This is a genomic window from Enterobacter sp. HK-058-C-ECC (assembly GCF_047531125.1).
Classification (GTDB): domain Bacteria; phylum Pseudomonadota; class Gammaproteobacteria; order Enterobacterales; family Enterobacteriaceae; genus Enterobacter; species Enterobacter quasiroggenkampii.
In genome coordinates this window covers 1-56,981 of the sequence record NZ_JBLKCH010000016.1, presented here as the reverse complement: position 1 = coordinate 56,981, position 56,981 = coordinate 1, and the positions used below count along the sequence as shown (strand labels likewise).

Annotated in this window: 54 protein-coding genes, 2 tRNA genes and 2 pseudogenes (1 of these 58 running past the window's edge); 18 read left to right on the top strand and 40 right to left on the bottom strand. The window is 52.6% G+C overall.

The features are described 5' to 3' along the window. The 7 genes from ACMWJS_RS20940 to catA all read left to right on the top strand — a co-directional run. Positions 1-990 carry the 3' portion of an L-dopachrome tautomerase-related protein gene (locus ACMWJS_RS20940; RefSeq protein ID WP_414747504.1) on the top strand. 216 nt of this gene lie to the left of the window's left edge, so the window shows 990 of its 1,206 coding nt (coding positions 217-1,206); the start codon falls outside the window, past its left edge; the stop codon is at positions 988-990. Between the two features lie 217 nt (positions 991-1,207). After that, complete coding sequence (locus tag ACMWJS_RS20935) at positions 1,208-1,819, top strand: flavin reductase family protein (RefSeq protein WP_414747503.1); 612 nt, start codon at positions 1,208-1,210, stop codon at positions 1,817-1,819. Between the two features lie 162 nt (positions 1,820-1,981). Beyond that, the gene (locus ACMWJS_RS20930) at positions 1,982-3,055 is read left to right on the top strand and encodes a catalase family peroxidase (RefSeq protein WP_414747502.1); all 1,074 of its coding nucleotides are present in this window, start codon (positions 1,982-1,984) and stop codon (positions 3,053-3,055) included. After that, the gene (locus ACMWJS_RS20925) at positions 3,052-3,639 is read left to right on the top strand and encodes a cytochrome b (RefSeq protein ID WP_063620898.1); all 588 of its coding nucleotides are present in this window, start codon (positions 3,052-3,054) and stop codon (positions 3,637-3,639) included. The genes ACMWJS_RS20930 and ACMWJS_RS20925 overlap by 4 nt, the downstream gene beginning before the upstream one ends. A 400-nt stretch (positions 3,640-4,039) precedes the next feature. After that, positions 4,040-4,534 (top strand): molybdopterin-dependent oxidoreductase, encoded by a 495-nt coding sequence (locus tag ACMWJS_RS20920; RefSeq protein ID WP_024909477.1) that lies wholly within the window; start codon positions 4,040-4,042, stop codon positions 4,532-4,534. Between the two features lie 17 nt (positions 4,535-4,551). Beyond that, positions 4,552-6,483 carry a putative bifunctional diguanylate cyclase/phosphodiesterase gene (locus tag ACMWJS_RS20915; protein ID WP_196352014.1) on the top strand — a complete coding sequence of 644 codons (1,932 nt, stop codon included), beginning with the start codon at positions 4,552-4,554 and terminating at the stop codon, positions 6,481-6,483. A 63-nt stretch (positions 6,484-6,546) separates the two neighbouring features. Next, positions 6,547-7,224: a type A chloramphenicol O-acetyltransferase gene (gene catA, locus ACMWJS_RS20910; RefSeq protein WP_414747501.1), complete on the top strand. Its 678-nt coding sequence runs from the start codon at positions 6,547-6,549 to the stop codon at positions 7,222-7,224. A 611-nt stretch (positions 7,225-7,835) separates the two neighbouring features. On the opposite strand, the gene ACMWJS_RS20905 is transcribed toward catA, so the two are convergent. From ACMWJS_RS20905 to ACMWJS_RS20890, 4 genes are all read right to left on the bottom strand, one after another. Continuing rightward, entirely contained in the window at positions 7,836-8,444 is a 609-nt protein-coding gene (locus tag ACMWJS_RS20905; protein WP_414747500.1) for a hypothetical protein, read from the bottom strand. Next, positions 8,445-8,879 (bottom strand): Panacea domain-containing protein, encoded by a 435-nt coding sequence (locus ACMWJS_RS20900; RefSeq protein ID WP_279260316.1) that lies wholly within the window; start codon positions 8,877-8,879, stop codon positions 8,445-8,447. It lies immediately after the preceding gene. A 347-nt stretch (positions 8,880-9,226) separates the two neighbouring features. After that, entirely contained in the window at positions 9,227-10,489 is a 1,263-nt protein-coding gene (locus ACMWJS_RS20895; RefSeq protein ID WP_414747499.1) for a hypothetical protein, read from the bottom strand. Positions 10,490-11,410: 921 nt separating this feature from the next. Next, the gene (locus ACMWJS_RS20890; RefSeq protein ID WP_414747498.1) at positions 11,411-11,938 is read right to left on the bottom strand and encodes a hypothetical protein; all 528 of its coding nucleotides are present in this window, start codon (positions 11,936-11,938) and stop codon (positions 11,411-11,413) included. Positions 11,939-12,061: 123 nt separating this feature from the next. Here ACMWJS_RS20890 and ACMWJS_RS20885 point away from each other — a divergent pair, with 123 nt between their 5' ends. Continuing rightward, positions 12,062-13,432 carry a P-loop NTPase fold protein gene (locus tag ACMWJS_RS20885; protein WP_414747497.1) on the top strand — a complete coding sequence of 457 codons (1,371 nt, stop codon included), beginning with the start codon at positions 12,062-12,064 and terminating at the stop codon, positions 13,430-13,432. 224 nt (positions 13,433-13,656) lie between these two features. Here the strand turns inward: ACMWJS_RS20885 and ACMWJS_RS20880 are convergent, their stop codons facing one another. The 4 genes from ACMWJS_RS20880 to ACMWJS_RS20865 all read right to left on the bottom strand — a co-directional run bounded on the left by ACMWJS_RS20880 (position 13,657) and on the right by ACMWJS_RS20865 (position 16,290). Then, complete coding sequence (locus ACMWJS_RS20880) at positions 13,657-14,457, bottom strand: hypothetical protein (protein ID WP_133175757.1); 801 nt, start codon at positions 14,455-14,457, stop codon at positions 13,657-13,659. A 12-nt stretch (positions 14,458-14,469) separates the two neighbouring features. After that, positions 14,470-14,793, bottom strand: a complete 324-nt coding sequence (locus ACMWJS_RS20875; RefSeq protein WP_414747496.1) for a hypothetical protein — start codon at positions 14,791-14,793, stop codon at positions 14,470-14,472. A gap of 63 nt (positions 14,794-14,856) precedes the next feature. Beyond that, entirely contained in the window at positions 14,857-15,999 is a 1,143-nt protein-coding gene (locus tag ACMWJS_RS20870; RefSeq protein WP_080847374.1) for a hypothetical protein, read from the bottom strand. Between the two features lie 54 nt (positions 16,000-16,053). Then, a complete protein-coding gene (locus ACMWJS_RS20865; RefSeq protein ID WP_414747495.1) occupies positions 16,054-16,290 on the bottom strand; it encodes a hypothetical protein in 237 nt (78 codons plus the stop codon). A gap of 230 nt (positions 16,291-16,520) precedes the next feature. Here ACMWJS_RS20865 and ACMWJS_RS20860 point away from each other — a divergent pair, with 230 nt between their 5' ends. Further along, the gene (locus ACMWJS_RS20860) at positions 16,521-17,102 is read left to right on the top strand and encodes a hypothetical protein (protein WP_125322005.1); all 582 of its coding nucleotides are present in this window, start codon (positions 16,521-16,523) and stop codon (positions 17,100-17,102) included. Positions 17,103-17,407: 305 nt separating this feature from the next. On the opposite strand, the pseudogene ACMWJS_RS20855 reads toward ACMWJS_RS20860, so the two are convergent. The 5 genes and pseudogenes from ACMWJS_RS20855 to proB all read right to left on the bottom strand — a co-directional run. Next, positions 17,408-17,635 (bottom strand): annotated as a pseudogene (locus ACMWJS_RS20855) (DNA primase); the annotation flags it as partial. After that, positions 17,625-17,807 (bottom strand): annotated as a pseudogene (locus ACMWJS_RS20850) (Arm DNA-binding domain-containing protein); the annotation flags it as partial. The pseudogenes ACMWJS_RS20850 and ACMWJS_RS20855, both read right to left, overlap by 11 nt. Before the next feature lie 164 nt (positions 17,808-17,971). Beyond that, positions 17,972-18,047: transfer RNA gene (locus ACMWJS_RS20845), tRNA-Thr, on the bottom strand. A 111-nt stretch (positions 18,048-18,158) separates the two neighbouring features. After that, positions 18,159-19,412, bottom strand: a complete 1,254-nt coding sequence (gene proA, locus ACMWJS_RS20840; protein ID WP_032646979.1) for a glutamate-5-semialdehyde dehydrogenase — start codon at positions 19,410-19,412, stop codon at positions 18,159-18,161. Between the two features lie 11 nt (positions 19,413-19,423). After that, entirely contained in the window at positions 19,424-20,527 is a 1,104-nt protein-coding gene (gene proB, locus ACMWJS_RS20835; RefSeq protein ID WP_008501877.1) for a glutamate 5-kinase, read from the bottom strand. Positions 20,528-20,831: 304 nt separating this feature from the next. Here proB and phoE point away from each other — a divergent pair, with 304 nt between their 5' ends. Further along, positions 20,832-21,884, top strand: coding sequence for a phosphoporin PhoE (phoE, locus tag ACMWJS_RS20830; protein ID WP_167214393.1), 1,053 nt, complete (start codon positions 20,832-20,834; stop codon positions 21,882-21,884). A 136-nt stretch (positions 21,885-22,020) separates the two neighbouring features. Here phoE and crl read toward each other — a convergent pair whose 3' ends face one another. From crl to gpt, 3 genes are all read right to left on the bottom strand, one after another. Further along, the gene (gene crl, locus ACMWJS_RS20825) at positions 22,021-22,422 is read right to left on the bottom strand and encodes a sigma factor-binding protein Crl (protein WP_045909842.1); all 402 of its coding nucleotides are present in this window, start codon (positions 22,420-22,422) and stop codon (positions 22,021-22,023) included. 57 nt (positions 22,423-22,479) lie between these two features. Further along, complete coding sequence (gene frsA / locus ACMWJS_RS20820) at positions 22,480-23,724, bottom strand: esterase FrsA (protein ID WP_045909843.1); 1,245 nt, start codon at positions 23,722-23,724, stop codon at positions 22,480-22,482. Between the two features lie 104 nt (positions 23,725-23,828). Then, complete coding sequence (gpt, locus tag ACMWJS_RS20815) at positions 23,829-24,287, bottom strand: xanthine phosphoribosyltransferase (protein ID WP_003863205.1); 459 nt, start codon at positions 24,285-24,287, stop codon at positions 23,829-23,831. A gap of 260 nt (positions 24,288-24,547) precedes the next feature. On the opposite strand from gpt, the gene pepD reads away from it, so the two are divergent. Further along, positions 24,548-26,005 (top strand): cytosol nonspecific dipeptidase, encoded by a 1,458-nt coding sequence (gene pepD / locus ACMWJS_RS20810; RefSeq protein ID WP_262790171.1) that lies wholly within the window; start codon positions 24,548-24,550, stop codon positions 26,003-26,005. A gap of 76 nt (positions 26,006-26,081) precedes the next feature. On the opposite strand, the gene dinB is transcribed toward pepD, so the two are convergent. From dinB to ACMWJS_RS20770, 8 genes are all read right to left on the bottom strand, one after another. Then, positions 26,082-27,140, bottom strand: a complete 1,059-nt coding sequence (gene dinB / locus ACMWJS_RS20805) for a DNA polymerase IV (RefSeq protein ID WP_167214385.1) — start codon at positions 27,138-27,140, stop codon at positions 26,082-26,084. A gap of 108 nt (positions 27,141-27,248) precedes the next feature. Further along, positions 27,249-27,452, bottom strand: coding sequence for a (Na+)-NQR maturation NqrM (gene nqrM, locus ACMWJS_RS20800; RefSeq protein ID WP_023615899.1), 204 nt, complete (start codon positions 27,450-27,452; stop codon positions 27,249-27,251). Beyond that, a complete protein-coding gene (nqrF, locus tag ACMWJS_RS20795; protein ID WP_032646969.1) occupies positions 27,452-28,675 on the bottom strand; it encodes an NADH:ubiquinone reductase (Na(+)-transporting) subunit F in 1,224 nt (407 codons plus the stop codon). The genes nqrM and nqrF overlap by 1 nt, the downstream gene beginning before the upstream one ends. 10 nt (positions 28,676-28,685) lie before the next feature. Beyond that, positions 28,686-29,282, bottom strand: a complete 597-nt coding sequence (gene nqrE / locus ACMWJS_RS20790; protein ID WP_008500255.1) for an NADH:ubiquinone reductase (Na(+)-transporting) subunit E — start codon at positions 29,280-29,282, stop codon at positions 28,686-28,688. A gap of 6 nt (positions 29,283-29,288) precedes the next feature. Next, positions 29,289-29,927, bottom strand: a complete 639-nt coding sequence (locus ACMWJS_RS20785; protein ID WP_045330387.1) for an NADH:ubiquinone reductase (Na(+)-transporting) subunit D — start codon at positions 29,925-29,927, stop codon at positions 29,289-29,291. Then, entirely contained in the window at positions 29,920-30,714 is a 795-nt protein-coding gene (locus ACMWJS_RS20780; protein WP_045909847.1) for a Na(+)-translocating NADH-quinone reductase subunit C, read from the bottom strand. Before ACMWJS_RS20780 ends, ACMWJS_RS20785 begins: the two co-directional genes overlap by 8 nt. Then, on the bottom strand, positions 30,707-31,942 hold the full coding sequence (locus tag ACMWJS_RS20775; protein ID WP_414747494.1) for an NADH:ubiquinone reductase (Na(+)-transporting) subunit B: 1,236 nt from the start codon (positions 31,940-31,942) through the stop codon (positions 30,707-30,709). Before ACMWJS_RS20775 ends, ACMWJS_RS20780 begins: the two co-directional genes overlap by 8 nt. Before the next feature lie 3 nt (positions 31,943-31,945). Next, positions 31,946-33,289, bottom strand: coding sequence for a Na(+)-translocating NADH-quinone reductase subunit A (locus ACMWJS_RS20770; protein WP_262778637.1), 1,344 nt, complete (start codon positions 33,287-33,289; stop codon positions 31,946-31,948). Between the two features lie 298 nt (positions 33,290-33,587). Here ACMWJS_RS20770 and dpaA point away from each other — a divergent pair, with 298 nt between their 5' ends. Beyond that, positions 33,588-34,328 (top strand): peptidoglycan meso-diaminopimelic acid protein amidase, encoded by a 741-nt coding sequence (gene dpaA, locus ACMWJS_RS20765; protein WP_045909850.1) that lies wholly within the window; start codon positions 33,588-33,590, stop codon positions 34,326-34,328. On the opposite strand, the gene ACMWJS_RS20760 is transcribed toward dpaA, so the two are convergent. Further along, the gene (locus ACMWJS_RS20760; RefSeq protein WP_008500262.1) at positions 34,299-35,066 is read right to left on the bottom strand and encodes a class II glutamine amidotransferase; all 768 of its coding nucleotides are present in this window, start codon (positions 35,064-35,066) and stop codon (positions 34,299-34,301) included. The two genes, dpaA and ACMWJS_RS20760, sit on opposite strands and share 30 nt — an antisense overlap. 57 nt (positions 35,067-35,123) lie before the next feature. Further along, positions 35,124-35,702: a D-sedoheptulose 7-phosphate isomerase gene (lpcA, locus tag ACMWJS_RS20755; RefSeq protein ID WP_021242877.1), complete on the bottom strand. Its 579-nt coding sequence runs from the start codon at positions 35,700-35,702 to the stop codon at positions 35,124-35,126. 239 nt (positions 35,703-35,941) lie between these two features. Here lpcA and fadE point away from each other — a divergent pair, with 239 nt between their 5' ends. Together fadE and ACMWJS_RS20745 are read left to right on the top strand one after the other, a co-directional pair. Further along, positions 35,942-38,386: an acyl-CoA dehydrogenase FadE gene (gene fadE / locus ACMWJS_RS20750; RefSeq protein WP_196351998.1), complete on the top strand. Its 2,445-nt coding sequence runs from the start codon at positions 35,942-35,944 to the stop codon at positions 38,384-38,386. A gap of 108 nt (positions 38,387-38,494) precedes the next feature. Then, entirely contained in the window at positions 38,495-39,265 is a 771-nt protein-coding gene (locus ACMWJS_RS20745; protein ID WP_045909852.1) for an amidohydrolase, read from the top strand. 57 nt (positions 39,266-39,322) lie between these two features. On the opposite strand, the gene ACMWJS_RS20740 is transcribed toward ACMWJS_RS20745, so the two are convergent. The 9 genes from ACMWJS_RS20740 to dnaQ all read right to left on the bottom strand — a co-directional run bounded on the left by ACMWJS_RS20740 (position 39,323) and on the right by dnaQ (position 48,417). Continuing rightward, positions 39,323-40,924, bottom strand: coding sequence for a gamma-glutamyltransferase family protein (locus ACMWJS_RS20740; RefSeq protein ID WP_414747511.1), 1,602 nt, complete (start codon positions 40,922-40,924; stop codon positions 39,323-39,325). Positions 40,925-40,933: 9 nt separating this feature from the next. After that, positions 40,934-41,809, bottom strand: coding sequence for an ABC transporter permease (locus tag ACMWJS_RS20735; protein WP_167214369.1), 876 nt, complete (start codon positions 41,807-41,809; stop codon positions 40,934-40,936). A 2-nt stretch (positions 41,810-41,811) separates the two neighbouring features. Continuing rightward, on the bottom strand, positions 41,812-42,753 hold the full coding sequence (locus ACMWJS_RS20730; protein WP_008500268.1) for an ABC transporter permease: 942 nt from the start codon (positions 42,751-42,753) through the stop codon (positions 41,812-41,814). An 18-nt stretch (positions 42,754-42,771) separates the two neighbouring features. Next, positions 42,772-44,286 carry an ABC transporter substrate-binding protein gene (locus tag ACMWJS_RS20725; protein ID WP_176252847.1) on the bottom strand — a complete coding sequence of 505 codons (1,515 nt, stop codon included), beginning with the start codon at positions 44,284-44,286 and terminating at the stop codon, positions 42,772-42,774. 2 nt (positions 44,287-44,288) lie between these two features. Continuing rightward, entirely contained in the window at positions 44,289-45,371 is a 1,083-nt protein-coding gene (locus ACMWJS_RS20720; protein WP_047746241.1) for an ABC transporter ATP-binding protein, read from the bottom strand. After that, on the bottom strand, positions 45,368-46,381 hold the full coding sequence (locus tag ACMWJS_RS20715) for an ABC transporter ATP-binding protein (protein ID WP_414747493.1): 1,014 nt from the start codon (positions 46,379-46,381) through the stop codon (positions 45,368-45,370). The genes ACMWJS_RS20720 and ACMWJS_RS20715 overlap by 4 nt, the downstream gene beginning before the upstream one ends. Next, positions 46,378-47,097, bottom strand: coding sequence for a FadR/GntR family transcriptional regulator (locus tag ACMWJS_RS20710; RefSeq protein WP_045909857.1), 720 nt, complete (start codon positions 47,095-47,097; stop codon positions 46,378-46,380). The genes ACMWJS_RS20715 and ACMWJS_RS20710 overlap by 4 nt, the downstream gene beginning before the upstream one ends. Positions 47,098-47,476: 379 nt before the next feature. Continuing rightward, a tRNA-Asp gene (locus tag ACMWJS_RS20705) sits at positions 47,477-47,553 on the bottom strand. A gap of 132 nt (positions 47,554-47,685) precedes the next feature. Then, the gene (gene dnaQ / locus ACMWJS_RS20700; protein ID WP_048029949.1) at positions 47,686-48,417 is read right to left on the bottom strand and encodes a DNA polymerase III subunit epsilon; all 732 of its coding nucleotides are present in this window, start codon (positions 48,415-48,417) and stop codon (positions 47,686-47,688) included. Between the two features lie 64 nt (positions 48,418-48,481). Here dnaQ and rnhA point away from each other — a divergent pair, with 64 nt between their 5' ends. Then, complete coding sequence (gene rnhA, locus ACMWJS_RS20695) at positions 48,482-48,949, top strand: ribonuclease HI (RefSeq protein WP_008500276.1); 468 nt, start codon at positions 48,482-48,484, stop codon at positions 48,947-48,949. On the opposite strand, the gene ACMWJS_RS20690 is transcribed toward rnhA, so the two are convergent. Next, positions 48,950-49,666: a class I SAM-dependent methyltransferase gene (locus tag ACMWJS_RS20690; RefSeq protein ID WP_045909859.1), complete on the bottom strand. Its 717-nt coding sequence runs from the start codon at positions 49,664-49,666 to the stop codon at positions 48,950-48,952. Between the two features lie 32 nt (positions 49,667-49,698). On the opposite strand from ACMWJS_RS20690, the gene gloB reads away from it, so the two are divergent. Then, complete coding sequence (gene gloB / locus ACMWJS_RS20685) at positions 49,699-50,457, top strand: hydroxyacylglutathione hydrolase (RefSeq protein ID WP_414747492.1); 759 nt, start codon at positions 49,699-49,701, stop codon at positions 50,455-50,457. A 68-nt stretch (positions 50,458-50,525) separates the two neighbouring features. Continuing rightward, positions 50,526-51,890, top strand: coding sequence for a murein transglycosylase D (mltD, locus tag ACMWJS_RS20680; protein ID WP_045909861.1), 1,365 nt, complete (start codon positions 50,526-50,528; stop codon positions 51,888-51,890). A 52-nt stretch (positions 51,891-51,942) separates the two neighbouring features. Here the strand turns inward: mltD and ACMWJS_RS20675 are convergent, their stop codons facing one another. The 3 genes from ACMWJS_RS20675 to ACMWJS_RS20665 all read right to left on the bottom strand — a co-directional run bounded on the left by ACMWJS_RS20675 (position 51,943) and on the right by ACMWJS_RS20665 (position 54,905). Continuing rightward, a complete protein-coding gene (locus ACMWJS_RS20675; RefSeq protein ID WP_414747491.1) occupies positions 51,943-52,716 on the bottom strand; it encodes a class I SAM-dependent methyltransferase in 774 nt (257 codons plus the stop codon). A 76-nt stretch (positions 52,717-52,792) separates the two neighbouring features. Next, positions 52,793-53,593: an endonuclease/exonuclease/phosphatase family protein gene (locus ACMWJS_RS20670; RefSeq protein WP_025912579.1), complete on the bottom strand. Its 801-nt coding sequence runs from the start codon at positions 53,591-53,593 to the stop codon at positions 52,793-52,795. Positions 53,594-53,729: 136 nt separating this feature from the next. Further along, the gene (locus ACMWJS_RS20665; RefSeq protein ID WP_196351994.1) at positions 53,730-54,905 is read right to left on the bottom strand and encodes an MFS transporter; all 1,176 of its coding nucleotides are present in this window, start codon (positions 54,903-54,905) and stop codon (positions 53,730-53,732) included. Between the two features lie 104 nt (positions 54,906-55,009). Between ACMWJS_RS20665 and yafC the strand changes: the two genes are divergently transcribed. Continuing rightward, positions 55,010-55,915 (top strand): DNA-binding transcriptional regulator YafC, encoded by a 906-nt coding sequence (yafC, locus tag ACMWJS_RS20660; protein ID WP_045909864.1) that lies wholly within the window; start codon positions 55,010-55,012, stop codon positions 55,913-55,915. A gap of 29 nt (positions 55,916-55,944) precedes the next feature. On the opposite strand, the gene dkgB is transcribed toward yafC, so the two are convergent. Continuing rightward, positions 55,945-56,748 (bottom strand): 2,5-didehydrogluconate reductase DkgB, encoded by an 804-nt coding sequence (gene dkgB / locus ACMWJS_RS20655; protein ID WP_024909445.1) that lies wholly within the window; start codon positions 56,746-56,748, stop codon positions 55,945-55,947. Between the last annotated feature and the right edge of the window lie 233 nt (positions 56,749-56,981).

Sequence of the window (56,981 nt, the reverse complement as noted above, 5' to 3'; positions counted from 1 at the left end):
GCCTTTGTCAGCACGCCCCGGCTGGTTTCCGCCGCAGCACCCGCCACGTTAAGCACTCTGGATACGACGGCGCAGTCTGGCCCTGCCCGCCTGACGGCGTTTCCCTCCCGCGAGGGGAATGCGGTGAACACCGATCCGGCTCAGAGCCTGCGCAACGTGCTCGGTTTTTATATTGACCGTAAAAACGGCTGGCTATGGGCGCTGGACATGGGGTTTGTTGCAGGCGAAACAGAGTCCCCCGTGGGGGCGCAGAAACTGGTCGTACTGGATCTCCGCTCTGGCCGCACCATCAAACGTATCGCCCTGGACGACGTAGCGGACCGCAAGGCCAGCTTTCTTAATGATGTGGTGGTCGATGAGAACCGCCGTGTCGCCTATATCTCCGACAGCGGCTCGCGGAGTGCGCCTGAAAACCAGGTGGGACTAATTATCGTCGATTTCGCTACCGGTACAGCCCGGCGCGTGCTCGATCGTCATCCTGCGCTGCAGATTGAGCCAGGCGTAAACGTCGTCTCGCACGGGGTTGAAGTCTGGCCTGGTAAACCATTACTGATTGGTATCAATGGTATTGCGCTTTCACCCGATGCGGGCACGCTGTACTGGACGGTGACAACCGGCACGCACGCCTATGCGGTACCAACTGCGATACTGAGGCAGCCTGCGTCAACCAATGCGCAAATTGCCGGGCAGATCCGCGATCTGGGTCGCGTGGGGGGCAACACCGACGGAATGGTGACAGATGTAAAAGGTAACCTCTACATTACCGATGTCACACGCAATGGTATCGTCAGATACGATCCTGAAACCCATTCCATGTCGCTGATTGCGGCAAGCGAAGAGGTGCGCTGGCCAGACACGCCGGCAATCCGTCCGAACGGAGACCTGGTATTTACCTCGAGTCGCCTCAATGACCACTTCGCGGGAGCCGTTAAACCCGGAGAAGAACGCTATGATTTGTGGCGCTTGCGTCTCGATGCTTTACAAAAATAAGGGCAAGTAAACCAGGAGACCTGCATATATGGGCTCATAATTTCACACGTTCTTATTTCCTTAAAGGCTGAACGTGATGTCTTCCCCCTGCTCAGAAAGAAGTGGTTAACATTGCGCTCCTGGAAATTCCGTGAGGCGCGTTTTACTTCGCGCTTCACCGAAGTAACGCACGTTTGCACAACGTAGACTGGGCCTTCGTTAATCAGAGGATGATAAAATGAAAACCCAGCAGGTCGATTTTGCTTCTTTATATTTTGGTACACCGGTCGCCATTATCTCCAGCCAAAATCCTGACGGTTCAACCAACCTAAGCCCGGTCTCGTCGTGGTGGATCCTTGACCGGAATATCGTGTTCGGGCTTGGCACCTCTGGAAAATGTTATGAAAATATCACAGGTAACCCCGATATTGTTCTGAACATCCCGGACAGCAGGCTCTGGCAGAATATTGAAGCTATCGCAAATAAAACGGGAAAAGCATCGCCACCGGAATGGAAGAAAAAGATGGGATATGTTTTTGAACAGGACAAATTTAGCTGCGGGAATTTCCATAAGGAAAAGGCGGTGACGATTAACTCGTTGAGAATTAAAGAGTGTCCTGTACAAATAGAGGCTAAGGTTGGCGGGATAGCGCCCCTGACCGGTTCGCAGGGGAACCTGGTGTCCGTTGATGCCACAATAACCTGCGTCCACATATCTGAGGCATTATTAATTCATACTCAGAGAGGAGTAAAATTTAATGTGGAGAAATGGAACCCCCTCTATTATCTGTTTCGCCACTATTTCTCGCTGGGTCACCGACTCGGTCACAACTTCCGACACGATGAGTAACCCGGTCTTTTTGACAGCGGAAAGGTTTAAACTTTTCGTGATATTCTTTCTTTACGCCCCTTAGTTCCTATACTCGAGCCATATTCGCCACTGTATTAACACCTGTCACGCACAATACGTTGCGCATGACAGGTGAAGATATTTTGTTCTGGAAAAACGTCTATGTCGAAACTGGATTTGAGGTCCAAAAAAACCTGGGGCGCGCTGGCAGCGATCGCCGTTGTCGCCGGTACGCTGGCATCTGCTTTTGCATGGACGGCGGGCTGGCTTGGGTCACGCACGGTCAGCCAGGCACTGGTGGGTGAAACACCGAAACCCTTCCCGCCGGGTTTTCGCCGCGCGCATGGAAAAGGCATCTGCTTTGCCGGCACCTTTACGCCAAACGGCTCGGCGGATTCCCTTTCAATCTCCCGCCTCTTCTCACAGCAGGAAGTGCCCGTAGTGGGTAGATTCTCTATTGGTACCGGCGATCCGCATGCACCGGATAGTACGACCAAAACCCTGAGCATGGCGCTACTGCTAAAGACAGATGACAGGCAACAATGGCGAATGGCGATGAACAACGAGCCTTTCTTCGCCACGCACAGCCCGGAAGGTTTTCTGGCCTTGCGAAAAGCCACGGCCGTTGATGCGGCCACCGGGAAACCGGATCCGCAGCGTCTCAAAGACTTTTTAAAAGCGTACCCGGAGGCGGAGAAATACCTTAAATGGGCGGCACAAAAACCCGCCCCCGGCAGCTTCGCGGGCGCAACCTTTTACAGCATTAACGCCTTTTACCTTGTGAACGCGCAGGGGGAACGTCAAGCCGTTCGCTGGATGATGCGTCCACACGAGCCTTTCCTGTCGATAAGCAATGAGCAACGACAGAAAGCCGATGACAACTTCCTGTTCGAAAACCTGCGTCAGCGCCTGGCGCAGAAGCCACTCTACTGGGATTACGTTTTGCAGCTCGCACAGCCGGGCGATCCGGTGGATGACCCTTCCCAGCCATGGCCAGACGATCGCAAAAAGATGGTGGCCGGTACGCTGGAAGTGACGCGCGTCGAAGCACAATCCACAGGCGCGTGCCGCGACGTTAACTTTGACCCTTCTGTCGTTCCTGCAGGCGTTGCGGTGTCTGATGATCCCATCTTAAACGCCCGCTCCGCGGCCTACTCCCACTCTTTCAGCCGCCGTGAACGGGAAATCGGCTACGGCAAGGCCACCGAAGCCGTGCAAAAGCAGGAGGTAAAATGAGCTCAAATAAAGACAGGCGAGAGCACGCGCCGCAGCATTTCAATACCCTGGCGCGAAGCCTGCACTGGCTGATGGCGGTGATGATCCTTGCCATGCTGTTCATCGGTGCCGCGATGATGACGTCGTTACATCACCGGATTTGGCTAATCGACCTCCACCGGCCGCTGGGGATCGCCATTTTACTGCTGGCACTGGTTCGTCTGGTCAACCGGCTCCTGAGCCGCACGCCCCCACTTCCTGCCGATTTGCCCGTCTGGCAGGTGCTTGCCGCAAAGGCATCACACTGGATGCTGTATGGGTTAATGCTGGCAATGCCGCTGCTGGGCTGGGCGCAACTGTCGGCAGCGGGCCTGCCAATTGTCATGTTTGATGGTGTCAACCTGCCGGCAATTGTCCCGACCAGTCCGGCACTCTTTGCCTGGTGTCACGACGCCCATAGCCTTCTGGCAAAATTGCTTTTTGCCGTGGTGCTGGTCCATCTCTCCGCCGCACTCGTTCATGCGTGGATCTACCGGGACGCAGTGTTTGCCAGCATGGCGAAAGGGGGTAAGCCGGCGTCAGCCATCCGGGATGACCTGAAGTAAGGCAAGCGCCAGGGGACACGCACAATCAGAATGTTCGTGTCCTCGCTTATCATCGCCATCCTGAAACAGCCACACAACCGGGGCGCGTATTTAGCCGCTAAATTCCGCGCGCCAAAAAGCCATGGACACCCCACAATTATCGTGGAAGATAATATCTCTCAATTAAAACGATTATTTTTTAAACAGAAGAGCATTTATGCCCGCAATTTTAGCTTTTATCAAAAAGTTAAGCGTCGCTCGCGTATCAAACATCCTGACACCCGTAACACATAACTCATTGATTAAAATAGCTTTACATCAATAAAAACGATAAAACCCCCTACTCCCCAACAAAATATATCAACTCGTGTGATATCTAAATTATAATTCTTATACTTCTGTTAAAAAGGTGGAGGTCAAAATGCGATTAACCCTACTGCTGTTATGCTGTCTGGTACAAAGTGTAACCTGGGCTGGCGACCTGCCAAAACCAGTTGGTAAACCCATTTTAACGATTTACGGTAATATAGAAAATACCAACGAAAATGGAAAAGCAGTGTTTGATCTCGCCAGCCTTGAAAAACTCGGAGTAGTGAGTTTCGAGACGACCTCTCCCTGGTATAACGGTCGTACGAAGTTTGAGGGTGTCCCCATGAGCAAGCTCATGGATTATGTGGGTGCAAAAGGTACGAACGTGAATGTTATTGCGCTCAATGATTACTCAACCGTCATCCCTCTCAGCGACTTTAAAAAATACAACGCCATCCTTGCCTTAAAGGTCAATGGCGAATATATGCGCATCCGCGATAAAGGCCCATCGTTCATTGTATACCCCTATGACAGTCTTCCTGAGTTGAATAATCAGATTTATTACTCACGATCAGCATGGCAGGTAAGCAAAATGAAGATTGAGTAGCCGTTCAGGAGAACATAATGAACAGGATACTGGTTGGTATCATTTTTTCTCTTTTTATCACGACAGGATATATTGCATACCTTGTTTATGATCGACAGCAGGAATTGCAAAAACTGACTCAATACACTGAGTCCTGGTCCGTGGCACAACTGGTATCAGAGTATTACCGTTTTGAATCATGGCTTGGTCTATACGCAACCGATACTGATGACGTTACGATAGACCAGGTCCGCATGCGCCTCGAAATTATGCTCAGTCAGGGCGATTTAATGAAGGGGGGCGATTTAGGTCGCTACATTGATAGCGATAAAACGCATCAGGAGCTCGCTTTACGCTTAGAAAAAATACTGGCCTATCTGGATAGTCATCTTGAAAAAATGAGCCATCCGGAGTTACAGGCGTACCTGACAAATATGCATGAGCTCGACGCACCGCTCAGCCAGCTGTCTGCAACGGCATTAACGAAAGATATTAATACTGTTAATGAATCCAACAACAAAATACAAATCCTGTATTATATTTATTCCGCACTTTCTTTGCTTCTGGTGATTTTAAGCTTTATTCTTGGCTTCTTAATGATCTACCAGAATAAAAACATTCTGAAAGCACACATGCAGGTTAAAAGCCTGGCTGATGAACTTCAAATATCAAAAGAAAAACTGCAAATTCAGAACTCGAAGCTGGAGTATGATGTTTATCATGACTCCCTCACCGGCATGAAAAACCGCCTTTTCTTCTGGGACGATCTCAACAAAATTAATCTTCAGGCAGATAAAAACCACGTCCCCGTCACCGTAATGTTATTTGATTTAGACCGCTTCAAAGAGGTCAACGATACCTATGGCCATGATACGGGAGATTTGCTGCTGAATCAGGTATCCCGACGGCTGACCTCAATGAGCAGCGCAACGGATACGTTTTACCGCTTGGGCGGCGATGAATTCGCCCTTCTCTCCAGCGGACTCACGGAAACCGCCGCCGTTTCGCGCGCCAAAGAAATCAGCGATCATATCAGCCAGCCCTATACGATTAATAACCAGCTGATAAAAATTGCCACCTGCGTGGGCATTGTTTTATCTGATAATGAACGACGCTCTGATTATCTTTATAAATTTGCCGATCTGGCGCTCTACGAGGCGAAAAAAGAAGGTTCGCAGCAGATCAAAGTCTTCCGGCAGTGGATGCTGCAAAGACTGCAGGAAAGCAGGACCCTTGAACATGATATGGCTCTGGCGATCGATCACAATGAATTCGTTGTGTATTACCAGCCTATTGTCGATTCATTCAGCAATGAAATTTACGGCTATGAAGCGCTTATTCGCTGGATACACCCGGTGAAAGGGATACTTGCGCCAGATTATTTTATTTCCGTCGCTGAAAAAACGGGAATGATCAATGAGATCGGCAAGTCGGTGCTTGAGATGGCCTGCCGGGAAGCGGTGTCCTGGGCGGTGCCGGCCAGGATCTCGGTGAACGTCTCACCCGTTCAGTTAGGCACAAAATCGTTTACTACGATGGTGCAGTCCATCCTGAAAGAGACGGGGCTACCGGCCAACCGACTCGAGTTAGAGGTAACAGAGTCTTCGCTCTTCAGTGACAGCAACATGCCGATCACTATTCTCAAAAAGCTCCGGGCACTGGGTGTCAAAATTTCCATCGATGATTTCGGAACGGGATATTCCTCGCTCTCACGACTGAGTGAACTTAATTTTGATAAAATTAAGATAGATAAATCCTTTGTGAATCCGATATCCACGCAGGATGATGCCCTTAATATCGTTAAATTGATTACCGGCATGGCGAAGAGCCTCAATATGCGGGTCATTGCAGAGGGTGTTGAAACCGAAGCACAGCTTGAACGTCTTCAGGCGCTTGGCTGCGATCTCGTGCAGGGATACCTGTTCGGAAAACCACAGGCTGAGATTGACAGAAAGATTAGATACGGTTGAAATGGTTGTGCGGTTTTTTCTGGCCCAAAATCATGTAGACGGTTGATAATCAAAGGTTAAACAATGAAAAAAACAACCCCGGAGTATACGCCTGTTGATTTATCTCGTTGGCCAAGGAAGGAGCATTTTGAAGTCTTCCAGTCATTTGCTGAATGCACAATTAACCAAACCGTTCTCATCGACATTACCGCGCTGCGAAAACATATCAAAGCGGTGGGCTGGAAGTTTTACCCGACGATCATTTTTCTCCTGTCTAACATTATGAACCGGCATCCTGAGTTCCGTATGGCCATGAAGGACAATGAGCTTGTCATATGGAATGAAGTTCATCCCAGCTACACCATTTTCCACCCCGAAACGGAGACGTTTTCGTCATTGTGGAGCCACTATGACGGCAATATTCATCACTTCCAGAACACGTATGCTGAAGATACGGCCCGCTATGGTAATAGCCTTTCTTACTGGCCTAAGGAAGAGTCCCGGGAAAATGTCTTTTTCGTGTCGTCTATTCCGTGGGTAACGTTTACGAACTTTACGATGAACATTGCGCATATGAAGAACTTCTTTTCGCCTATGTTCACGTTTGGAAAATACTACGAACAGGATGGAAAAGTGTTGTTACCGCTCGCGGTGCAGGTCCATCATTCGGTGTGCGATGGCTTCCATGTGGCAAGGATGTTTAATGAGTTGCAGGAGATGTGTGATGGTTTGTCGGGGCTGTCAGAGGAACAAAATGGCTGATGCACAAGGGACAAATGTTGTTTATTAGATAGTCGGAAGACTACGTTTAAAGATGGTGCGATAACAGGAACGATACATGATAAATAACATCATGTTTTAATTAGTATTTTTATTACAACATCTTTACGGGCACCCCCAAAAATACCCCCATATGATTTTCCGCATCAGAAATCTGTATGTAATTCATACAGCATATCAGATTGTTAGGGCTTTCTCTTCAACCCGCTCGTTGTATGCTAGATCTTCCCCACAACAGGTAATCAGCGCGAGAATGTTCCGCAGCAAGAAAGATATACTAAGCAACTTTGAACCGGATAGAGGCGAATGGGTAACAGGTAAAATTGATGTGCCACAGTTCGATGCGTCCTGATAGCTTATCCGCTTCACGGCAAGGGATCATTCGATAAACGCCACCAGCATGAATCGACCTTCCCCCACCTACAATGAAACGGATGTGGTGGCGTTCATGGTCCATGACGTTAAATGACGGCTTCGGAAATGCCCGAATCATAGTAGAAGTTTTAACGCAGCTTGGTTTTTAGACAAAGGCATGAAAAGCATGAGATATATTTATTGTGTGGAAACGACTGTGAGAGACATTCGAAGCAGAGCTATACAGGGAAGATGTTATGCTCTCTTTCGTACCAAATTAGATAAAAGTGGCCTTGTAGCTCAATACCCCAAGCCCTTTTAGTATTACCTAATCTAAATCGGAATATCGTTTCAAATTGTTCATATCCTAGGCTAAGCCATCTATCAATGGCATCATTACATAAATCAGTTATATCATGCCCGTGATGCATGCGGAGACCTGAGTCAGAAATCATGTTTTCAATCTCTGACCAGTCCATTCCTTCAAGGTGATTCATGTTATGAGTAATTGGATCCAACCATTCATCACCTCCCCATGCTCTGGGCTCGTGCAACTCATCACCCGAGCGCCAGCTCCAATGACCAATGCAATCAGCATGCCTTGCGCACCAAGTCATCTTTAAACCATAGCGAGAACCGGTATGATTTGTTACTGGTTGTTTGGGGACTTCAAGCGAACCGATAGCAGAGCCAATAATCGGCGTTTTTTGTAAATCAGGAAGGAAAGCAATTTTGGGCGTAGTGGAAATAAATGATTCTTGATGGGCAGCAGCAAGCCTTACTGATTTTATCTTCTTTTTATCAGCCCTAGCTTGCTTTCTTTCTTCACGTGTTAGTTTTTTGGTCATTTACAGAGATGAATAATACTCAGCCATGGATGCTTTGGTTATGGCTGTAGAACAAGAAGCCATTGGCTTTAATTCGCCTCTGGCTTCAAGCCAGGGAGCTTCTTTATGCGTTAAATTACTAAGCCACTGTGCGGTTTTATCCCCATAAAACTCCAAAACTTTGTCTATCGTGTCTCGTTGATTTTCGCTTAATTTCGACGTATCACCATCGCTAAAAACTGATTGATCAACTTTAAACAAGCCACGATGCCTAGCGTATAGGCACTTGTTTACAGGCCCATTTGCCCAAGCTTCAAAGTCTTCTGGGAAAATCTCTTCCTCATCCCACACTAAAGCCCATGCTTGGCTATAGTATGCGAGTTTCTGCAGCTTCATTGCTGTAATTTCGCCAGTTTTTTCAAGTATATACTTTGCGGCGTCTATTACGCTTGCCATAGAAAACCCTCTTTACTTTACAGTCTATAAACATCTACTAGCATCAATAATCGCATATAACCATGGTGATTGCCTATCGTAAAATGCTAATTCTTCATTTTGCGTAATCGCTGATATTCCATAGGACATAACACATAGGAAGCCCAGTACAGAATGAGAAAAAAACAATTAATAAACAATAAGTTACAAAAAAATTTATCTCTCATAGGTGTATGACGAATGTTCCGATGATGTAGCATTAGTCCTTGTTAGGGCGAAAAAGACTTTTACACAGAGAGATGGAATCTTCTTTGGCTTGTAAACCAATTGTAAAAAGAGTCATTATCACTCCAACACTACCATTTTGCTTAAATATTTCCCTTTTCCATTGTTGCGTCAGCGTCAAAAGTATCCCGGAAATCCAGACAATCCACGTTTGGAAGTGGCCTAGATGTGGCTTGAACCAAAGTTCGGCTCTTGAGAATCTGGTGGCTGAAGAAGCGCTTACAGACTATCCCACTTTCGGTTGGAAGCCAGTGAGTTGCTTCAGGAAACAAAGCAGGATCAATAGGATGCTGCGCATTAGGATTATGGAATACTTCTATTTCAGCAGTCCATGGTTCATAGTTATATGGCTTCCATAAACTTCGGTATTCATCGCTGCTCACATCCAAACAAAAGGGAATACCGCGCAGCGCACCAGGGCTATCATCTGCAAATTCACCTATCCTTACATAGCGGTACTCTTCACTTTTACCGCCAAAAGACATAGGAACTCGGCTCAATTTGGCAATCGTAGCTGCGTTTGAAAAAATAATAGCTGAAAGAGATTTATTTTCGGCAGAGCAGAATAAACCTCCTGGAATCTTATGATCGCAAAGTAAACTATCTAGAGGTTCAGCCACAGCGATAGTTTTTCCTTCGTTTTTCAATTCCTTAACATAAAACCCATAAAGGTAGGAAATGAGAGCCTCACGACTCCACATCATTGACCCTGGCGCATGAAAGTCCGCAATTGCAATGGCAAAAGGTTTCCCAATGACATTAGGCATCGCGGGATAGTTCTTGCTTAATTTGTTACGCAAGGTGCGAGCGAAACGTTCCATCGCTGTTCCAAGAACTCTTTCACGTCGCTCTTCAGGAAATGAAGGCTTCCCTGCAGTTGCATGGTCATAGCGTACGGTTGGATTAACTGTTACAGCTTCAACCCAAGCCTCTCCTCCCAATTTATTCATAACGTGAAAATCTGGTGAAGGGAAATCCTGAGTCACCAATAATCCCTGCTCACGAAAACTACCTAGAAGTTGAGCCTCCCACAATCGTGTGTGAAAATTCTCAGTCTGACAGTCCCTTGCCCAGTTAGGATCAGGGTTAGGCATTGCAAGATACAATTGGTTTAGCATCCATGCACCGCGCGAATTAAAGTCCTGTCCTAGCATCTTGAAAATACCGCTTTGCTCGCGCCCTTTTACATCCCAAAGTGGCGGTCGTCTACGGACTCCTGAAGGCAAAGGAACACGATGAGCATGCTCCGTGCAATATATTCGAATGATCTCTAACATGTCTTCTTCGCTAAAAGAATCTGTATCCCTCCGCAATACTGCCCAAACATCATCCTCGCGACGGCGCATTATAAGAACACCATATTTCCTACTAATTGAATCCAGTGTAAGCACACCGATAGTCAGCTCATTACTACTTATCCATGCCCTCACTGGCGGGGTTGTACCAAATCCCAACCCCTTCGGCAACGACAAAGCAAAAACAGTGAATAGGCAAGGATGTAGCGGAGTCATGGTTACCTCATAGATTAGTATTTCTAGGCGCGACAGGAGCTTTTATTCACAAGTTCAATCGTTTAAGAAAGGAAAAGTATATATTGGTGAGATCACTAGCATCTTGACTTACCTAGCGCAAGACGCTCAGAACAAAAGTTCATAAGGGTGGCTTATACTTCCCTGTAACAGTTGATGATCTCGTTTGAATATTAGCAAATCTGAACATGACTGTTTTATACCTCCCTAGTTACTCTGTTTGACAATGATCCCCTCGGTACTTTCTAAACGAATAAAACTAACCCTAGCCAGTTTTAGTACCGCAAGTAAAGAGGTTTACACTTTCCATTATCGCGCGAAAAAAAACTTAACATTTCTTAACATTACGGGTTGACACTTTTGCGAAAAAATCATGGGATTTTATGATGAAAGAATTGCCCCTGAAGTGCTTAAACACTGTATCTCCATGATTTTCAGGTCATTTTATGCTTTCCATATTTTCGTATAAAACCTTAGCATTTCTTTGCATACCAACTTGACACTTTTCTCATGAGCGCCGTCCTTGAGCTTAATAATTCTGTACATCTTCGGCTCGTATTTTGCCTAGAGGCCGCGATAGTAAAAGTCAGAAGGTAGGATTTCTGGATGAGGCGTTTTGATTGAGGCGGCTCTGAGATGATACTGCCCCAGGGGATTTAGTTTACAGTGCGCACTTCAACACTAACCTTCATCCTCACCCATGTATCAGTGGAAGCGCTTTAAACGAGCTTCATCTGTTTAAGTCGGCGTACACAATGCCTTAAGCCCCTTCAGAGACCATCGGCCCCATTCCGGATCTATATGGTCTCCTTTCCCGCGTAATTTCATCCTCAGGCAATCTGCCAAGATAAAATCTTGTATGAAACCTATGGCATTGCCCAGATGGTGGAAGCCGTGGAAATAGTGCTCGCAATCGTCGGGTTCGTGATAAAGCCTGACAACCTCTTCTCCGTCTTCAGCAGACAGGTACTCAATATCGTATGTAATTAACTGGGCGGCTTCCAGCAACTGTTTCGCTTCTTCCTGGCTTTGCGCAGCAGGGAACTTGTCCTGATTGGTATGAATCCATTCAATTACCTGTGAGGCAGACAGGACCAGGTAGTCCTTGCCCTCAGAATCCTCATTGCCATGCTGCATTTGTTCAGTAGCTTCAACGTCAATCTTGTTACCGGACATCACTACTTCACCCTTAGCTACCCAGTCATAAGCTGTCTGGCGACTCACCCCACAATGACGGGCATAAGCCGATTTACTCATTACAGCCATGTAAACCTCACGTCAGTATATTGATACAATCACGCAGAATGGATAAAAAAGTTGAACATTACTGCCTAACCCTTTAATTTCGCTATTGTCTAGCTTAAACATTATAAACAAAAAGGATTATTTATGATACTGACAACCCCAGATAATAACTTCAGCGATGGTTTTACTGATGACTTAGATTTATTTGGAAGAAAACCATTATTTGAGCAAATAATGAGGGTTGCTCTCCAGGCACCAGATGAAAATTTGGTATTAGCACTTGAGGATAAGTGGGGGAACGGAAAATCAACCTTTGTAAAAATGATGACATCAGAAATAAAATCAAACCATGACAATCTTAATGTTATCTATTTTGACGCTTACGAAAATGACTATCAATCAGACCCCTTTATATCATTATCCTCAGTAATATATGAAATGGTGGAAAATGATAAAAAACTCACATCGATGTTTGGTGAAAAGCTTTTAAGTGCAAGTAAAAAAATCGGTCTCTCTGTACTTTCTCATACTGCAAAATTTGCCATTTCTACAGCAACAGCAAACCTTTTAACCACTACCGCTATTGAAAAAGCATCTGATGCCATTGCTGAGTCATTAACTAACCCTTTAGAGGAATATATAGCTGACAAAATAAAATCAGCAAAAAATGAAAGAAATAACATTGTTCACTTTAAAGAAACCCTAGAAGAAATTCACGCCAGAACCCAGAAGAAAACTCTCATAATTATTGACGAACTAGATAGAGCAAGGCCTGATTATGCATTAGATTTACTCGAGAAAATTAAACACTTATTTTCTGTGAAAGGTTTTGTTTTTCTTCTTGTTGTTAATCGTGAGCAGTTCGAAAAAAGTATTGAATGCCGTTACGGACAAATTGATTCACGTCTTTATCTAAATAAATTCATACATTACTGGTTTACTTTGCCAAAATTTACTCTCGCTAGCGAAGATGTAAGGAATGGCTTTTATCAATCCACACTGGAAAAATATTTACTATCAATTGATACAAAGCAAAAGTTACTGACACGAGGGGGAGCTCTAGTAAAAATACTTTCCATGTTGTTAGAAAATAACGGCTGTTCTCTCAGAGAAGCTGAAAGATGCTATTCAGTACTATCAGTCATTGATAACAAACATATGATACGCGATTTGAGCGGTAAAAATTTCCAGGTTTCACTAGCACTGATTTGTTATTTAAAGGTATGCAATTCGAAGCTTTTAGAGGATTTAATCTTCAAAAGAATTACGGCTGACAACATGCTGAAAAACCTACACATTAAACCGCATGAAATCGGTACAGATGCAAACCTTTCCAAACTAAACTCTATAATTAACTACCATCTTTTGAGTGATTCTGAAATGAGAAACAGGAGAGAAAACTCACAACCTAAAGATTTATTACTTCAAGAGATAGAAGGTAATCGAAACGAACGAATTGAATATATTCAAAATATATATGACTCATTAAATAATATGCGCATATCTAATTTTTAGATTACATAAAGGGAGCTGCATAGCTCCCATTAAACTAATAAATTTAAAATTTATCGTTCATGGTTATGCCCAACGCCTGATGCATATCATCAGACTGTTCCTGCTGGATGCGCCTTATCAGCCCATCCGCATCCATGCCACCAGCGGTTATGTTGTAGTGGTTAATGACTCCCCGTGGAGATTACAGTGGCGGGCATAAGCGGCTTTTGACATCAACATAGAATCTATCCTTTTGGCATTACCTGATAAACAGCAGCTCCAGCACTAATGGCGGCAGCCAAAAACGAGAAAAAGGCTGTCCAGAACATTCTTTTTTGCAGTTTCATCCCCTGTTCATGTTTTTGAAGAGAATCGACATATGATGATTGAGTGATATATGCTTTCCCTGTTGGTTTATACATACTGTGTTCAACTTTAATTAACTCTCCACCATCAACGAAAGAACTTAAAATTAAGTTCATTTTTCTTTTCATTTGTGAGCTTTCAGGATGGCGGAACCAATATTTTGTGTGCATTTCTGTCATTATATTCCAGAAATCTATTCCATCATCTCTATCAGAAGCCAAAAATAACGCAATAACCCTATCAAGGACATCCATTCTGTTTTTGATATCGTGGCGCTTTAGATTATATGCTTTTTGATTTGCTGTATGGACAAAATTATAATACCTAACCCTTACTTTATAAAGCCTTCTTTTAAGCTGTAAGAGTTCGTCAAGACTCTTGAACTCGATACGATGACCTTTATAAAAATGAGTTCCTGTGAAATTAAAATGAATGCATTTAAGAGCTTGGAACTCTACAGGGGTATCGAAGCGCTTTGCATCTTCATTCCATGAAAGCGCGTAAATTTTTCCATCTTTATAACTATCAAATAGATACTCCTTTTCATTCTCAGGGTCTGCCATATAAACTGAGAAAATATCATAATGTTGATACTCATCAGAACTTAAGGATATTCGGCCAGTTTTGGATCTCTTATCACTAAACTCAGCCATTGTCTTTAAAAAAGTTGTTCTCCACATAAGCCACCTACTTTATTTGATGATATTTTTCAAAATTTGTGAGATAGAATAGATCAATAAAAATTCCGCCGAACATAATGCATAAAAAACATAAATTTTCTTAACCCACATATGGTTGAAGTATACCTCTGCGTGGTGGGTTATTCGAGCCACCATCCATGCGCCTACTGCACAAAGCGCTGGGGCTATGAAAATGGTCATAAGCCATATTGTTGTGCTTAACCCTTGCTTACTGATAATAGCTAAAGGTATAGCAAAAATAAAAGTTAGGGCAGCGTTACTCAATAGTATATCTTTTAATGTATTTTCAATTAATTTATCTAATTTTTCTTTCATAGTATGTAGTTAAGTTGGATCTTACGCTAAAAGCCCCTTGTTAAGGGGCTTAATTGTTGTTGATTAAAGAGAGCTTTTTTTCGCCCCCTCAATCTCTGCCTGACACACATCATTATTTGTAAATGAGTATTGGAGGTAGACATAGCCTTTTGAAGAGCTGTTAGCCCTAGCTTCAATAGATATAGTATCTATATTATTTTTTAGCGGCGTTTCTTTTGTGCCTTTCCAGGTGGCAGATAAGAAGCGTTCTTTTTTGTTTAGCCCCATCATCCAGTCCTGAGGTTCTTTCCAGATCGACCCCTCCAGTACAAGGTCGGTGGTTTCAGCTTTTCCATAAAGTGAACTTAACGAACTACTCAAATCTTCAAACCGGGATTTTAAAGCGAGCCCATAACTATCGGTATCAATGTTTTTACCAACAGCTCTGATCTGACATAAGCCAGCTTTAGGCGAGATCAACAAGCCATACATTTCAAAATCTGCGTTTTGCTTCGGTAGTGTATCGGAAGTATACAGATTCACGCTATCCGGTAGTGGTTTTAACTTTGCCCCGATCATATCTTCGATATTTTTCTGGGTCAGACCAGCTTCAAGACCGAACGGGCCTTCAGCGGGTGGCAACAGAGGGGGTTGTTCTTGGGTAGTTTTAGAAGTTGCTTCCTTCTTGCCGCTGGCGGTTGCTGCATTATCTTGAACAGGTGCTAACTTAACTTCAGCGAGCCCATACTTAGCGGTAAGGTATTTTTGCTGAAGCATAGCCATGCTTTGCTCTTCAGTGGCAACTGCTGATAGTTTCAGTACCTGAATCAAACCACCAGTGTACTGGCTGGCATCTGCTTTAGCTTCGTTAATTTTAACAGTCAGATTATCGATCTCTGTTTTAATAGAGGCAGCAAGTTCAGGGTCTGGCTTGGTACCAGAGACAACTACATCAATTTTGGCACCGGACTCAATAGCATTGATACGCTGTTCTAAAAGAGCCTTATTAGTTCCTAAAACCTCCAATCTTGCTGTCGTTAAATTCTTGATTAACCCACCAGAAAATTGTTGATCAACTTCTTTCGCTGCTGAGATTTCTCCCTCAGTTTGGGACAACTCAGCCTTAAGTGCAGAAACTTCCTGTTTTTGTTCGGGGGTTAACTCTTGTGGCCCACACCCGGTTAACATCGTTATGCCCACTAATGTTGCAATCAAAGTTTTCTTCATATCCCTATCTCAGTTGAACGTATTCGGATTAATCCTATCAGGAAGTTAGACGTATTAGAATTTATCAGTCTTGGTCAAATTCAATGGCTGATGAATGTCTTCCGACTGTTCCTGCTTGATACGCCTCACCAGCCCGTTTGCATCCACGCCACCAGCGATTATGTTGTAATGATTGGTCTGGTTGATGGTCCCCCCTGAATGGTTGCTGGTGGATGAAACAACAGGAGCGCCATAGCCACTGAGGTACTGCACGGGGTTGTAATTCATCCCGCCATTTATGGCCCGTGACATGTCACTTTCCGGAAGTTAATTGCCGCCGTTCTCGTGATCGATAATCCCTTAAATGAGATGTGTAGCTAAGCTACCGATCAGAAGAAGAACGGAAAAAACATCACAACACTAAGCAGGAAAGTTTCGTGCTAACCTCATAGCCTTGAAGGGCAGGAATTTAAGTCGATTGGCATTGTTGAAGTGCCGACTTATCTGTCAGGTGTTCATGACTGATATAGCGAAGGCGTCAAATGGAATTTTTGAAACTCTATGGCAAAGAGATATTTTCAGTAGTAGCGGCGTTACTCACGTGGACCTTAAATACTTACTTCAAGGCTCGCGTCAGGCTTGCATACGGCGAGTTGCACAACTTTACTTTTCTCGTTCCTGAACCTTTAAGGAATCCAGAAGGTGAAGTTATTCGCCACCAGCAACTTGTACACACACGTTCGGTCACGTTGTTAAATGAAGGTCGAGAAGTCGCAACAAAAATTGAGGTGATTTTCAACTATCAACCGAGATATCTGAATATATGGCCGGTTCGGAAATTTACAGAATTCAAAGAGGCTGATGGAAGGTACATCATTGAATTTGAAAGCCTTGCTCCAAAGGACTCTGTAATGTTCGAAGCTCTTTCTATCAACGGAGATTTGCCTGACATCCTTGCAATAAGATCCAAGGAATCGATAGCCCGTGAAATTAACCTCGTTCACTATCGCGATTTCAGTCCTTTGGTGAAGCGAACATTGGCTTTTTTGCTTTTGCTTGGCTTTACCTCAGCGGTCTATTTGACACTTCTGCTCCTGCAGTGGTTGTTGGTTACCGCTGGATAAAAATCATTATAGAGATACAAAAAGTGGTTGTCTCAGTTGCCTCATTGCCTCAGAAATTACAACCATATGTATTTTAAGGTTTTAATTTCAAAATGTGAGGCAACTCAGGGGTGATTTGAGGCAACTCGCGCTGAAATCCGGTTGCCTCAGTTTGTAAGTTGCCTCAAAACACGCAGTATTTGCCTCAAACAAGGTAGTAATTGCCTCAGAGTTGCCTCAATAATCTTTGTAAAAAACCATATATATTAATTAGATAGACAATCTAACTAGCTATGAGGCAACTGAGGCAACTAAAAGTCACATCGCTACTGCGTTTTTTCTTCTGTCAGTTCAGGGGCAAACAGCAAAACATAAGTCCATGGCTGAGCATTATTCAGATGCTTTAACCGCGGCGTTTTAACCTGCCAGCCTTTGCCGTGCCCTGGCTTTTTCAGCATCCCCGACTCACTGAGAATTCTCGCGACCGTATCCTTATTGAAGCCCTTGGCCACCTCATTTTTAAAAGGTGTCGGCAGGACATAAAACAGTAACGGCAGGATAAACGCCCAGAGCTAAGAGTTTCTCTTTGCCATCCATACGGTATTTTAAGCGCAAGTAGCGAGCACCATTGGGGTTTACAAGCACATAAAGCCCACCGCCATCAGCCATCTTGTATGGCTTATCCTTTGGCTTAGCGGTCTCTACCTGTCGAGCGTTTAGCTTCATTGGGGGTAGCTCCTTTAGACCGAACAGCATATACCCCCGGATATACCCCCAAAATGATGTAGATTAAGGGGTACTTCGCTAGACCTCAAAATAATGAGAAAAGGCGTGAAGCTAGAGTATATAGGGTTCTAAAGGACTTGAGTAGACTTTGAGAGATGCTTGGATGGTGCCGATAATAGGAGTCGAACCTACGACCTTCGCATTACGAATGCGCTGCTCTACCAACTGAGCTATATCGGCCCTGAGAGGCCGGTTACGAGTGTAACCACGGGGCAAAAGGTTAGATCTATCCGGGTGATGCGTCAATGCCCTTTTGAATCAAACGGCTATTTTTGCATCACCCGTGATTATTTACGCACGAATCGTATCGTCGCCGAAGCCGATCCACTTGTACGTGGTCAGCGCTTCCAGTCCCATCGGACCGCGCGCGTGCAGTTTCTGCGTGCTGACCGCTACCTCAGCGCCGAGGCCGAACTGGCCGCCGTCGGTGAAGCGGGTGGAGGCATTCACATACACCGCAGAGGAATCCACTTCGTTCACGAAGCGATCGGCATTGCGCAGCGTACGCGTCAGGATGGCGTCAGAATGCTGCGTGCCATGCTCACGGATGTGCGCAATCGCGTCGTCAAGATCGCTCACGATTTTCACGTTCAGATCCAGTGACAGGAACTCGTCGTCGTACTGCTCCGCGTTGACGGGAACGACGTTAGCCGGGCCATCCTGCAGCAGCGCGAGCGCACTGGCGTCAGCATGCAGCGTCACGCCGCTCTCTGCCATCTGTTTGCTCAGGGCTGGCAGGAAGGTGTTCGCTATGTCCTGATGCACTAGCAGCGTTTCCACGGTGTTACAGGTGCTTGGACGCTGGGTCTTCGCGTTCACGATAATCTTCAGCGCAGGAGCAATCTCAGCGCTGTCGTCTACCACGATATGACACACGCCAATACCGCCGGTGATCACCGGAATCGTCGACTGCTCGCGGCACAGCTTGTGCAGGCCCGCGCCGCCGCGTGGGATCAGCATGTCGATGTATTTGTCCATGCGCAGCATTTCGTTGACCAGCGCGCGGTCTGGGCTCTCGATTGCCTGTACGGCACCCGCCGGTAAGCCACACTCTTCCAGCGCCTGCTGAATGACTTTCACCGTCGCGGCGTTGGTGCGCCAGGTCTCTTTCCCACCGCGCAGAATCGCGGCGTTACCGGTTTTCAGGCACAGGGAAGCGACATCCACCGTCACGTTTGGACGGGCTTCATAAATAACGCCGATAACGCCGAGCGGCACGCGACGGCGCTCCAGGCGTAAACCGCTGTCCAGCAGCCCACCGTCAATCACCTGCCCTACCGGGTCGGCCAGATTGCAGACCTGACGAACATCGTCGGCGATGCCTTTCAGACGGGCCGGGGTCAACGCCAGGCGGTCGAGCATGGCTTCGCTCAGACCGTTGCGGCGCGCTTCCAGTAAATCCTGCTCGTTGGCGAGCAAAATTTCCTGGGACTGAGATTCCAGATAATCAGCGATTTTTTCCAGCACGCGGTTTTTCTCGCGGCTGGAAAGGAGCGCCAGTTTATAAGAGGCGGCCTTCGCGGCGGCGCCCATTTGTTCCAGCATGTTCTGGCTCCTTAACGAATAATCATGTCATCGCGATGCACGGCAACCGGGCCATATTCATAGCCCAGAATGGCGTCGATCTGCTGCGAATGGTGACCCGCGATGCGGCGCAGGGCATCGCTGTTATAGCGGCTTACGCCGTGGGCGATGTCGCGGCCTTCGAGGTTACGGATACGGATCACTTCACCACGGGAGAAGTTGCCTGTCACGCTTTTAATTCCTTTAGGAAGTAATGAACTTCCTCGTTCCAGAATCGCGGCAGTCGCCCCTTCATCGACGACAAGTTCGCCCGCAGGCGGCGCGCCAAAGATCCAGCGCTTACGGTTTTCCAGCGGAGATTCCTGGGCGTGGAAGCGGGTGCCAACGGAGATGCCTTCCATCACGTCGCCAATCACGCCAGGGCGGCTGCCCGCGGCAATGATGGTGTCGATACCGGCGCGGCACGCCACGTCGGCGGCCTGCAGCTTGGTCCCCATGCCGCCCGTTCCGAGGCCGGACACGCTGTCACCGGCGATGGCGCGCAGCGCATCGTCGATACCGTGAACGTCGGTAATCAGCTCGGCTTCCGGGTTGGAGCGCGGATCGGCAGTGAACAACCCCTGCTGATCGGTCAGAAGCAGTAATTTATCGGCGCCGGCCAGAATGGCGGCCAGCGCAGAGAGGTTATCGTTATCACCCACTTTGATTTCAGCGGTAGCAACGGCATCGTTCTCATTAATGACCGGAACGATATTGTTGTCCAGCAGCGCGCGCAGGGTATCGCGGGCGTTCAGGAAGCGCTCTCGGTCTTCCATATCCGCACGCGTCAGCAGCATCTGTCCGACGTGGATGCCATAGATAGAGAACAGCTGTTCCCAGAGTTGAATGAGTCGGCTTTGTCCCACGGCGGCCAGCAGCTGTTTGGAGGCGATCGTCGCGGGGAGTTCGGGGTAACCCAGGTGTTCACGCCCGGCGGCAATCGCCCCGGAGGTCACAATCACAATACGATGCCCTGCGGCATGTAACTGAGCGCACTGACGTACAAGCTCAACAATGTGGGCGCGATTTAGGCGGCGCGATCCGCCTGTTAAAACACTGGTACCGAGTTTTACCACCAGCGTCTGGCTGTCACTCATGATTCTCTGCCGTTCAACGATAAGGGAAAGTAATGTCGAACGAACGTTTTAGCAGGAGTCAGCCCCGTTGCCAACTGCCTTAGCACATCGCGAAACACTTTGTTGCGCGGGATCAGGAAGCGTAGCGGGAGAATTTGACACTTTTATTACCGAAATAATAAATCACAGTTTTTTAAAATTATTCTTAGTTTGTCATAAAAGTTTCATTCCAGAACGATAAAACCCTTCCTGTTTTTTCACGGGACTTAAGCATGAGCTTATCGTCCAGCGAATTTTTTAGCGCGTTTATAAGACAGGATCGAAAATGAAAAAGAGCACTCTGGCATTAATGGTTATGGGCGTAGTGGCTTCTGCATCCGTTCACGCAGCTGAAGTTTATAATAAAGATGGTAATAAGCTGGACGTGTACGGCAAAGTGAAAGCCATGCACTACATCAGCGATGATGCCACCAAAGATGGCGATCAGACTTACGTTCGTTTCGGTTTTAAAGGCGAAACTCAGATTAACGATCAGCTGACGGGCTATGGCCGTTGGGAATCTGAATTTGCAGGAAACAAAGCCGAAAGCGACTCCTCTCAGAAAACCCGTCTGGCGTTCGCGGGCCTGAAGCTGAAAAACTTTGGTTCTCTGGATTACGGTCGTAACCTGGGTGCCCTGTATGACGTCGAAGCATGGACCGACATGTTCCCTGAGTTCGGCGGCGACTCTTCCGCGCAGACCGATAACTTCATGACCAAGCGTGCGACCGGTCTTGCTACCTACCGTAACACCGACTTCTTCGGCGCGGTTGACGGCCTGGACATGACCCTGCAGTACCAGGGCAAAAACGAAAACCGTGACGCCAAGAAACAGAACGGTGACGGTTTTGGTACCTCTCTGAGCTATGACTTTGGCGGCAGCGATTTCGCCGTCAGCGGCGCTTACACCAGCTCTGACCGCACCAATGCGCAGAACCTGCTGGCGCGTGGCCAGGGTCAGAAAGCCGAAGCCTGGGCTACCGGTCTGAAATATGACGCGAACGATATTTATCTGGCAGCGATGTATTCAGAAACCCGTAATATGACGCCAATTTCTGGCGGGTTTGCCAATAAAGCGCAGAACTTTGAAGTCGTCGCACAATATCAGTTCGATTTCGGTCTGCGTCCTTCCCTGGGTTATGTCCAGTCTAAAGGCAAAGATATCGAAGGTATTGGTGACGAAGATCTGGTGAAATATATTGACGTTGGCGCGACCTATTACTTCAACAAAAATATGTCCGCGTTTGTTGATTATAAAATCAACCAGATTGACGACAAAAATAAACTGGGCGTGAGCAGCGATGACATTGTTGCCCTGGGTATGACCTACCAGTTCTAAGATTATCCGAATAAGAAAATCCCGGCAGACAAGCCGGGATTTTTTTTGCCCGGTGGCGCTGCGCTTACCGGGCCTACGGGATAGTGCATTCTGTAGGCCGGGTAAGGCGAAGCCGCCACCCGGCACTGTGACGCGATCAGGCAGTCAGCTTCACCGCTTCGCTGGAAAAGTCATCCGCTGGCTCGAACCTGAGATCCAGAGTCGCCAGCAGTGCGCGTGCCTTATCGTGGAACTCTTTCAGCGTGTATTCCAGGCGGTCAATCACTTCCTGATCTTTAATGGTGGTCGCCTGCCAATTGCCGTCTTTATTAAACAGACCAAACTGGTAGCTATACGTAAAGCGTTTTTCCTCTGCTTCCATTTCCATCCACCAGCCCCAGAATTCACGTTTTTCGGGTGCAGGCTTCACGTTGACGCATACAGCCAGGCAGTCGAAAAAAAAGCGATTCTCTTCACACTGCTCTTCTCGAATATACGGGCCAAGAGCCATGAACTTCTTAATCAATCTACTTTTCGGGTGTCCACTCGGTAACGTCATTGCGATCTCCTTTTGTGAAGCCACTGTTTTACCAAACCAGCGAAATTTAGCAATCTATTAACACAATCTCTGAGCGATCCAGCGCGTAATCTCTTTCAGTGCTTTATCGAAATTCTGATAGACCGGGCTGAACGGCACCTCAAGCAGTTTGCCATCCGCAGATGACGACGTGATTAAGCGCGACTCTTCTTCCGGACTGAACGGATCGTTTTTCCAGAAACCCGACAGCATCGGCGTCGGGCAGCGACGTCCCAGCAGCCCTTGCGTTTTTAACGAGTAGCGATTGAGCTCCACGCGCAGCGCTTCGTCTGATGCATCATGCATGCCAAGACGGCTGGCCAGCACATCAAGGTACATTTCAGGCACGCTCCCCTGGCGGGCGGGATCGCTGAGCAGGGCGTGAACGACCGGACCAAGACAAGCGACGGCTTTCAGGCGGGAGGACTCAAGGTAAGCCAGACGCACCGCGACGTTTGCGCCAAAGCGGAAGCCAAATGCCGCCACGCGGGTGTGGTCAACCCACGGAATGTTTTCCAGTGCTTTTAGCGCATGCTGATGCAGCAGGCTGGAATCCTGCGTCAGTTTCCATTTGGATGAGAAGCCGATTGAGGGCATATCCAGCGTCAGCATCGCGATCCCTTTTGGTGCGAAGTAACGCTCATACAGGCTGTAATAATCGATCTGCAACGAATCCAGCCCCCCGCACATGAGGACGGTCGGGAACGGACCTTCACCTTCAGGCATATGCAGGAACCCGGTAATGGATGACCCACCCGGAATGGTAAACTCGAGTTCGCGCATCTGGCCCGGCAGGCGTTGTGCCGCCTCTTCGTAAGCGCGATTCGCCAGCGCCTGTGCCTGCTCAGCCAGCTCATCACCTTTCAGATGTGGATACGCGGCAATGGCGTAGAGATTGGCCGCATGCAGCCAGTGCTTGCCGCTGCGCGTGGCATCCTCTTCCTGGGTGGCTTTTTGCTGCCAGAGCATCGCCTGTTTAGACCACTCGTAGATCCAGTTTCCCCCCCGATAACCCACCACCGTATCATAGAGTTCGCTGTCGGTGCGCTCGGCTTCACTCATCACGATACGCGCCTGCACATCAAGGATTTCACGAGGATCGATACCGCGCCAGACCCACATCAGGCGGTTAATCATACGATACCAGTGGGGCACGTTTTTACCGTCTAACGCGGACTGGACGGCAGGCTGGGTCCCCGGATTAAAGCGACGCACCAGCGTCGACGTTTCAGGGTGTTTGAAACGGGGTTTGAAAAGTGTCTCGGTGAGATTCGCCTGCGTCATTGCGTTGCCTCCATGAATACGTCATATGAAGACTATTGTAACGCGTGGCAGGCCAAAAAGAACAACGCCCGGCATAGGCGGGCGTGTAAAGTTACGTACTGGTATTAACGGCCTGAAATCGGCGGTACGAAGACCACGCCCATATCCCATGGCTGTTCAATCCAGGTATCCTGCGGGATATCAATCACGTAATCGTCAACCAGCGGGCGACCAGCAGGTTTCGCGAAGATAGTGACGAAATGGGCTTTCGGATACATTTCACGGATAGCCACCGCGGTACCGCCGGTATCCACCAGGTCATCAATAACGATGAAGCCTTCACCGTCGCCTTCCGCGCGTTTCAGCACTTTCAGCTCACGCTGGTTATCATGGTCATAGCTGGAGATGCAGACGGTATCGACATGACGAATACCCAGCTCACGTGCCAGCAGCGCCCCCGGTACCAGACCGCCACGGCTGACGGCAATAATGCCTTTCCACTGTTCGGAAGGCATCAGACGCGCAGCCAGTTTGCGTGCGTGAATCTGCAACATGTCCCAGGTGACGACGTATTTTTCGCTCATGTGAAGTGTCCCAGCCTGTTTTTATACGGCTTAAAAAGTGTTCGAGGGGGAAATAGGTTGCGCGAGATTATAGAGATCTGACGCACTAAAAACCAGTGTTTAGCGCCCTCAGCCTGAGTTTTTACATGCTTTATGCTACCAGCCAGCAGAGAAAGTGGTATTCTCAGTTTCATCTCGCAAGCCTGACTTGTGGTAACTATTAACCTGCTAACCCTGTGACCTGCAACCCTGTTTGCAGCGCCTCGACAAGGAGACTTATCGTGTCTGAACTGTCTCAACTATCTCCGCAGCCGCTGTGGGATATTTTTGCCAAAATCTGCTCCATTCCACACCCTTCCTACCATGAAGAACAGCTTGCCGAACATATTATGGGCTGGGCGAAGGAAAAAGGTCTGCATGCGGAACGTGACCAGGTTGGCAACATTCTGATCCGCAAACCCGCCACCGCAGGCATGGAAAACCGTAAACCGGTTGTGCTGCAGGCGCACCTGGACATGGTGCCACAGAAGAACAACGACACCGTTCACGACTTCACCAAAGACCCGATCCAGCCGTACATCGACGGTGACTGGGTGAAAGCGCGCGGCACCACCCTGGGCGCGGATAACGGCATCGGTATGGCCTCTGCGCTGGCCGTGCTGGCTGACGACAGCGTTGAGCATGGTCCACTGGAAGTGCTGCTGACCATGACCGAAGAAGCGGGCATGGACGGGGCGTTCGGTCTGCAGGCGAACTGGCTGCAGGCGGATATCCTGATCAACACCGACTCCGAAGAAGAAGGCGAGATCTACATGGGCTGCGCGGGCGGGATTGATTTCATCTCTACCCTGCCGCTGTCACGCGAAGCGATCCCTGCCGGTTTCCAGACCTTCAAGCTGACGCTGAAAGGTCTGAAAGGCGGCCACTCCGGCGGTGATATTCATCTGGGTCTGGGCAACGCCAACAAGCTGCTGGCCCGCTTCCTGGCAGGCCATGCGGCCGAGTTGGATCTGCGTCTGGTAGACTTCAACGGCGGTACCCTGCGCAACGCGATCCCACGCGAAGCCTTCGCCACCGTGGCAGTGCCAGCGGCAAAAGCGGACGAGCTGAAAAAACTCTCCACCGTATACCTGGATATCCTGAAAAACGAACTGTCGGCGAAAGAGAAGAACCTGACCGTGGTGCTGGAATCCGTCTCCACGGATAAAGCCGCGCTGACCGCGAAGTCTCGTGACACCTTCGTTCAGCTGCTGAACGCGACGCCAAACGGCGTGATCCGCAACTCTGACGTGGCGAAAGGCGTGGTGGAGACCTCACTGAACGTGGGCGTGGTAACCATGAGCGACGACAGCGCGGAGATCATCTGCCTGATCCGTTCCCTTATCGACAGCGGTAAAGAGTATGTGGTGAGCATGCTGGAATCTCTGGGCACGCTGGCGGGAGCAAAAACCTCAGCCAAAGGCAGCTACCCGGGCTGGCAGCCGGATGCAAGCTCTCCGGTGATGGCGCTGGTGCGTGAAACCTATCAGCGTCTGTTCAACAGCACGCCGAACATTCAGGTGATCCACGCGGGTCTGGAATGCGGTCTGTTCAAGAAACCGTACCCGGACATGGACATGGTATCTATCGGGCCAACCATTACCGGTCCGCACTCGCCGGATGAGCAGGTTCATATCGAAAGCGTCGGTCACTACTGGACGCTGCTGACTGAACTGCTGAAAGCGATCCCTGCGAAGTAACATCTTCATCCCAACCCTCTTCCTGTGGAAGAGGGTGAAAAACCCAGGCCCGGTAAGCGTAGCGCTCCGTGCTTTTTTACAATCCCAATACCAGCTGTCGCTCTAACTGCGGATCCAGCAGCGTGACGTGCAATCCCACCAGCCTCACCCCTCGCCCACCCCGGCGTTCTTCCCATGCCTTTTTTGCCGTCGCGATAAGATCGTCTTTATTCAGACGCGGCCAAACGTGTTCCTGCGTGGTCAGCTGGAAATCGTTGAATTTGAGCTTGATGCCCTGACGGGCGATGAGCAGGTCCGGCTTCACCTTGCTTAAGCGTCGTTCCAGCTCCGGGTAGAGCTGTTCCGTGATAATAGATTCGCACTCGGACCAGTCATGAATATCTTCAATGAGGGTACGCTCAACGCCGACGGATTTCCGTAGCCGTTCGCTGTTCACATCGCGATCGTCAATCCCCTGGCTGCGCTCCCACAGCACGCGGCCAAACTTCCCGAAGCGCTTAAGCAGCATCGCGAGATCGCTTCGCTGCACGTCTTCGCAGGTGCGTAACCCCATGCTTTCCAGCTTTGCGGCGGAGACTTTACCGACGCCGGGGATTTTGCCAAGCGGCAGCGTTTTTAAAAATGCAGGCACCTCTTCCGGCGTAATGACGTACTGGCCGTTGGGCTTATTTAAATCCGAGGCGATTTTGGCAAGGAATTTAACGGGCGCCACACCCGCCGATGCCGTCAGATTCAGCTCGTTGAAAATCGTCTGGCGGATCTCCTGCGCCATCAGCGTGGCGGAGCCGTGGCAGTGCACGCTGTCGGTCACATCCAGATAGGCTTCGTCCAGCGACAGCGGCTCTATCAGAGAGGTATAGCGGGAGAAAATTTCCCGAATATGAAGGGAAGCCTCTTTATAGGCGTCAAACCGCCCGGGCAGAAGCGTGAGATGAGGGCAAAGCTTTAAGGCCATCGCCGTCGGCATTGCGCTTCGCACGCCAAATTTGCGCGCAGGATAGTTGGCGGTGCTGATGACACCACGCTGAACGCGGCTGCCGCCAATGGCGATGGGAATATCCCGCAGCGCCGGGTTGTCTCGCATCTCCACTGCGGCAAAAAAGCAGTCCATATCAACATGGATTATTTTGCGCATAGTAAGCCCTCACTCATCACTGGATAAGTATACAGTAAACAAATGAGGATTGAGAAGCAGATGTAAGAATGCCGGGTGGCGGCGTTGCCTTACCCGGCCTACAAAAACTTAAATAATGCGCTGCTGCTCGCGCGCCATGCGTTTTTTGCGGGCGTCGCACGGTTCCGGGCAGTCGCAGACCTTCTCCATACCAATGGAGGAAATACCGCCGCAGCTGCCCTGAATGCTTTTCCGCTTAACGATCCAGCCTAACGACATGCCGAAGATGACAAGCACAAAAACCACAAAGGTTGCCAGAAACGTCAGCATCATCAGCCTCCAAAGTCATCAAGCATGATGTTCTCATCTTCGACGCCGAGATCTTTCAGCATCTTAATCACGGCGGCGTTCATCATCGGCGGACCACACATATAGAACTCGCAGTCCTCGGGCGCCGGGTGCTGTTTGAGGTAGTTTTCATACAGCACGTTGTGAATGAACCCCGTATAGCCCGTCCAGTTATCTTCCGGCTGCGGATCGGAAAGCGCCACGTGGAAGGTAAAGTTCGGGTTTTCACGCGCCAGCTGTTCAAACTCGTCGTCGTAGAACATTTCGCGCAGCGAGCGCGCCCCGTACCAGAAGCTGATTTTACGCTTGCTGCCGAGCCGCTTGAGCTGGTCAAAAATGTGCGAGCGCATCGGGGCCATACCGGCACCGCCGCCGATAAAGACCATCTCCGCGTCGGTATCTTTCGCGAAGAACTCCCCGAACGGACCGGAGATGGTCACCTTATCGCCCGGCTTCAGGGACCAGATGTATGACGACATCACGCCCGGCGGCGCATCCGGCACATTCGGTGGCGGCGTGGCGATACGCACGTTGAGCATGATAATGCCCTTCTCCTCCGGGTAGTTGGCCATCGAGTAGGCGCGCAGCGTCGGCTCTTTTACCTCTGATACAAAGCGGAAGAGATTGAATTTGTCCCAGTCGGCGCGGTACGCCTGCGGAACGTCGAAGTCCGCATATGCCACGGTATGCTCAGGACACTCAATCTGAATGTATCCGCCGGCGCGGAACGGGACATCTTCCCCTTCCGGTACGCGCAGCTTCAGCTCTTTGATAAAGGTGGCTTTGTTATCATTAGAGATAACTTCACATTCCCATTTTTTGACGCCGAAAATTTCTTCCGGCAGTTCAATCTTCATGTTCTGACGCACCGCGACCTGGCAGGCCAGACGGCAGCCCTCTTTTGCCTCACGCTTAGTGATATGCGCCAGCTCGGTGGGCAGAATATCGCCACCGCCCTCTTTTACCGTCACGCGGCACTGCCCGCAGGAGCCGCCGCCGCCGCAGGCTGAGGAGACAAAAATACCGTTACCGGAGAGCGTATTGAGCAGTTTATCTCCCGCCGGCGTGCGGATCTGATTCTGCGGATCGTCATTAATATCAATCACCACGTCGCCGGAATTCACCAGCTTCGCCCGCGCCGCCAGAATGAGTCCTGACAGCACCAGTACGATCAGCGTGAACATCACCACGCCAAGAATAATTTCCATCTGTTAGCCCTTATAGCTGCACACCGGAGAAGGACATAAAGCCCAGCGCCATCAGACCGGTGGTGATAAAGGTGATCCCTAAGCCACGCAGACCCGCAGGCACGTTGGCATATTTCATTTTCTCGCGGATCCCCGCCATGGTGACAATCGCCAGCATCCAGCCGATACCGGAGCCGAAACCGTACACCACGGATTCACTGAAGTTGTAATCACGCTGAACCATAAACGAGACGCCGCCAAAGATGGCGCAGTTCACCGCGATCAGCGGGAGGAAGATCCCCAGCGCGTTGTACAGCGACGGGAAGTACTTATCGAGGATCATCTCCAGGATTTGCACCAGCGCCGCGATCACCCCGATAAAGGTAATGAAGTTCAGGAAGCTGAGATCAACCCCTTCCACCAGCGCGCCATCCCGCAGCACGAAGTTGTACACCAGATTGTTAATCGGAACCGAAAGCCCCAACACCACGGTGACCGCGATACCGAGACCAAATGCCGTCGACACCTTTTTGGAAACCGCAAGGAACGTGCACATGCCGAGGAAAAACGCGAGCGCCATGTTTTCAACAAACACCGCGCGCACAAACAAACTCAGGTAATGAGCCATTGTCGGTTACTCCTTTTCCTGCTGCTCTGGTCTCAACGTACGAATCAGCCAGATCAGCAAACCGATAATGAAAAATGCGCTAGGGGCCAGCAGGAACAGGCCGTTTGGCAGATACCAGCCGCCGTTTTGCACCGTGTCCAGCACCGTAATGCCAAACAGCTTGCCGCTGCCAATCAGCTCGCGCAGGAACCCCACGGTCAGCAGGATCGCGCCGTAGCCCAGACCGTTGCCGATACCGTCCATAAAGCTCGCCAGAGGCGGCATTTTCATGGCGTAGGCTTCCGCACGCCCCATGACGATACAGTTGGTGATAATCAGCCCGACAAACACCGAGAGCTGTTTGGAGGTTTCATAGGCGAAGGCGCGCAGCAGCTGATCGACCACGATCACCAGCGAGGCGATGATCGCCATCTGCACGATGATCCTCACGCTGTTGGGAATGTGGTGGCGGATCATCGAGATAAACATGCTCGAAAACGCCGTAACCAGCGTGACGGCCAGCGTCATTACCACCGCCGTTTCCAGCTTGGTCGTCACCGCCAGGGCTGAACAGACGCCCAGCACCTGCAGCGTGATCGGGTTATTGGCGAGCAGTGGGCCAATGAGCACCTTTTTCACTTCTTTCAGTTCACCGGTATCAGCCATTGTTCAGCGCTCCTTCACGTACGTTTTTCAGGAAAGGACCAAAGCCCAGCTCGCCCATCCAGAAATCAAAACTGTGCTGCACGCCGTTTGAGGTGAGCGTGGCGCCGGAAAGCCCGTCGACCGCGTAGTCGTCACCCGGACGTGCCGCTCCTTTCATCACCTTCAGCGCAGGCAGACCGTTATCGTCGAGCACTTTCTTGCCGACAAACTGTGCCCGCCAGTTCGGGTTTTCCACTTCGCCGCCCAGCCCCGGCGTTTCGCCCTGGTCATAATACGTAATGCCTTTAACGGTGCGGCCATCCGTATCAAGGGCCACAAAGGCATACATCATTGACCACAGACCGTTGCCGTAGACAGGAAGCACCACTTCCTGAATGCGTTTTTGGGGGTCACGCACCAGGTAAATTTCGGCGAGATTACTGCGGCGCTTAATCCCGGCGGGGTCTTGCGATGCCTCGAGCGTCAGGCTCATCTGCGGATCTTTTAGCGCCAGCGCCTGGTTGAAGGTTGCCGGGTCTTTATCCAGCAGCTGGCCGGTTTTTAAATCCACCAGACGCGCGGAAATTCGTTCGGCAAAGACGGCCGAAACCTCATCTGCGCTCATCCCCTCCTGCATCAGTCCGGCCACGGCCAGAATGTTGCGCTGTTTATCCAGGGCACGTTGCTCCTGCTGCAGGGGTTTTAACCCAACGGCAGAACCGGCCACGACAATGGAGCAGACCAGACAGAGCACCAGCACCACCAGCAGCGTTTTGCTGATGCTGTCGTTATTTTTGACTTCAGCCACGCGCCTTCCTCCGCTTGATGTTGGCCCGCACCACCAGGTAATCGAAGAGTGGCGCAAACAGATTGGCAAACAGAATCGCCAGCATCATCCCTTCCGGATACGCCGGGTTGACCACGCGGATCAGGACACACATCGCGCCAATGAGCACGCCATAGCTCCATTTACCTTTATCGGTAAACGAGGCCGAGACGGGGTCCGTCGCCATGAACATCATGCCGAACGCGAAGCCCCCCAGCACCAGATGCCAGTACCAGGGCATGGAAAACATCGGGTTAGTGGACGAACCGATAAGGTTGAACATCGTGGCGGTCAGCACCATGCCGATCATCACGCCTGCAACAATCCGCCAGGAGGCCACGCGCCCAAACAGAATGATCCCCCCGCCAAGCAAAATCATCAGCGTCGAGACTTCACCGATAGAGCCGGGAATGTTGCCAATAAAGGCATCAAACCAGGTCACGGGCTGACCCGTCGCGTTGTTCACCAGCGTTTCGCCGCCGTGTGCCGCCCACTGTGAAAGCGGCGTCGCACCGGAAAAACCGTCTGCCGCCGTCCAGACCAGATCGCCTGAGATTTGCGCCGGATAGGCAAAGAAGAGGAACGCACGTCCCGCCAGCGCCGGGTTGAGGAAGTTCCGCCCGGTGCCGCCGAAAATTTCTTTAGCAATGACCACGCCAAAACTGATGCCCAGCGCCGCCTGCCAGAGCGGTAAGGTTGGCGGGACAATCAGGGCAAACAGAATCGAGGTCACGAAGAAACCTTCGTTGATCTCATGTTTACGGATGATGGCGAACAGCACTTCCCAGAAGCCACCCACGATAAATACCGTGATGTAAATCGGCAGGAAGAACACCGCGCCCAGCGTCATCATGCTGATCCAGCCCGCGTCTGGCGCAAAGTTCACCCCTAACGACTGGGCCAGGCGGTAGTGCCAGTCAGACTGAAGCACCTGCGCCAGCTGCTGCGCATCGTACATGTGGTGCAGCGCCGGAAGGGTCTGCAAACCGACGTTGTACATCCCCCAGAACATCGCCGGGAAGACTGCAAACCACACCAGAATCATCATCCGCTTAAGGTCGATGGCGTCACGAACGTGCGCCGCCCCCTTCGTCACCAGACCCGGCGTATAGAAAATGGTTGCCGTTGCTTCATACAGCGGGTAGTACTTTTTGAGCTTCCCTTCGGTAAAGTGCGGCTCCATTTTTTCAAAGAGGTGTTTTAAGCCCATCGGTTATCCTTCCTGCTCAATGCGGGTTAACACCTCGCGCAATACCGGTCCATATTCGTATTTTCCCGGACAGACATAGGTACAGAGCGCCAGATCTTCTTCGTCCAGTTCCAGGCAGCCCAGCGCCTGCGCGCTGTCGGTGTCACCGGCGAGCAGATCACGCAACAGCATGGTCGGCAGAATATCCAGCGGCATAACGCGCTCGTAGTTGCCAATCGGGACCATGGCGCGCTCGCCACCGTGCGTAGTGGTCGAGAAGTTAAACAGCCTGTTACGCAGGAAGTGGCCCAGCGTGGTCCGGGTGACGGAGTATTTTTCCGCACCGGGCAGCACCCAGCCGAACAGCTCTTTGTCGCGCCCTTCCTGCACAATGCTGACCTGCAAATGGAAACGCCCCAGATAGGCGTGCGCCTGCACAGCATGGCGGCCACTGAGGACCGAACCGGAAATCAGCCGGTTTTCGCCCGCTTTGGTTTCGTCGGTCAGTAGTTCATTAATATCCGCGCCAATCAGCGTTTTCACCAGACGCGGGTTTACCGCCTGCGGCCCGCCGATGGCGATGACACGTTCTGCGCACAGCTCTCCGGTGGTGAAGAGCTTCCCGATGGCGATGACGTCCTGATAATTAAGGTGCCAGACCTGTTTCGCCAGGCTTACCGGCTCAAGAAAGTGGATGTGCGTTCCAACCAGACCCGCCGGATGCGGGCCCGCAAACGCATTAAACGTGACCTGCCCCTGCGGATGTCCGCCGAGCTTGCCGCCGCCGGCCTGGCATACGTGGACTTTCCCCGACGTCAGGCGGGTTAACACGGTCAGCCCGGCATCAAAGGCTTTGCGCTGCGCCAGGATAACCGGCTGCGGGTCCACGCTGAGTGGGTTGGTGTCCATTGCCGTGACGAAAATCGCGGCCGGTTCCGTGCCCGGCACAGGGGATTTGCTGAAGGGACGGGTACGAAGCGCGGTCCATAAACCGGACGCCAGAAGCTGAGCCTGTACAGCGTCACGGCTCAGCGACACGAGGTCTGCGGCATCGTAATGGGCGAATTCACGCTGTTCGTTGCCTTCAATGCGGATAACCACCGACTGCAGAACGCGTCGTTCGCCACGGTTAATCGCCACAACGGTGCCACTTGCGGGGGCCGTGAACATCACGCCGGGATTTTTTTTGTCCTCAAAGAGCGCCTGGCCTGTGATCACGCGATCGCCTTCCTGTACCAGCATAGAAGGTCGCATTCCCAGGTAGTCGTCGCCCACAATGGCGACATGACGGACACGTGCGCCTGTCGAAACGTGCTGCGCGGGCACGCCTGCAATCGGCAGATCAAGTCCTTTTTTTATTTTAAACATGTGGTTAGCAGGTTTCCATGAACAACAATCCAGTGGCCGCGAAGTGTAACATTTTCCCCTTCTCGCGGGCAGGGAAACCGCCGTCGCGCGCGCCAAATTGCGAGCTAATGCGCAAAGTTCCTGGAGCCATCGCGATTTTGATGGTTTATAAAGTAAAACTAATTTGTAAACTCACCGCCCGGCTCTTGCGAAAATCTATAGCGGTGCTAATGTGAGCGCTCCTAACAGAATAATCTGATTTCGGGTCTCTTTTGCCGTCCTGGCAAGTTGGTCATGGTTTTATCAAGGAACTAGTAGTATGCGTAAAATCGCATTGTTCATTGCGATGCTTCTGATTCCGTGCATGTCGTTTGCCGGACTGCTCAGCAGTAATAGCTCAACGACGCCGGTCAGTAAGGAATATAAACAGCAGTTAATGGGATCGCCGGTTTATATTCAAATCTTCAAGGAAGAACGCACTCTCGATCTGTATGTGAAGATGGGCGAGACATATCAGCTGCTTGATAGTTACAAAATTTGTAACTACTCCGGCGGACTGGGGCCAAAACAACGTCAGGGCGACTTCAAAAGTCCGGAAGGGTTCTACAACGTTCAGCGCAGCCAGCTCAAGCCTGACAGCCGCTTCTATAAAGCCATTAACATCGGCTTCCCGAATGCCTATGACCGTGCACACGGTTATGAAGGTAAATACCTGATGATCCACGGTGCCTGCGTGTCTATCGGCTGTTATGCGATGACCGATTCCGGCATTGATGAGATCTTCCAGTTCGTGACCGGCGCGCTGGTCTTTGGGCAGCCTAGCGTACAGGTCAGCATCTATCCGTTCCGCATGACGGACGCCAACATGGCACGTCACAAGTACTCATACTACGCGGATTTCTGGCAACAGCTGAAGCCGGGTTATGACTACTTTGAGCAGACCCACAAGCCACCGGTGGTCTCTATCGTAGATGGCCGTTACGTGGTCAGCAAACCACTGAGCCACGAAGTCGTCCATCCACAGCTGGCGTCAAATTACACGGTCCCCGAGACAAAATAGCACCCACTCGCCTGGCATAATCTTTTGCCAGGTTTCGTTGCCCGTCAGCGGCTGCGTTGCAATAACAGTGACCACATCGTTCGGTGTGGTCTCCTTCTGAAAGTCTATCTCCACATCCTGATCCAGCAGCGTCGCCACGCCAAACGGCGCACGGCGGGTGATCCAGAACAGATTCGTCGAGCAGAACGCCATCACATAGCGGCCGTCAGAGAGCAGCATGTTGAACACGCCTTTTTCACGTAGCTCGGTCGCCAGCGTCGCGATGTATTTAAACACGGCAGCCATGTTGCCTGGCGTACGGGGATAGCGCTCCGTCAGCTTGTGCAGCAGCCAGCAGAAGGCTTTTTCGCTGTCGGTTTCGCCAACCGGGCGGAAATTGCCCGTCTCCAGCGACTTATAGCCCGTGAGTTGCCCATTGTGCGCGTAGGTCCAGTTACGGCCCCACAGCTCGCGGGTAAACGGATGGGTATTTTCCAGCGCCACTTCGCCGCGGTTAGCCTGGCGAATGTGGGCGATCACCGAACGGGACTTGATGGGATAGTCCTGCACCAGTTTGGCAATCGGTGAGTTAAAGCTGGGCTGTGGATCTTTGAACGTGCGACACCCTTTACCTTCGTAGAAGGTGATGCCCCAGCCGTCTTTATGCGGCCCGGTTCCTCCACCGCGCTGCACCAGCCCGGTGAAACTAAAGCAGATATCGGTTGGCACATTCGCGCTCATCCCGAGCAGTTCGCACATACATCACCTCCACAACAGCGGGGGCAGCGCCCCAATGGATATGCCCCCCGCGAAGTCTTACTTAGCCATCTCTTTTTCGATCAGCTGGATCAGGATGTGGATCACTTTGATGTGAATTTCCTGAATGCGGTCAGCATAACCGAAGTGCGGAACGCGAATTTCAACATCCGCCGTACCGTCCATCTTACCGCCATCTTTACCCGTCAGGGTGATGACTTTCATCCCTTTTTCACGCGCGGCGGCGATCGCTTTGATCACGTTACCGGAGTTGCCGGAGGTAGAAATCCCCAGCAGCACGTCGCCTTCACGGCCTACCGCTTCAACGTAGCGAGAGAAGATGTGGTCGTAACCGAAGTCGTTGCCTACGCAGGAGATGTGGCTCACGTCGGAAATCGCAATCGCCGGGTAGCCCGGGCGGTTTTCGCGATAGCGACCGGTCAGCTCTTCTGCGAAGTGCATCGCGTCACAGTGAGAGCCACCGTTACCGCAGGAGAGCACTTTGCCACCCGCTTTGAAGCTGTCGGCCAGCAGGACCGCTGCGCGCTGAATAGCGTGAATATTGGCATCATCTTTCAGAAAGTTAGCCAGCGTTTCCGCCGCTTCGTTCAGTTCGTTACGAATAAGATCCTGGTACATGAGGATAATCCTTCAGTATTGATGAAATAACACAGTGGAGTGTACCGGATAGCGGGAAAAGCGAGAAGCTAAAGCCATGCGAAACGTCCGGCGTTTTGCTTTTTCGTGCCGAGTAAAACGCGAACAATGTGAACCAGGTTGTAATTATTTTGTAAACACATTGCTAAAGGAAATAACATCAACTACAACCATATCATCACAAGTGGTCAGACCTCCTACAAGCAAGGGAGCTTTTCTTTATGATGATTTTGAGCATTCTCGCAACCGTTGTTCTGCTCGGTGTGTTGTTCTATCACCGCGTAAGTTTATTCCTGAGCAGCCTGATTCTTCTGGCCTGGACGGCTGCGCTTGGCGTCGCAGGTCTCTGGAATATCTGGCTTTTAGTCCCTCTTGCCATCATCCTTCTGCCGTTTAACTTTGCCCCGATGCGTAAATCAATGATCTCTGCACCGGTGTTCAAAGGCTTCCGCAAAGTGATGCCGCCAATGTCGCGCACTGAAAAAGAGGCGATTGATGCGGGCACCACCTGGTGGGAAGGTGACCTGTTCCAGGGCAATCCGGACTGGAAAAAGCTGCATAACTACCCGCAGCCGCGTCTGACCGCGGAAGAACAGGCGTTTATTGACGGCCCGGTAGAAGAAGCCTGCCGTATGGCGAACGACTTTGCTATCACCCATGAAATGGCCGATCTACCGCCAGAACTGTGGGCGTACCTGAAAGAGCATCGCTTCTTCGCGATGATCATTAAGAAAGAGTACGGCGGTCTGGAGTTCTCCGCTTACGCTCAGGCTCGCGTGCTGCAAAAGCTGGCAGGCGTTTCCGGGATCCTGGCGATTACCGTTGGCGTGCCTAACTCCTTAGGCCCGGGCGAACTGCTGCAGCATTACGGTACGGAAGAGCAAAAAGATCACTACCTGCCGCGTCTGGCACGCGGTCAGGAAATCCCTTGCTTCGCGCTGACCAGCCCGGAAGCAGGCTCCGATGCGGGCGCGATTCCGGATACCGGCGTGGTCTGCATGGGCGAGTGGCAGGGCGAGCAGGTGCTGGGCATGCGCCTGACCTGGAACAAGCGTTATATCACGCTGGCACCTATCGCCACCGTACTGGGTCTGGCCTTTAAGCTCTCTGACCCGGAAAAACTGCTGGGCGGCGAAGAAGATCTGGGCATTACCTGTGCGCTGATCCCAACCTCTACCCCAGGCGTCGAGATTGGTCGTCGTCACTTCCCGCTGAACGTGCCGTTCCAGAACGGTCCGACCCGCGGCCAGGATATCTTTGTGCCGATTGACTACATCATCGGTGGTCCGAAAATGGCCGGTCAGGGCTGGCGTATGCTGGTGGAATGTCTGTCGGTGGGCCGCGGCATTACCCTGCCGTCGAACTCAACCGGCGGTCTGAAGTCGGTGGCGATGGGGATTGGTGCCTACGCGCACATCCGCCGTCAGTTCAAAATCTCCATCGGCAAGATGGAAGGTATCGAAGAGCCGCTGGCGCGTATCGCGGGCAACGCCTACGTGATGGACGCCGCCGCCACGCTGATTACCTACGGTATTATGCTGGGCGAAAAACCGGCCGTACTGTCCGCCATTGTGAAGTACCACTGTACCCACCGCGCGCAGCAGTCAATCATTGACGCGATGGATATTGCAGGCGGTAAAGGCATTATGCTCGGCGAAGGCAACTTCCTGGCGCGGGGCTATCAGGGCGCACCGATTGCTATCACCGTGGAAGGGGCAAACATCCTGACCCGCAGCATGATGATCTTCGGTCAGGGCGCAATTCGCTGCCATCCATACGTGCTGGAAGAGATGGCCGCTGCGCAGAACAACGACGTGGATGCCTTCGATAAGCTGCTGTTCAAACATATCGGTCACGTGGGCAGCAACAAGGTGCGCAGCTTCTGGCTGGGCCTGACGCGCGGCCTTACCAGCGCCACGCCGACCGGCGATGCAACTAAACGTTATTATCAGCATCTGAACCGTCTGAGCGCCAACCTGGCACTGCTGTCTGACGTTTCCATGGCGGTACTGGGCGGCAGCCTGAAGCGTCGCGAACGTATCTCTGCCCGTCTGGGCGATGTGCTGAGCCAGATCTTCCTGGCCTCTGCGGTCCTGAAACGTTACGACGATGAAGGCCGTCAGGAAGCGGATCTGCCGCTGGTGCACTGGGGCGTGCAGGATGCGTTGTATCAGGCTGAACAGGCGATTGACGATCTGCTGGCAAACTTCCCGAACCGCTTCGTGGCAGGCGCCCTGCGCGCAGTGATCTTCCCGACCGGTCGTCACCATCTGGCGCCGTCCGACAAGCTGGACCACAAAGTGGCGAAGATCCTGCAGGTTCCGAGTGCAACCCGCTCCCGCATCGGTCGCGGTCAGTATCTGGCGCCGACGCCGCATAACCCGGTGGGTCTGCTGGAAGAAGCGCTGCTGGACGTGATGGCCGCCGATCCGATTCACCAGAAGATCTGTAAACAGCTGGGCAAAAACCTGCCGTTTACCCGTCTGGACGAACTGGCAAAACAGGCGCTGGCCGGGGGCATTATCAGCAAAGATGAGGCTGCTCTGCTGGTGAAAGCCGAAGAGAGCCGTCTGCGCAGCATTAACGTGGATGATTTCGAACCGGATGAGCTGGCGACGCAGCCGGTAAAGCTGCCGGAGAAGCACCGCAAACCTGAAGCGGCATAACGCGTTTCGCTTATACAAACCCCGCCTCGCGCGGGGTTTTTTATTGCCACATTTTCTCGTTATGTCGTGCTACAGTGTCAAAAAGTGGTCGTTTGAGGAGTCTGAATTGTGCCTGGTCTGAAGATTTCTATTTTGCAACAACCTTTAGTGTGGATGGATGGCCCCGCCAACCTGCGCCACTTTGATCGCCAACTGGAAGACATTACCGGGCGTGATGTGATTGTCCTGCCGGAAATGTTCACCACCGGCTTCGCCATGGAAGCGGCAAAACAGTCAATGCCTCAGGATGAGGTGGTCGCCTGGATGCACGCCAAAGCGCAGCAGACTAATGCGCTGATCGCCGGCAGCGCCGCCCTACAGACCGAACGCGGGCCGGTGAACCGCTTCCTGCTGGTGGAGCCGGAAGGGAACGTGCATTTTTATGATAAACGCCACCTGTTCCGCATGGCGGATGAACATCATCACTATGAGGCCGGTAACGAGCGCGTGGTGTTCGAATGGCGCGGCTGGCGTATTCTGCCGCTGGTCTGCTACGACCTGCGTTTCCCGGTGTGGTCGCGTAACCGCAACGATTACGACCTGGCGCTGTATGTTGCCAACTGGCCTGCACCGCGCTCCCTGCACTGGCAATCGCTGCTGGTGGCGCGCGCGATTGAGAACCAGGCGTACGTGGTGGGCTGCAACCGCGTGGGGACGGACGGCAACGGGCATCACTATCGCGGCGACAGCCGGGTGGTGAATCCGCAGGGCGAGATCATCGCCACCGCCGAGCCGCATCAGGCGACGCGTATTGATGCCGAATTATCGTTAACGGCGCTGAAGGAGTACCGGGAGAAGTTTCCGGCGTGGCAGGATGCGGATCCTTTTAGCATTGAGTGAAAAAAAAGCCGGGTGGCGGCTACGCCTTACCCGGCCTACCAATGTTGCTCGCTTCTTTTAACTCACCAGCGCCTGCCCGTCCTTGCGGCTTTCCGTCGCGGCCACGTAGTGTCCTTCCGGCAGGCGGTAAATCACCTGCGCGCCACCGAAGTTGTAATCCTGAAGCGGATCTTCCACCACGATCTGATGTCCGCGCTCGCGCAGAGCGGCAATCGTGTTGCGATCGAACGTCGATTCAACGATCACCTCCCTGCCCTGCACCACGCGCCAGCGCGGCGCATCGATTGCGGCCTGCGGGTTTTGCCCGTGCAGCATGATGCGCAGCGCCATCTGCATGTGCCCCTGCGCCTGCATCGGGCCGCCCATCACACCAAAGGACATCAGCGGCTGGCCGTTGCCGTCCATCGCAAAGCCCGGAATGATGGTATGGAACGGGCGCTTGCTGCCCGCCAGCGCGTTCGGGTGCTCAGGATCCAGCACAAATCCGCAGCCCCGGTTTTGCAGGCTGATCCCCGTATCCGGCACCACAATGCCTGAACCGAAGCCCATATAGTTGGACTGAATAAACGAGACCATCATCCCGCTGGCGTCCGCGGTGCTGATGTAGACCGTGCCGCTCTGCGTCGGGGAGCCGTAGACAAAATCAGAGGCTTTATCGTGGTCGATAAGCGCCGCGCGCGACTTCAGATAATGGTCGCTCAGCAGCTCTTTTGCCGCGAAGGCCATGTGTTCTTCGTCCGCCACGTAACGGTCGAGATCCGCCAGCGCCAGCTTCATCGCCTCGATGGAGAGATGCAGAGACTGCACGGAATCCGGATGATGCTTCTCAATGCCGCACTGCTCAAGGATGCCGAGCGCAATCAGCGTGGCGATCCCCTGACCGTTAGGCGGGAGCTCCTGCACCGAACCGCCCGCGAAGTCGCGCGACAGCAGCTCTACCCAGTCCACGCGATGGTTGGCCAGATCCTCAGCCGTCAGGTGCGCGCCATGTTCTTTGGCGAAAGCGGCAATTTTCTGCGCCAGCTCGCCGCGGTAAAAGGTGTCGCCGTTAGTTTTCGCAATCAGCTCCAGCGAGTTCGCCTGCGCCGGGTTACGGAAGATCTCCCCCACGCGCGGGGCGCGGCCTTCCGGCGCGAAGCAGGCGCTGAAGCCCGGCTGATCTTTCAGCTTGCTATAGCCGCGCTGCCAGAGATGCCCAATCAGCGGGGAGACCGGAAAACCGTTACGCGCATAGTCAATGGCGGGCTGCGCCAGCGTGATCAGCGGCAGCGTGCCGAAGCGTTCCGCCAGCGCGACCCAGCCGGATACCGCGCCCGGCACGGTCACCGCGTCCCAGCCGATTTCCGGCACTGCGGTTTTTCCGGCAAACAGATCCGCATGCCAGCTCGCAGGCGAACGACCGGACGCGTTCAGGCCGTGCAGCTTTTCACCGTCCCAGACGATGGCAAAGGCGTCGCTGCCGATCCCGTTGCCGGTCGGCTCAACCACCGTCAGCGCCATCGCGGTGGCAATGGCCGCATCCACGGCATTCCCGCCTAGCTGCAGCATCTTCATTCCCGCCTGCGCCGCCAGCGGCTGAGACGTCGCAACGGCGTTATGGCCCAGCATCGGCGGGCGTCGTGAATCGTAACCGGACGTAAAATCAAGCGCTTTGGTCATCATGACTCCTTAGTCATGGCGCGGATCGAGCGCATCGCGCAGCCCGTCGCCGAGTAAATTAAAGCCCTGCACGGCAAGGAAAATCGCCACGCCGGGGAAAATGGACATCCACGGGGCCTGCTCAAGAAAACCTTTGGCGGTGTTGAGCATAGAGCCCCAGGACGGATTGGGCGGCTGCTGTCCCAGCCCCAAGAACGACAGGCTGGCTTCAGCGATTATCGCCGAGGCAATCGCCAGCGTGGCCTGTACCAGGATCGGCGACATCACGTTGGGCAGGACATACTTGATGATGATCCAGCGATCCGGCAGGCCAATCGCCCTCGCGCCGTCGATATACTCTTCGTTGCGAATGGCGATCACCTGCCCGCGCGTCAGGCGGGCGAAGATCGGCATCGCCGAAAGACCGATGGCGATCATCGCGTTGGTCAGGCTAGGGCCCAAAAATGCCCCCAGCGCGATCGCCATGATCAGGAACGGGCAGGCCAGCAGCGCCTCGATCACGCGCGAGATGACACCGTCCCACATCTTCTGGAAGTAGCCCGCCACCAGCCCCAGCGGTACGCCGATAACCACGGCAATTACCACAGACAAACAGCCCGCCATCAGCGAGGTGCGCGCCCCCCAGATAATGCGGGACAGGATATCGCGCCCCAGCTCGTCGGTGCCGAACCAGTACATCGCCGACGGCGCTTTGCGCACCGCCAGGAAGTTGGCCTTGACCGGATCGAACGGGGCGATCCACGGCGCCAGCAGCGCCACCAGCACAAAGAAACCCACCACCGCCGCGCCAATGACCGCGCTTTTATTGCCGAGGAATTTCTTCAGCACCCGGTTTTGCGCCCCCGGCAGCGCAGGCACAACGGTTTGCGTCGTCAGTTCTGCCATGGTTAACCTCGCATTTTCGGGTTGATGAGGACGTAGAGCACGTCGGCAAGCAGGTTCAGCATCAGGAAGCCAATCGCCACGATCAGCACCACGCCCTGCACCACCGCATAGTCACGGTTGAAAACCGAGTCAACGATCATCTTGCCAAAGCCCGGAATGGTGAAAACCTGCTCGGTCAGCACCGCGCCGCCCAGCAGCTCGCCAAACAGCAGCGTGGTGAGGGTAATCACCGGCACCAGCGCGTTGCGAAACGCGTGCTTCAGGATCACCGCTTTCGGCAGTAGCCCTTTCGCCCGCGCGGTGCGGATGTAATCCGCTTTCAGCACGGCAATCATCGAGGCGCGGGTATGGCGCATCAGCGTTGCCGCGAGCCCCGTTCCGAGCACGGACGCGGGCAGCAGCAGCGTGCGCAGGTTCTGGAGCGGATCTTCGCTGAACGGCACATAGCCGGACGCGGGGAGCCACTGCAGGTTCACCGAGAAGACCAGAATCAGCAGGATCCCCAGCCAGAAGTGCGGGATCGAGATCCCCGAGATCGCCACAAAGTTCGCCCCGTGATCGACCCAGCTGTTTTTGTTCACCGCCGCTAGGATCCCCATGCTGATGCCAAACACCAGCGCGATAATCATCGCCAGCAGCGACAGCTCCAGCGTCACCGGCAGTTTGCTGGCAATCAGCTGCGTCACCGGCTCGTGCGTGCGTAAGGAGACGCCCAGATCGCCCTGCAGCGCCCGCGTCAGCCAATGGAAATACTGCACGGGAATGGGCGCATCGAGGTTCAGCTCCGCGCGCAGCTGAGCGATAACTGCCGGGTCGCGCTCCTCGCCGGCCATGGCGATCAGCGGGTCGCCGGGCAGCAGCTTTTGCAGCCCAAACACCATCATGCTCACCAGCAGTAGCGTCGGGACGGCCAGCAGCAGACGTTTGCAAATCAGTTCCAGCATGGGCTCTCCTCAGGACGGTTATTTCGCCAGCGTTAAGCCAGCCAGACGCACGATGCCGTCCGGGTACGGCTTAAAGCCCTGCACGCTTTTGTTCAGGCCAAAAATACGCGGCTCGAAGTAGAGGTAGGCAATCGGCATATCCGTTTGCAGCTGCTTCACCACCTTGTCGTACAGCGGCTGGCGCGCAGCCTGGTCGGTGCTCTGGCGCGCCTGGGTCAGCCACTCATCGACCTGCGCATTGCTGTAGCGGCCGTCGTTCAGGGTGCCTTTGCTGTTGATAAAGCCGTAGATGCTGCCGTCCGGATCCGGGCGCCCCGACCAGCCGGAGAAGCTCAGCTGATAGTCCCCGCTCTGCTGGCGGTCCAGCAGCGTGGCGAATTCGGTCATTTGCAGGTTCAGGTTAAAGCCCGCCTCGGCGACCATCGCCTGCAGCACCTGCCCCACCTGCTGTGAGGTGGGGTTGTTCGGCACCAGCAGGTTGACGGTCAGCGGCGCGCTGACGCCAGCCGCTTTGAGCAGCGCTTTGGCCTTGTCGACGTCACGCGGCGGGACCGGCAGGTTGACGTGATACGGGCTGACCGTCGAAAACGCCTGGTTAGCTGGCGTATACAGTCCTTCAAAGACCACCTGGTTTAGCGCATCGCGGTCGATAGCCTGCGAGAAGGCCTCGCGCACGCGGGCATCTTTGAACGGGTCGTTGGCTGGCACCTTGCCGTTGTTGATGTTGAAGGTGATGCCCTGATAGCCCAGGCCCGTTACCTTCGCCAGCGCCAGCTTGCTGTCGGCCTCGACGGTTTTCACGTCGCTGGCGGCGATGCCTTCGGTCAGATCGAGATCGCCCGCGCGCAGGTTCGCAAGGCGCACGGAGGCATCCGGGATCGGCAGATAAATAATTTTGTCGAAGTGGTAGGCGTCTTTGTTCCAGTAGTTGTCGAAGCGGGTCAGCACGATGCGGTCCTGGGATACGCGGCTGTCGAATTTATACGGGCCGGAACAGACGGGATGGGCGGCAAAATCAGGCTTTTTCGCCGCTTCAGGGGCCATCATCGCGCCCGCGCGGTCGGTGAGCTGCATCAGCAGCGCGGCATCGGGGGTCTTCAGGTGCAGCGCAATCTGCATCGGGCCGGTGACCTCGACCGATTCAACGGAGGAGATCTCGCTTTTACGCAGGGAGCCTTTCAGGGTCAGGGCGCGGTCGAGGTTGTATTTTGCCGCAGCGGCATCGAATTTCTCACCGTCGTGGAAGGTGACGCCTTCGCGCAGATTGAGCGTCAGGGTTTTACCGTCCTCACTCCACGCCCAGTCTTTAGCCAGACCGGGGACGACCTTCAGATTTTCATCCACATCCACCAGCCTGTCGCACAGGGAGGCGAAGACGAAGCGGCCATAGTAGGTGCGCGCCAGATGTGGGTCGAGCATGTCCGGATCTGCCCCCAGGCCAATACGCAGCACGCTTTCAGAATGGGCGGGCAGCGCCGCGCCAAGCAACATAACACTTCCCAGTACGGTCAAAAGAGAATTACGCATTGTCATTATCATGAGTTCCTTGAAGGAAGGGATGAGTGGGTGGCCGCGTGTTCAAACAGCGCGCGGCGGCGCAGAAAAGCGGCGGATGGCGGTGCGATCTGGATAACGCTGCGATCGCGGTTGATCTCCTGCCAGCGGTGGCAGGCAACCTGACGCCCGCCATCGAGCACCTGATTAATCGGCTCGACCTGGCGGCATTCGTCGGTGACGTACGGGCAACGGGTGTGGAAACGACAGCCGGACGGCGGGCTGGCAGGGTTCGGTAAGTCCCCCTGCAGCAGCGGCGCGGCGCGTTCAGCGCCCGGCTGCATCTGCGGCGCCGAGGCGATCAGCGCCTGCGTATAAGGATGCAGCGGCGCGTCAAATATCTCATCCACGGTGGCGAGCTCGACGATTTGCCCGAGGTACATGACCGCCACGCGGTCGCTCATGTGGCGGATCACCGCCAGACCATGGGCGACAATCACCATTGTCAGCCCCAACTGGTGCTTCAGGCTTTCCAGCAAATTGACCACCTGCGCCTGAACGGAGACGTCCAGCGCGGATACCGGCTCATCGCCCAGCAGCAGCTTCGGTCCCGAGGCCAGCGCGCGCGCAATGCCGATACGCTGGCGCTGCCCGCCGGAAAACTCGTGCGGGTAGCGCCCGGCCCAGGCGGCGGGCAGGCCTACGGTTTTAAGTAACTCGGCAACGCGGTACTGACGGTCCGCTTTCTTCATGTTCTGGTGCAGCCACAGCGGCTCGCCGACGATCTGCTCCACCGTCATGCGCGGGTTCAGGGAGGCGAAGGGATCCTGGAAGATGATCTGCAGCTCGCGGCGGAGCTGATTGAGCCGCGCGCCCGAGGCGTGGGTGATCTCTTCCCCCTGATAAAACACGCGCCCTTCGCTGGCGGCCAGCAGGCGCAGCAGCAGGCGGCCAAGCGTGGATTTTCCGGAACCGGACTCGCCAACAATCGCCAGCGTTTCGCCCGGCATGACCGCAAGCGACACGCGATCGACCGCCGTGACGAACCGGGCCGGGGTAAAGAGTTTTTTCGGACCGGGGAACAGCTTGCTGAGGTCCCGTGCTTCAAGAATGGGTGTGGTCATGCGGTCTCTCCCAGGGCGATGTGGTGTTCGAGCGGCACGCGGAAGCAGGCAACCTGAGGGCCCGCGCCGAGCGTGGCGAGCTGCGGTTTTTCATCATGGCAGCGCGCCTGCGCAAACGGACAGCGGGTGGCAAAACGACAGCCCTTCGGCATGGATTCCGGCAGAGGTACCGAACCGGGAATGGTGGAAAGCGGGCCTTTACGTGCGCCAAGGGAGGGAATCGACCCCATCAGGCCGATGGTGTACGGGTGCTGCGGATCGGCAAATATCGCCTCAACGCTTCCCTGCTCTACCACCTGTCCGGCATACATCACCGCCACCTGCTGCGCCACTTCGGCCACCACGCCTAAATCGTGGGTGATCATCAGCACCGCCGTGCCGGTTTCCTCTTTCAATGTATTGAGCAAGGCGAGGATTTGCGCCTGGATGGTGACGTCAAGCGCGGTGGTCGGTTCGTCGGCAATCAGCAATTTGGGATGGTTAATCAGCGCCATGGCAATCATCACGCGCTGGCGCATGCCGCCGGAAAGCTGATGAGGATAAGCCTTGAGACGCATCTCTGCCGCCGGGATCTGCACTTTCTCGAGGATCTGCAGCGCGACCTTCATCGCCTCTGCGCGCGAGACGTCCTGGTGTCGCATGACCGCTTCACTCAGTTGATCACCCAGCGTAAACGCCGGATTGAGCGAGGTCATCGGCTCCTGGAAAATCATCGCCAGCTCGCTGCCGCGCAGATCGGCATATTCCCGCGGCGAGAGCTTGCGCAGATCGTGGCGGCGAAACTGCATCTCCCCGCTGACGATCCGTGCGCTGGCGGGCAGTAACCCCATCAGCGCCAGTGAGGTGATACTTTTCCCGCAGCCGGACTCTCCCACCAGCGCCAGCGTTTCGCCCGCCCTGACGGTCAATGAGATACCGTCAAGCACGCTAACCGGCGAGCCCGCGAACGTAACGTTGAGGTTTTGGACTTGCAGTACGGGCGTGGCGTCCTTAAAGGGGATTGTCGTCATGGCGTGAAGTCGTCCTCAAGGTGGATCGCCTGAATCAGGGCGGTTTGCAGGCTGAGCAGGTGTTCGCGCATGGCGGCCGCAGCTTCATTAGGCTGGCGATGGATAATCGCCGCCATGATCTTGTGGTGGTGGTCGTTATAGCTATCGACACGTTCAGGCGTGCGGGCTAATTCGCGCAGATGCTGCCAGCCCGGTTCACGTCTGACGGCATCAATGGCATCAAACAGGCCGAGCATCAGACGGTTGCCCGCCGCCTCGGCAATCGCCCGGTGAAAGGCGCTATCCCACAGTTCGTTGAGATCGCGGTCATCCGGGCTGACCTTATCGATGCGTTCCAGCATGCGCTGCATAAGCGCGAGGTTTTCCCTGGTGGCACGCAGTGCCGCAAGCCGGGCCAGGCCGGGTTCAAGCTGAAGACGAGCTTCCATCACTTCCAGCAGGTTGGTTTGCTGCACCAGTCCCTGAAGGGCCAGCGGTTCAACAGGTGCTGACGGGCCGATAAAGGTCCCTTTGCCCTGCTTACGCCAGATACGCCCCTCCTCTTCCAGCACATCCAGCGCACGACGGACTTCACGTCGCCCTACGCCGAGAGTGTCCGACAGCTCACGTTCCGTGGGCAGCGGAATGCCTGGTGTTGACTCATGCTGGTTGATTAGCCCGCGCAACTGCTCAAGCGCGGTGCTGGAATTGGCCAGAAACCGTGACGGTTTTTCCATATTGGTTCGCTCACTTTCATCATTGCTTTATTTTTATTAACGATAAGTTATTGATATGGAATGAAGCTTATCGTGCTAATGATTAAGCAATAACCAAACCAATACGTAATTGGTTCGGTATTTTTTTGGCAAACGCGAGATAACCAAATGATTCTGCGTGAATTATTTTTACAGAAAGACACACTCTGAATGAGGTCTGAAGAGAGTCATGGTGGCAAAATGCACAACAATAGTGCAAATAACGCACTGCAATCGTGCAATTGTTAATTAATTGCACGATTGATATTAACTTTTTGTTAACGATAAGTGAGAGTATGGGATTACCGAACGCTGAAACGACGAAGGCCTGAATCATTTCTGATTCAGGCCTTCTGAATAGTGGCGGAACGGACGGGACTCGAACCCGCGACCCCCTGCGTGACAGGCAGGTATTCTAACCGACTGAACTACCGCTCCACTGTTCCCGTTTGGGGAACGAGGCGCATATTACGGTGCGCCTCCGATCTCGTCAACGCTTTTTCTCGCGTTTTGAATCGTTTGCTGCAAAAATCGCCCAAACGATGATTTTACAGGCATTCCGGCGTTTTTTCAGGCACGCCAGAGACAGCTGCCGCCCTTCTTCTGCACCAGATCAAGACGGGATTCGTGGTTAAGCAGCTCTTCATCACTGGCTAAAACAACCCGTAGCCGGCTTGCCTGACGGACAACACGCTGAATACCCGCTTCGCCCTGCGTCTGCTGAGACTCATTTTCCATACTGAACTTCATTGACGTCTGCCCGCCGGTCATCGTCAGATAGACATCGGCGAGGATCTGGGCATCGAGCAACGCCCCGTGGAGCGTTCGTTTGGTATTGTCTATCTCGTAGCGCGAACAAAGTGCATCCAGGCTGTTACGCTTGCCGGGGAACATCTTCCTCGCCAGCGCCAGACTGTCTGTTACCTTACAGAAGGTGTTCGTCTTCGGGATATCACGATTAAGTTTGCTGAATTCATAGTCCATAAAGCCGATATCGAACGAGGCGTTATGGATGACAAGCTCGGCGCCCTTGATGTATTCCAGAAACTCGTCAGCCACATCCGCAAACGTCGGCTTATCCAGCAAGAACTCATCGGCAATACCGTGAACGCCGAACGCTTCGGGGTCCACCAGCCGATCGGGCTTGAGGTAGACGTGGAAGTTGTTCCCCGTAAGACGACGGTTCACCACTTCAACGGCGCCGATCTCGATGATCTTATGCCCTTCGTAGTGCGCGCCGATCTGGTTCATACCGGTGGTTTCGGTATCGAGGACGATCTGGCGAGTAATTGCAGTGCTCATAGCGGTCATTTATGTCAGACTTATCGTTTAACTGAACGTTTCAAATACAGGAAGTCTACCAGAGATGCGTAAACAGGTAGAAATTTTCACCGATGGATCTTGTCTCGGCAACCCAGGTCCCGGCGGCTACGGCGCGATAATGCGCTATCGCCAGCACGAAAAAACTTTTAGCGAAGGCTATTTTCTGACCACCAACAACCGGATGGAGCTCATGGCGGCCATTGTGGCGCTGGAGGCGTTAAAAGAACATTGTGACGTGGTGTTAAGTACCGACAGTCAGTACGTCCGCCAGGGAATTACCCAGTGGATCCATAACTGGAAAAAACGCGGCTGGAAGACTGCCGATAAGAAACCGGTCAAGAACGTCGATCTCTGGAAACGTCTTGATGCTGCGCTGGGCCAGCACCAGATTAAGTGGGAGTGGGTTAAAGGGCACGCCGGCCATCCGGAAAACGAACGCTGTGACGAGCTGGCGCGTGCGGCGGCCGCTAACCCAGCGCATGAGGACGCGGGTTATCAGCCTGAATCCTGATCACGGCTTTTTGTATTGCCGCGTGGCGCCAACGGTCTGACGGATTGGCGTTTTCGATTTGCTCTGCTTCATGGGATTAAGCGTAAGGGGAATGGTTCGCTTACGCGCGACGATAAACTGCATGCAGCCTAAGGCAGGCAAATGCGTGCTCAACAAGACGCCCCCCTGCCGCGCCCAGGGCAGCACCTGAAAACCGCCGTAGCAGAGCACTTCGAAGTTCAGCAGTGACAGCCAGTCGAGCTGGCGCATCATGGTGAACATCCGGCTGTTGTAAGGCGGCGTCCGACGCAGCACCGGTACCAGCTTACGCAGGCCCATCAGGCTCAGCGGATTGAATCCGCTCAGTACCAGCCAGCCGTCATCAATCAGCACGCGATCGGCTTCGCGAAGCAGACGGTGCGGATCGCTGCACCAGGGTAACGTATGTGCGAGCAAACACGCATCAACGGATTTTTCCGCAAACGGCAGATGTAACGGGTCTGCTTTCACCTGAACCGGCGATCCGCCGAGAGAGACGTTGACCTGATGCGAGATAGCGCAGCTTTCGGTATTGATTTCCGCGCTGAGATTGCCAATCTTAAGCAGGTGAAAGCCATACATTTTCGCCAGCCAGGGCTTCAGCTGTTGCTCTAACGCTTCGCGATAGTATTCACCCCAGGGCAATTCCGCCCAACGTTCCGGTGCTGCGACAGTCTGAGGTATCCTTGCCGGTTTCATCAACACACCCGCCACGCTATTAGAGGTAATGTATGAATCTTATCAGTATTTCCGCTTTTGAGGACAATTACATCTGGGTTTTGGTGGACGATGAACGTCGATGCGTCATTGTCGATCCCGGAGAATCCGCCCCCGTACTGCGCGCAATAAAAGAGAACGGCTGGCAGCCGGAAGCCATTCTGTTGACGCATCACCATCACGATCATACGGGCGGCGTGCCTGAACTGCGCGCCCACTTTCCGCATGTTGTGGTTTACGGACCGGCAGAGGCACAAGATAAGGGACTCACGCAAGTAGTCGAAGAAGGCGAAAAAATCCTCATACGTGAGTGGGAGTTTTCCGTATTTGCTACACCGGGTCACACTTTGGGACATCTGTGTTTCTACAGTAAGTCTTATCTTTTTTGCGGCGACACGCTGTTCTCCGGAGGCTGCGGAAGACTGTTTGAAGGCACACCAGCACAAATGTATCAGTCTTTACAGAAGATTAACGCATTACCCGATGATACCGTTATTTGTTGCGCGCATGAGTATACATTAGGAAATATGAAGTTTGCCGTCAGCCTGTTGCCTGAGGATCGGGCGATTCAGGATTATTATCACAAAGTGAAGGAGTTACGTGCAAAAAACCAAAAAACACTCCCCGTAATTCTGAAAAACGAGCGCCAAATTAATTTATTTTTACGAACAGATGATATTGATTTAATTAATAAAATTAACCAAGAAACAAATTTGCAACAACCAGAACAGCGATTTGCATGGTTAAGGTCAAAGAAAGATAACTTCAGATAATTGCGGGTTGCCTTTTCAAAATTTCGCCGTTATCATCGCTCGTCTTTTAAGCAACTATTGACACACACATGAAGGCAAAAGCGATATTACTCGCCTCTGTCCTGCTTGTAGGTTGCCAGTCGCAGAACGGCAGCAACGTACAACAGCACGCACAGAGCCTTTCTGCAGCTGGTCAAGGGGAAGCAGGGAAGTTTACAAGTTCGGCGCGCTGGATGGACGATGGAACATCTTTCGCGCAGGATCAAGACTTGTGGACCTCTATTGGCGACGAGCTAAAGATGGGAATTCCGGAAAATACCCGGATTCGCGAACAGAAACAGAAGTATTTAAGTAATAAGAGCTATCTCCACGATGTAACGTTACGGGCAGAGCCGTATATGTACTGGATAGCCGGGCAAGTTAAGAAACGTAACATGCCTATGGAGCTGGTACTCCTACCCATAGTGGAGAGCGCTTTTGACCCACACGCGACGTCTGGCGCCAATGCCGCAGGCATTTGGCAGATCATTCCGAGCACCGGGCGAAACTATGGTCTGAAACAGACCCGCAACTATGATGCGCGTCGCGATGTTGTCGCTTCAACGACAGCCGCTCTCGACATGATGCAACGTCTGAACAAGATGTTTGACGGCGACTGGCTGTTAACGGTCGCAGCGTACAATAGCGGCGAAGGTCGTGTACTGAAGGCAATGAAAGCGAATAAAGCACGGGGTAAATCCACCGATTTTTGGTCGCTCTCACTGCCACAGGAAACAAAGATTTACGTACCGAAAATGCTGGCACTGAGCGATATTCTCAAGAACAGCAAGCGTTACGGTGTGCAACTGCCAACACCAGACGAAAGTCGTGCACTGGCGCGTGTTCGCCTCAGCAATCCGGTTGATATTCAACAGGTTGCTGATATGACGGGTATGTCGGTAAGTAAACTGAAAACCTTTAATGCTGGCGTTAAAGGCTCAACCCTGGGGGCGAGTGGCCCGCAGTATGTAATGGTTCCGCAGAAACATGCTGAGCAGTTACGTGAGTCTTTAGCTTCGGGTGAAATCGCTGCCGTTCAGTCAACGCTGATCGCGGATGCCTCACCCGTCAACAGCCGCAGTTATAAGGTTCGTTCAGGTGATACGCTTTCAGGCATTGCATCACGTCTTGGCGTGAGCGCAAAAGATCTCCAGCAGTGGAACAATCTGCGCGGATCGGGCTTGAAAGTGGGTCAGAATCTGACGGTTGGCGCAGGTAGCAGTGCGCAGCGTCTTGCCAACAACAGCGATAGCATTACCTATCGCGTGCGTAAGGGTGATTCGCTGTCCAGTATCGCAAAACGTCACGGCGTGAACATCAAAGATGTGATGCGCTGGAACAATGATACTGACAATCTGAAACCAGGCGACCAGCTGACGCTGTTTGTGAAGAACAGCGCGACGCCAGACTCCTGATAACACGACCGAAAGATAAAAAGGCACCGATTCCCCTCGGTGCCTTTTTTGTTTATCCCGCTTTTTGCGCTTCCGCCATGATGGTATCGCTGGTAAATGAACCATCGTCCTGCAGTTCAAAGTACGCCTTCACCTCTGCCGACGCACTCTCCTGATACAGCCTGATTGCCTGGCTTAACGCTTCCGGGGTGCGCATACGCGCAATCCACGAGCTAAACTCCAGCGGCAAACGGTCTGTGATTAACGAGCGTGTAATCAGTCCCGCTTCCGTGATAAGCGATAACCACTCTCCGCTGGCGTAGTTTTGCACATGCGAGGTGTCGCGCAGCGCTTCCACCGTTTGCAGCCAGATATTGCGCACAGGATGTCCAGGCGACATCACATCCATAATAATGAAGATGCCACCCGGCTTCAGAACGCGTTTGACTTCGCGTAATGCCTGGCCAACATCATGCCAGTGGTGCGCGGAATAACGGCTGATCACCACCTCAAACGAGGCATCATCAAAAGGTAAGGATTCGGCATAGCCCTGACGCGTATCAATGTTGTCCAGCCCCTTCGCTTTCGCCGCTTCAGCAACCACCTCCAGCATCTGGTTGGATAAGTCATATGCGGTAACCTGCGCCACCTGCTGCGCAGCCGTGAAGCTGGCATGCCCTGCCCCGCAGCCTAAATCCAGCACGTGCGCCTGCGGGAATGCCGACAGGCGTTCACCGAGGCGTACCAGATCGCGACCTGAAGCGTGTACGGCGCTGCTCAGATACGCATTTGCCTGCGAACCAAACTGTTTTTCTACGTTGTCATGATGGGAGTGTGTTGTTGTCATCGTACTGTCCTTTGTGGGTTAAAAATAAAAGGGCAGCACCTGCACAGGCCTGCCCCACGGCAGACCTGACACACCATTATTTATCAGGTTTGCCGGGACTGAATTCGACGAGTAGAGGGTTATGATCGGAGGCGCGCGTCACCAGCACGGAGGCGTCGTGCACGCTCAACCCACGATAGAAGACAAAGTCGAGAGGACGACCAAAGGCTTTTTTGCGCTGGTCATCGCTAAAACGAACTTCACGCAGCGACATTTCGCGCGCAAAGCGGTACAGCGCATTCATGCGCGGACGGCTCCAGGCATTGAAATCGCCGGCCATAATGATGGGCCCGCTGTGATGCGCTATCTGATCGCCAATCGGAAGTAACTGCTTACTGTACACATCCACGCCCAGGCTGAAGTTCACCGCGTGGATATTCACGACCATCAGCATACGGGTATCCGGCAGCGGATAGACCGTCACCAGCGCCGATTTCGCCAGGCGCAGAATAGGCTCTCGTTCGCGCAGTGGACAACAATAGACGGGATGTGCCGCTGAAAGCGTCATCACGCCCGAGGGATGCTGAGGCAAAACAAAGGCGGGTACCTGGTCGGCGGCAAGATAGTGAGTGGTAGCAAACCGAACGAGTTCAGGCGTGGTTTGCGCCTCCTGGAGCAGGACCAGATGGGCATCTTTGCCAAAATTCTTGAGGACCGATAACCACTCCGCACGCTGCTGCTTAAAGATATTCCACACCAATACACGGATTTTTTCATCGCTGCTTAACGGTGTGCCGGCGGGTAATGCCTGGCTTATGCTCGCAAATGACCCCGGAGGCAAGATCCTCTCCGCGGGCATTCCGGCTACATAACGCATGGCATAGGTATTTTTTCGCACTTTTGGAAACAGCCTCTGTAACATGAACCAGTCCGGAAAACGGACTGGTTCTAATGTTATAGGGACTTTAGGTCACACTTTCAACGCAATTTCTGAGAAACCGCTTTCCAGTTTTGTAAGCAAGCACTTACTGATGTTAACCCAGCGCGACGCGAGCGGGTTTATCAAGACGTCCGCTCAGACCAATCAACAGGAAAGCGACCAGGACAATCACCGCGCCAATCCATGGCGTCTGGGTTAATCCGACGTGTTCAACGGTTTGCCCACCAATGATGGAGCCCAGCGCGATACCAATATTAAAAGCGGCAATATTCAGGCCGGAAGCCACATCCACCGCATTGGGTGTATAAAGCTCGGCTTTCTGTACAACGTAGACCTGAAGCCCGGGCACATTACCAAAGGCGAAGATCCCCATGACCAGTACCGTGATCAGCGCGGCGTACTGTATCGAAGCCGTAAACTGGAAAATCATCAACAGAACGACCAGCGCGGCGAAGATGAATTTCAGCGCCGGTACCGCCCCATGCTTATCCGCAAGCTTGCCGCCCCAGATATTGCCTATCGCAACGGAAATACCGTATCCCAGCAAAATCCAGCTCACGGCATTGGGGGAGAAACCTGCCAGGTCCTGCATCATCGGTGCAAGGAAGGTGAAGGCGGTGAATACGCCACCATAGCCCAGCGCCGTAACCGCGTAGATGATCAGCAAACGCGGATGCGTGAGCACCTTCAGCTGATCGCTCAGGCTGGCGCTGGCCCGGCCAGGAATATTCGACGGCACCAGCAGCAGGCTGGTCACCAGGGCAATGACGCCCAGTAAGGAGACGGCCAGGAACGTTTCACGCCAGCCGAAGTGTTGTCCGATAAACGTGCCCAATGGTACGCCCGTGACGAGTGCAACGGTCAGCCCACCGAACATGATCGCAATGGCGGAGGCCGCTTTCTCTTTTGGTACCAGGCTGGTTGCAATAGTGGAACCAATCGAGAAGAACACCCCGTGTGCAAGGCCGGTCAACAGACGAGCGATGACCAGCGTGGTGTAGTCCGGCGCCTGCCAGGCCAGCACGTTGCCGGCGGTGAACAGCACCATTAATGCAACTAACAGCTGCTTACGCGGAAAGCGTCCGGTCAGGGCCGTCAGCACGGGGGCACCGACGGCAACACCCAGGGCATAGATGGACACCAGCAATCCGGCGGAGGGCAATGAGATCGCAAGCTGGTTAGCAATGGTGGGAACCAGTCCCACGATAACAAATTCGGTCGTGCCAATTGCAAAGGCACTGATCGTCAGGGCAAGAAGCGCCAGTGGCATAAAATACTCCGTATCATCAGGATTAAGATGACAGGCAGTATGCGCCAGTGCTTAAATAACAAAAATGGTCAAAATATCAATAGAATTTTGCGGGTGGTGCAACAATGAAAGCAACGTCGGAAGAGCTGACAATCTTTGTCGCCGTCGTCGAAAGCGGCAGCTTTAGCCGCGCGGCCGAACAGCTGGGGCAGGCTAACTCAGCCATTAGCCGCTCGGTAAAAAAGCTGGAGATGAAGCTTGGGGTGAGCCTGCTCAACCGAACGACGCGGCAGCTGAGCCTGACGGAAGAAGGAGAGCGTTATTTTCGCCGCGTGCAGTCGGTACTGCAGGAGATGGCCGCAGCGGAGACCGAGATTATGGAAACCCGCAGCACGCCGCGTGGGTTACTGCGCATTGATGCGGCCACGCCGGTTGTGCTTCACTTTCTGATGCCGCTGATTAAACCTTTCCGCGAACGTTATCCGGAGATGACGCTCTCTCTGGTCTCCTCAGAGACATTTATCAACCTCATCGAGCGAAAGGTAGATGTGGCTATCCGGGCGGGAACGCTGACCGATTCAAGCTTGCGTGCCCGCCCTCTGTTTGCCAGCTACCGAAAAATTATCGCGTCGCCACAGTATATTGCTGAACATGGTAAACCTGAGACGGTTGAAGAACTGAAGCAGCATCTGTGCCTGGGCTTTACGGAGCCAGTATCGCTGAACACCTGGCCTGTCGCCTGCCATGACGGGCAACTTCATGAAATTACTAGCGGATTGTCGTCTAACAGCGGGGAAACGCTGAAGCAGCTGTGCCTCGAAGGCAATGGTATCGCCTGCCTGTCAGACTATATGATCGATAAGGAGATTGCGCGGGGTGAACTGGTGGAATTGATGGCCGATAAACGCCTGCCGGTCGAAATGCCTTTTAGCGCGGTATATTACAGTGACAGAGCGGTGAGTACGCGCATTCGTGCCTTTATTGATTTTCTGAGTGAACATATAAAAACAGCTCCCGGAGGAGCTGTGTGAGGGTTCAGGTTACAGAGGGTGGGTCAAACTTAATCCCAGTGAGGAGCTAAGCCTTCCGGGCTGACCAGGCGATCGTTGCACTCCAGAGCTGCGATCGCTTTTTTATCGTCAGCATCCAGGTGAAGATCCGTTGCCAACAGGTTGCTCGCCAGGTTTTCACGTTTAGTTGAAGATGGGATCACGGCATAACCTTCACCCATTGCCCATGCCAGAATAACCTGCGCGGCAGTCGCGTTATGTTTCTCAGCGATACGCGTAATCACTTCATCTTTCAGCGCTTTACCATAGGCCAGCGTCATGTATGAGGTGATGTGGATCCCGTGCTGTTTTGCCCAGTCCACGACTTTGCGGTTCTGCAGGTAAGGAGACAGTTCAATCTGGTTGGTCGCAATATTTTCTGCACCTACAGCCGCAATGGCTTTTTCCATCAGCGGGATCGTGAAGTTGGAGATCCCAATTTCGCGGGTTAAGCCCTGCTTTTTCGCTTCCAGCAGCGCCTGCATGAATTCTTCCACGGAGACGGCATCGTTTGGTGATGGCCAGTGGATCAGCGTCAGATCGACGTAGTCAGTACGCAGTTTTTTCAGGCTTTCTTTCAGGCTTGGGATCAGCTTGTCTTTGCTGAGATTCTCAATCCAGATTTTCGTGGTAATGAACAGCTCATTACGCGGTACACCGCTCTCTTCGAGAGCTTGTCCAACGGCAGCTTCGTTTTCATAGATCTGCGCCGTATCAACTGCGCGATAGCCCAGTTCGAGTGCGGTTTTAACTGATGCGATAACAACGTCGTCTTTCAGGCGGAAAGTGCCCAGACCAAATGCAGGGAGAGTCATAATTTTCCTCAATCGTTATGTTCGTAAACTGAGGACGATTATCGCTGGCTGTGTTATAGAGAAAAAGATCGTAAAACGCAGAGGATTTTTGCTGATTTCGCAATAATTAGACGTCAGATATGAAAAAAGCCCTGAGCGTTAGCTCAGGGCTTTTAATAAGTGGCGGAACGGACGGGACTCGAACCCGCGACCCCCTGCGTGACAGGCAGGTATTCTAACCGACTGAACTACCG

Excerpts from the sequence above, each read along its gene's own strand:
- ACMWJS_RS20935 (WP_414747503.1), top strand. The coding sequence starts at position 1,208 with ATGAAAACCCAGCAGGTCGATTTTGCTTCTTTATATTTTGGTACACCG.
- ACMWJS_RS20930 (WP_414747502.1), top strand. The coding sequence starts at position 1,982 with ATGTCGAAACTGGATTTGAGGTCCAAAAAAACCTGGGGCGCGCTGGCA.
- ACMWJS_RS20925 (WP_063620898.1), top strand. The coding sequence starts at position 3,052 with ATGAGCTCAAATAAAGACAGGCGAGAGCACGCGCCGCAGCATTTCAAT.
- ACMWJS_RS20920 (WP_024909477.1), top strand. The coding sequence starts at position 4,040 with ATGCGATTAACCCTACTGCTGTTATGCTGTCTGGTACAAAGTGTAACC.
- ACMWJS_RS20915 (WP_196352014.1), top strand. The coding sequence starts at position 4,552 with ATGAACAGGATACTGGTTGGTATCATTTTTTCTCTTTTTATCACGACA.
- catA (WP_414747501.1), top strand. The coding sequence starts at position 6,547 with ATGAAAAAAACAACCCCGGAGTATACGCCTGTTGATTTATCTCGTTGG.
- ACMWJS_RS20905 (WP_414747500.1), bottom strand. The coding sequence starts at position 8,444 with ATGACCAAAAAACTAACACGTGAAGAAAGAAAGCAAGCTAGGGCTGAT.
- ACMWJS_RS20900 (WP_279260316.1), bottom strand. The coding sequence starts at position 8,879 with ATGGCAAGCGTAATAGACGCCGCAAAGTATATACTTGAAAAAACTGGC.
- ACMWJS_RS20895 (WP_414747499.1), bottom strand. The coding sequence starts at position 10,489 with ATGCGCCGTCGCGAGGATGATGTTTGGGCAGTATTGCGGAGGGATACA.
- ACMWJS_RS20890 (WP_414747498.1), bottom strand. The coding sequence starts at position 11,938 with ATGGCTGTAATGAGTAAATCGGCTTATGCCCGTCATTGTGGGGTGAGT.
- ACMWJS_RS20885 (WP_414747497.1), top strand. The coding sequence starts at position 12,062 with ATGATACTGACAACCCCAGATAATAACTTCAGCGATGGTTTTACTGAT.
- ACMWJS_RS20880 (WP_133175757.1), bottom strand. The coding sequence starts at position 14,457 with ATGTGGAGAACAACTTTTTTAAAGACAATGGCTGAGTTTAGTGATAAG.
- ACMWJS_RS20875 (WP_414747496.1), bottom strand. The coding sequence starts at position 14,793 with ATGAAAGAAAAATTAGATAAATTAATTGAAAATACATTAAAAGATATA.
- ACMWJS_RS20870 (WP_080847374.1), bottom strand. The coding sequence starts at position 15,999 with ATGAAGAAAACTTTGATTGCAACATTAGTGGGCATAACGATGTTAACC.
- ACMWJS_RS20865 (WP_414747495.1), bottom strand. The coding sequence starts at position 16,290 with ATGTCACGGGCCATAAATGGCGGGATGAATTACAACCCCGTGCAGTAC.
- ACMWJS_RS20860 (WP_125322005.1), top strand. The coding sequence starts at position 16,521 with ATGGAATTTTTGAAACTCTATGGCAAAGAGATATTTTCAGTAGTAGCG.
- proA (WP_032646979.1), bottom strand. The coding sequence starts at position 19,412 with ATGCTGGAACAAATGGGCGCCGCCGCGAAGGCCGCCTCTTATAAACTG.
- proB (WP_008501877.1), bottom strand. The coding sequence starts at position 20,527 with ATGAGTGACAGCCAGACGCTGGTGGTAAAACTCGGTACCAGTGTTTTA.
- phoE (WP_167214393.1), top strand. The coding sequence starts at position 20,832 with ATGAAAAAGAGCACTCTGGCATTAATGGTTATGGGCGTAGTGGCTTCT.
- crl (WP_045909842.1), bottom strand. The coding sequence starts at position 22,422 with ATGACGTTACCGAGTGGACACCCGAAAAGTAGATTGATTAAGAAGTTC.
- frsA (WP_045909843.1), bottom strand. The coding sequence starts at position 23,724 with ATGACGCAGGCGAATCTCACCGAGACACTTTTCAAACCCCGTTTCAAA.
- gpt (WP_003863205.1), bottom strand. The coding sequence starts at position 24,287 with ATGAGCGAAAAATACGTCGTCACCTGGGACATGTTGCAGATTCACGCA.
- dinB (WP_167214385.1), bottom strand. The coding sequence starts at position 27,140 with ATGCGCAAAATAATCCATGTTGATATGGACTGCTTTTTTGCCGCAGTG.
- nqrM (WP_023615899.1), bottom strand. The coding sequence starts at position 27,452 with ATGATGCTGACGTTTCTGGCAACCTTTGTGGTTTTTGTGCTTGTCATC.
- nqrF (WP_032646969.1), bottom strand. The coding sequence starts at position 28,675 with ATGGAAATTATTCTTGGCGTGGTGATGTTCACGCTGATCGTACTGGTG.
- nqrE (WP_008500255.1), bottom strand. The coding sequence starts at position 29,282 with ATGGCTCATTACCTGAGTTTGTTTGTGCGCGCGGTGTTTGTTGAAAAC.
- ACMWJS_RS20785 (WP_045330387.1), bottom strand. The coding sequence starts at position 29,927 with ATGGCTGATACCGGTGAACTGAAAGAAGTGAAAAAGGTGCTCATTGGC.
- ACMWJS_RS20775 (WP_414747494.1), bottom strand. The coding sequence starts at position 31,942 with ATGGGCTTAAAACACCTCTTTGAAAAAATGGAGCCGCACTTTACCGAA.
- ACMWJS_RS20770 (WP_262778637.1), bottom strand. The coding sequence starts at position 33,289 with ATGTTTAAAATAAAAAAAGGACTTGATCTGCCGATTGCAGGCGTGCCC.
- dpaA (WP_045909850.1), top strand. The coding sequence starts at position 33,588 with ATGCGTAAAATCGCATTGTTCATTGCGATGCTTCTGATTCCGTGCATG.
- ACMWJS_RS20760 (WP_008500262.1), bottom strand. The coding sequence starts at position 35,066 with ATGTGCGAACTGCTCGGGATGAGCGCGAATGTGCCAACCGATATCTGC.
- lpcA (WP_021242877.1), bottom strand. The coding sequence starts at position 35,702 with ATGTACCAGGATCTTATTCGTAACGAACTGAACGAAGCGGCGGAAACG.
- fadE (WP_196351998.1), top strand. The coding sequence starts at position 35,942 with ATGATGATTTTGAGCATTCTCGCAACCGTTGTTCTGCTCGGTGTGTTG.
- ACMWJS_RS20740 (WP_414747511.1), bottom strand. The coding sequence starts at position 40,924 with ATGACCAAAGCGCTTGATTTTACGTCCGGTTACGATTCACGACGCCCG.
- ACMWJS_RS20735 (WP_167214369.1), bottom strand. The coding sequence starts at position 41,809 with ATGGCAGAACTGACGACGCAAACCGTTGTGCCTGCGCTGCCGGGGGCG.
- ACMWJS_RS20730 (WP_008500268.1), bottom strand. The coding sequence starts at position 42,753 with ATGCTGGAACTGATTTGCAAACGTCTGCTGCTGGCCGTCCCGACGCTA.
- ACMWJS_RS20725 (WP_176252847.1), bottom strand. The coding sequence starts at position 44,286 with ATGACAATGCGTAATTCTCTTTTGACCGTACTGGGAAGTGTTATGTTG.
- ACMWJS_RS20720 (WP_047746241.1), bottom strand. The coding sequence starts at position 45,371 with ATGACCACACCCATTCTTGAAGCACGGGACCTCAGCAAGCTGTTCCCC.
- ACMWJS_RS20715 (WP_414747493.1), bottom strand. The coding sequence starts at position 46,381 with ATGACGACAATCCCCTTTAAGGACGCCACGCCCGTACTGCAAGTCCAA.
- ACMWJS_RS20710 (WP_045909857.1), bottom strand. The coding sequence starts at position 47,097 with ATGGAAAAACCGTCACGGTTTCTGGCCAATTCCAGCACCGCGCTTGAG.
- dnaQ (WP_048029949.1), bottom strand. The coding sequence starts at position 48,417 with ATGAGCACTGCAATTACTCGCCAGATCGTCCTCGATACCGAAACCACC.
- rnhA (WP_008500276.1), top strand. The coding sequence starts at position 48,482 with ATGCGTAAACAGGTAGAAATTTTCACCGATGGATCTTGTCTCGGCAAC.
- ACMWJS_RS20690 (WP_045909859.1), bottom strand. The coding sequence starts at position 49,666 with ATGAAACCGGCAAGGATACCTCAGACTGTCGCAGCACCGGAACGTTGG.
- gloB (WP_414747492.1), top strand. The coding sequence starts at position 49,699 with ATGAATCTTATCAGTATTTCCGCTTTTGAGGACAATTACATCTGGGTT.
- mltD (WP_045909861.1), top strand. The coding sequence starts at position 50,526 with ATGAAGGCAAAAGCGATATTACTCGCCTCTGTCCTGCTTGTAGGTTGC.
- ACMWJS_RS20675 (WP_414747491.1), bottom strand. The coding sequence starts at position 52,716 with ATGACAACAACACACTCCCATCATGACAACGTAGAAAAACAGTTTGGT.
- ACMWJS_RS20665 (WP_196351994.1), bottom strand. The coding sequence starts at position 54,905 with ATGCCACTGGCGCTTCTTGCCCTGACGATCAGTGCCTTTGCAATTGGC.
- yafC (WP_045909864.1), top strand. The coding sequence starts at position 55,010 with ATGAAAGCAACGTCGGAAGAGCTGACAATCTTTGTCGCCGTCGTCGAA.
- dkgB (WP_024909445.1), bottom strand. The coding sequence starts at position 56,748 with ATGACTCTCCCTGCATTTGGTCTGGGCACTTTCCGCCTGAAAGACGAC.